The 55,055-nt window shown below is 70.4% G+C and carries 56 protein-coding genes (1 of these 56 running past the window's edge); 24 read left to right on the forward strand and 32 right to left on the reverse strand.

The annotated features are described in order from the left end of the window. The 4 genes from H537_RS56900 to H537_RS46295 all read left to right on the forward strand — a co-directional run. A partial coding sequence (locus H537_RS56900) for a 3-hydroxyacyl-CoA dehydrogenase family protein (RefSeq protein WP_375136344.1) occupies positions 1-90 on the forward strand: 90 nt, incomplete at its 5' end. Between the two features lie 173 nt (positions 91-263). Then, the gene (locus H537_RS46285) at positions 264-701 is read left to right on the forward strand and encodes a hypothetical protein (protein ID WP_051243584.1); all 438 of its coding nucleotides are present in this window, start codon (positions 264-266) and stop codon (positions 699-701) included. A gap of 166 nt (positions 702-867) precedes the next feature. After that, on the forward strand, positions 868-2,973 hold the full coding sequence (locus H537_RS46290; protein ID WP_169517115.1) for a hybrid sensor histidine kinase/response regulator: 2,106 nt from the start codon (positions 868-870) through the stop codon (positions 2,971-2,973). 192 nt (positions 2,974-3,165) lie between these two features. Then, positions 3,166-4,179, forward strand: coding sequence for a ribonuclease T2 family protein (locus H537_RS46295; protein WP_043460596.1), 1,014 nt, complete (start codon positions 3,166-3,168; stop codon positions 4,177-4,179). Between the two features lie 79 nt (positions 4,180-4,258). Here the strand turns inward: H537_RS46295 and H537_RS0129695 are convergent, their stop codons facing one another. Together H537_RS0129695 and H537_RS0129700 are read right to left on the reverse strand one after the other, a co-directional pair. Continuing rightward, entirely contained in the window at positions 4,259-4,666 is a 408-nt protein-coding gene (locus H537_RS0129695) for a putative zinc-binding protein (protein ID WP_029000769.1), read from the reverse strand. A gap of 73 nt (positions 4,667-4,739) precedes the next feature. Beyond that, positions 4,740-6,392, reverse strand: a complete 1,653-nt coding sequence (locus H537_RS0129700) for an MBL fold metallo-hydrolase (protein ID WP_051243593.1) — start codon at positions 6,390-6,392, stop codon at positions 4,740-4,742. A gap of 191 nt (positions 6,393-6,583) precedes the next feature. Here H537_RS0129700 and H537_RS0129705 point away from each other — a divergent pair, with 191 nt between their 5' ends. The 5 genes from H537_RS0129705 to H537_RS0129725 are packed head-to-tail and all read left to right on the forward strand — an operon-like array spanning position 6,584 to position 11,290. Continuing rightward, positions 6,584-7,918 carry an NAD(P)/FAD-dependent oxidoreductase gene (locus tag H537_RS0129705; protein ID WP_029000771.1) on the forward strand — a complete coding sequence of 445 codons (1,335 nt, stop codon included), beginning with the start codon at positions 6,584-6,586 and terminating at the stop codon, positions 7,916-7,918. Continuing rightward, a complete protein-coding gene (locus H537_RS0129710; protein ID WP_029000772.1) occupies positions 7,915-8,922 on the forward strand; it encodes a chorismate transformation FkbO/Hyg5 family protein in 1,008 nt (335 codons plus the stop codon). Before H537_RS0129705 ends, H537_RS0129710 begins: the two co-directional genes overlap by 4 nt. Further along, positions 8,919-9,737: a MipA/OmpV family protein gene (locus H537_RS0129715; protein WP_043460599.1), complete on the forward strand. Its 819-nt coding sequence runs from the start codon at positions 8,919-8,921 to the stop codon at positions 9,735-9,737. The genes H537_RS0129710 and H537_RS0129715 overlap by 4 nt, the downstream gene beginning before the upstream one ends. Positions 9,738-9,743: 6 nt before the next feature. Beyond that, positions 9,744-10,493 carry a lysophospholipid acyltransferase family protein gene (locus H537_RS0129720; RefSeq protein ID WP_029000773.1) on the forward strand — a complete coding sequence of 250 codons (750 nt, stop codon included), beginning with the start codon at positions 9,744-9,746 and terminating at the stop codon, positions 10,491-10,493. Beyond that, entirely contained in the window at positions 10,490-11,290 is an 801-nt protein-coding gene (locus H537_RS0129725) for a glycosyltransferase family 2 protein (RefSeq protein WP_029000774.1), read from the forward strand. Before H537_RS0129720 ends, H537_RS0129725 begins: the two co-directional genes overlap by 4 nt. 45 nt (positions 11,291-11,335) lie before the next feature. On the opposite strand, the gene H537_RS49850 is transcribed toward H537_RS0129725, so the two are convergent. Next, the gene (locus H537_RS49850) at positions 11,336-12,118 is read right to left on the reverse strand and encodes a hypothetical protein (protein WP_156902005.1); all 783 of its coding nucleotides are present in this window, start codon (positions 12,116-12,118) and stop codon (positions 11,336-11,338) included. A gap of 53 nt (positions 12,119-12,171) precedes the next feature. Beyond that, a complete protein-coding gene (bamE, locus tag H537_RS0129735) occupies positions 12,172-12,741 on the reverse strand; it encodes an outer membrane protein assembly factor BamE domain-containing protein (RefSeq protein ID WP_029000776.1) in 570 nt (189 codons plus the stop codon). Here bamE and H537_RS0129740 point away from each other — a divergent pair. Continuing rightward, positions 12,740-12,913 carry a hypothetical protein gene (locus H537_RS0129740; protein ID WP_156902006.1) on the forward strand — a complete coding sequence of 58 codons (174 nt, stop codon included), beginning with the start codon at positions 12,740-12,742 and terminating at the stop codon, positions 12,911-12,913. The two genes, bamE and H537_RS0129740, sit on opposite strands and share 2 nt — an antisense overlap. 119 nt (positions 12,914-13,032) lie before the next feature. Here the strand turns inward: H537_RS0129740 and H537_RS0129745 are convergent, their stop codons facing one another. From H537_RS0129745 to H537_RS0129810, 14 genes are all read right to left on the reverse strand, one after another. After that, positions 13,033-13,464 carry a hypothetical protein gene (locus tag H537_RS0129745; RefSeq protein ID WP_029000778.1) on the reverse strand — a complete coding sequence of 144 codons (432 nt, stop codon included), beginning with the start codon at positions 13,462-13,464 and terminating at the stop codon, positions 13,033-13,035. A 223-nt stretch (positions 13,465-13,687) separates the two neighbouring features. Further along, positions 13,688-14,419, reverse strand: a complete 732-nt coding sequence (gene fabG / locus H537_RS0129750; protein ID WP_029000779.1) for a 3-oxoacyl-ACP reductase FabG — start codon at positions 14,417-14,419, stop codon at positions 13,688-13,690. Positions 14,420-14,453: 34 nt separating this feature from the next. Further along, positions 14,454-14,909: a hotdog family protein gene (locus tag H537_RS0129755; protein ID WP_029000780.1), complete on the reverse strand. Its 456-nt coding sequence runs from the start codon at positions 14,907-14,909 to the stop codon at positions 14,454-14,456. Beyond that, positions 14,906-15,709 carry a beta-ketoacyl synthase chain length factor gene (locus H537_RS0129760; protein WP_029000781.1) on the reverse strand — a complete coding sequence of 268 codons (804 nt, stop codon included), beginning with the start codon at positions 15,707-15,709 and terminating at the stop codon, positions 14,906-14,908. Before H537_RS0129760 ends, H537_RS0129755 begins: the two co-directional genes overlap by 4 nt. Further along, complete coding sequence (locus H537_RS0129765) at positions 15,706-16,890, reverse strand: beta-ketoacyl-[acyl-carrier-protein] synthase family protein (protein ID WP_029000782.1); 1,185 nt, start codon at positions 16,888-16,890, stop codon at positions 15,706-15,708. The genes H537_RS0129760 and H537_RS0129765 overlap by 4 nt, the downstream gene beginning before the upstream one ends. Beyond that, entirely contained in the window at positions 16,887-17,639 is a 753-nt protein-coding gene (locus tag H537_RS0129770) for a class I SAM-dependent methyltransferase (RefSeq protein WP_029000783.1), read from the reverse strand. The genes H537_RS0129765 and H537_RS0129770 overlap by 4 nt, the downstream gene beginning before the upstream one ends. 14 nt (positions 17,640-17,653) lie before the next feature. Then, positions 17,654-18,529 carry a polysaccharide deacetylase family protein gene (locus H537_RS46305; RefSeq protein ID WP_051243603.1) on the reverse strand — a complete coding sequence of 292 codons (876 nt, stop codon included), beginning with the start codon at positions 18,527-18,529 and terminating at the stop codon, positions 17,654-17,656. A gap of 75 nt (positions 18,530-18,604) precedes the next feature. Next, the gene (locus H537_RS0129780; RefSeq protein WP_029000784.1) at positions 18,605-20,971 is read right to left on the reverse strand and encodes an MMPL family transporter; all 2,367 of its coding nucleotides are present in this window, start codon (positions 20,969-20,971) and stop codon (positions 18,605-18,607) included. Positions 20,972-20,976: 5 nt separating this feature from the next. Beyond that, on the reverse strand, positions 20,977-21,570 hold the full coding sequence (locus H537_RS0129785; RefSeq protein WP_238446848.1) for a LolA-related protein: 594 nt from the start codon (positions 21,568-21,570) through the stop codon (positions 20,977-20,979). Next, positions 21,560-22,510, reverse strand: coding sequence for a lysophospholipid acyltransferase family protein (locus H537_RS46310; RefSeq protein ID WP_043460602.1), 951 nt, complete (start codon positions 22,508-22,510; stop codon positions 21,560-21,562). The genes H537_RS0129785 and H537_RS46310 overlap by 11 nt, the downstream gene beginning before the upstream one ends. Next, on the reverse strand, positions 22,507-22,818 hold the full coding sequence (locus H537_RS55950; protein WP_051243609.1) for a 3-hydroxyacyl-ACP dehydratase FabZ family protein: 312 nt from the start codon (positions 22,816-22,818) through the stop codon (positions 22,507-22,509). Before H537_RS55950 ends, H537_RS46310 begins: the two co-directional genes overlap by 4 nt. Then, positions 22,815-24,182: an AMP-binding protein gene (locus tag H537_RS0129800; protein ID WP_029000787.1), complete on the reverse strand. Its 1,368-nt coding sequence runs from the start codon at positions 24,180-24,182 to the stop codon at positions 22,815-22,817. Before H537_RS0129800 ends, H537_RS55950 begins: the two co-directional genes overlap by 4 nt. A 44-nt stretch (positions 24,183-24,226) precedes the next feature. After that, on the reverse strand, positions 24,227-24,856 hold the full coding sequence (locus H537_RS46315) for a COG4648 family protein (protein ID WP_043460604.1): 630 nt from the start codon (positions 24,854-24,856) through the stop codon (positions 24,227-24,229). Between the two features lie 10 nt (positions 24,857-24,866). Further along, on the reverse strand, positions 24,867-25,166 hold the full coding sequence (locus tag H537_RS0129810; RefSeq protein WP_043460606.1) for a phosphopantetheine-binding protein: 300 nt from the start codon (positions 25,164-25,166) through the stop codon (positions 24,867-24,869). Positions 25,167-25,418: 252 nt separating this feature from the next. On the opposite strand from H537_RS0129810, the gene H537_RS0129815 reads away from it, so the two are divergent. Then, positions 25,419-26,192, forward strand: coding sequence for a class I SAM-dependent methyltransferase (locus tag H537_RS0129815; RefSeq protein WP_051243612.1), 774 nt, complete (start codon positions 25,419-25,421; stop codon positions 26,190-26,192). An 18-nt stretch (positions 26,193-26,210) separates the two neighbouring features. Here the strand turns inward: H537_RS0129815 and H537_RS0129820 are convergent, their stop codons facing one another. Further along, a complete protein-coding gene (locus H537_RS0129820; RefSeq protein WP_029000790.1) occupies positions 26,211-27,296 on the reverse strand; it encodes a hypothetical protein in 1,086 nt (361 codons plus the stop codon). Between the two features lie 219 nt (positions 27,297-27,515). Here H537_RS0129820 and H537_RS0129825 point away from each other — a divergent pair, with 219 nt between their 5' ends. Further along, positions 27,516-28,286: a class I SAM-dependent methyltransferase gene (locus H537_RS0129825; RefSeq protein ID WP_029000791.1), complete on the forward strand. Its 771-nt coding sequence runs from the start codon at positions 27,516-27,518 to the stop codon at positions 28,284-28,286. Positions 28,287-28,306: 20 nt separating this feature from the next. Here the strand turns inward: H537_RS0129825 and H537_RS0129830 are convergent, their stop codons facing one another. Then, a complete protein-coding gene (locus H537_RS0129830; RefSeq protein ID WP_029000792.1) occupies positions 28,307-28,777 on the reverse strand; it encodes a MarR family winged helix-turn-helix transcriptional regulator in 471 nt (156 codons plus the stop codon). Positions 28,778-28,779: 2 nt separating this feature from the next. Next, on the reverse strand, positions 28,780-29,748 hold the full coding sequence (locus tag H537_RS0129835; RefSeq protein WP_029000793.1) for a Bug family tripartite tricarboxylate transporter substrate binding protein: 969 nt from the start codon (positions 29,746-29,748) through the stop codon (positions 28,780-28,782). A gap of 249 nt (positions 29,749-29,997) precedes the next feature. Between H537_RS0129835 and H537_RS0129840 the strand changes: the two genes are divergently transcribed. The 9 genes from H537_RS0129840 to H537_RS0129880 all read left to right on the forward strand — a co-directional run bounded on the left by H537_RS0129840 (position 29,998) and on the right by H537_RS0129880 (position 38,429). Then, the gene (locus tag H537_RS0129840) at positions 29,998-31,689 is read left to right on the forward strand and encodes an FAD-dependent monooxygenase (RefSeq protein ID WP_029000794.1); all 1,692 of its coding nucleotides are present in this window, start codon (positions 29,998-30,000) and stop codon (positions 31,687-31,689) included. 11 nt (positions 31,690-31,700) lie between these two features. Further along, positions 31,701-31,892, forward strand: coding sequence for a hypothetical protein (locus H537_RS0129845; RefSeq protein ID WP_029000795.1), 192 nt, complete (start codon positions 31,701-31,703; stop codon positions 31,890-31,892). A gap of 33 nt (positions 31,893-31,925) precedes the next feature. Beyond that, positions 31,926-32,462 carry a VOC family protein gene (locus tag H537_RS0129850; RefSeq protein ID WP_029000796.1) on the forward strand — a complete coding sequence of 179 codons (537 nt, stop codon included), beginning with the start codon at positions 31,926-31,928 and terminating at the stop codon, positions 32,460-32,462. A gap of 12 nt (positions 32,463-32,474) precedes the next feature. Further along, positions 32,475-33,791 (forward strand): fumarylacetoacetase, encoded by a 1,317-nt coding sequence (fahA, locus tag H537_RS0129855; RefSeq protein WP_029000797.1) that lies wholly within the window; start codon positions 32,475-32,477, stop codon positions 33,789-33,791. A 371-nt stretch (positions 33,792-34,162) separates the two neighbouring features. Next, on the forward strand, positions 34,163-34,582 hold the full coding sequence (locus H537_RS0129860) for a GreA/GreB family elongation factor (RefSeq protein WP_029000798.1): 420 nt from the start codon (positions 34,163-34,165) through the stop codon (positions 34,580-34,582). Positions 34,583-34,941: 359 nt separating this feature from the next. Beyond that, the gene (locus tag H537_RS0129865) at positions 34,942-35,364 is read left to right on the forward strand and encodes a GreA/GreB family elongation factor (RefSeq protein ID WP_029000799.1); all 423 of its coding nucleotides are present in this window, start codon (positions 34,942-34,944) and stop codon (positions 35,362-35,364) included. A 150-nt stretch (positions 35,365-35,514) separates the two neighbouring features. Further along, positions 35,515-36,513 carry a universal stress protein gene (locus tag H537_RS0129870; protein WP_084151033.1) on the forward strand — a complete coding sequence of 333 codons (999 nt, stop codon included), beginning with the start codon at positions 35,515-35,517 and terminating at the stop codon, positions 36,511-36,513. A gap of 39 nt (positions 36,514-36,552) precedes the next feature. Beyond that, positions 36,553-37,482: a universal stress protein gene (locus H537_RS0129875; protein ID WP_156902007.1), complete on the forward strand. Its 930-nt coding sequence runs from the start codon at positions 36,553-36,555 to the stop codon at positions 37,480-37,482. 26 nt (positions 37,483-37,508) lie between these two features. Next, complete coding sequence (locus H537_RS0129880; protein ID WP_310733034.1) at positions 37,509-38,429, forward strand: hypothetical protein; 921 nt, start codon at positions 37,509-37,511, stop codon at positions 38,427-38,429. An 80-nt stretch (positions 38,430-38,509) separates the two neighbouring features. Here H537_RS0129880 and H537_RS0129885 read toward each other — a convergent pair whose 3' ends face one another. The 10 genes from H537_RS0129885 to scpA form a co-directional block, all read right to left on the reverse strand. Beyond that, complete coding sequence (locus tag H537_RS0129885; RefSeq protein ID WP_029000803.1) at positions 38,510-39,733, reverse strand: cytochrome P450; 1,224 nt, start codon at positions 39,731-39,733, stop codon at positions 38,510-38,512. Continuing rightward, the gene (bioB, locus tag H537_RS0129890; RefSeq protein ID WP_029000804.1) at positions 39,730-40,788 is read right to left on the reverse strand and encodes a biotin synthase BioB; all 1,059 of its coding nucleotides are present in this window, start codon (positions 40,786-40,788) and stop codon (positions 39,730-39,732) included. Before bioB ends, H537_RS0129885 begins: the two co-directional genes overlap by 4 nt. A 47-nt stretch (positions 40,789-40,835) precedes the next feature. Next, entirely contained in the window at positions 40,836-41,567 is a 732-nt protein-coding gene (gene bioD / locus H537_RS0129895) for a dethiobiotin synthase (RefSeq protein ID WP_029000805.1), read from the reverse strand. Then, positions 41,564-42,772, reverse strand: coding sequence for an 8-amino-7-oxononanoate synthase (bioF, locus tag H537_RS0129900; RefSeq protein ID WP_029000806.1), 1,209 nt, complete (start codon positions 42,770-42,772; stop codon positions 41,564-41,566). The genes bioD and bioF overlap by 4 nt, the downstream gene beginning before the upstream one ends. After that, on the reverse strand, positions 42,738-44,138 hold the full coding sequence (bioA, locus tag H537_RS0129905) for an adenosylmethionine--8-amino-7-oxononanoate transaminase (protein WP_084151034.1): 1,401 nt from the start codon (positions 44,136-44,138) through the stop codon (positions 42,738-42,740). The genes bioF and bioA overlap by 35 nt, the downstream gene beginning before the upstream one ends. Before the next feature lie 168 nt (positions 44,139-44,306). Further along, positions 44,307-44,768, reverse strand: coding sequence for a VOC family protein (locus H537_RS0129910; RefSeq protein WP_029000808.1), 462 nt, complete (start codon positions 44,766-44,768; stop codon positions 44,307-44,309). Next, the gene (locus H537_RS0129915; protein ID WP_029000809.1) at positions 44,768-46,795 is read right to left on the reverse strand and encodes an acetyl-CoA carboxylase biotin carboxylase subunit; all 2,028 of its coding nucleotides are present in this window, start codon (positions 46,793-46,795) and stop codon (positions 44,768-44,770) included. The genes H537_RS0129910 and H537_RS0129915 overlap by 1 nt, the downstream gene beginning before the upstream one ends. 24 nt (positions 46,796-46,819) lie before the next feature. Continuing rightward, the gene (locus H537_RS0129920) at positions 46,820-48,352 is read right to left on the reverse strand and encodes an acyl-CoA carboxylase subunit beta (protein WP_029000810.1); all 1,533 of its coding nucleotides are present in this window, start codon (positions 48,350-48,352) and stop codon (positions 46,820-46,822) included. 44 nt (positions 48,353-48,396) lie between these two features. Next, positions 48,397-49,407, reverse strand: a complete 1,011-nt coding sequence (gene meaB / locus H537_RS0129925) for a methylmalonyl Co-A mutase-associated GTPase MeaB (protein ID WP_029000811.1) — start codon at positions 49,405-49,407, stop codon at positions 48,397-48,399. 70 nt (positions 49,408-49,477) lie between these two features. Continuing rightward, positions 49,478-51,631: a methylmalonyl-CoA mutase gene (scpA, locus tag H537_RS0129930; protein ID WP_029000812.1), complete on the reverse strand. Its 2,154-nt coding sequence runs from the start codon at positions 51,629-51,631 to the stop codon at positions 49,478-49,480. Positions 51,632-51,722: 91 nt separating this feature from the next. Here scpA and H537_RS0129935 point away from each other — a divergent pair, with 91 nt between their 5' ends. Continuing rightward, on the forward strand, positions 51,723-52,415 hold the full coding sequence (locus H537_RS0129935) for a GntR family transcriptional regulator (RefSeq protein ID WP_084151035.1): 693 nt from the start codon (positions 51,723-51,725) through the stop codon (positions 52,413-52,415). A 57-nt stretch (positions 52,416-52,472) separates the two neighbouring features. On the opposite strand, the gene H537_RS0129940 is transcribed toward H537_RS0129935, so the two are convergent. After that, complete coding sequence (locus H537_RS0129940) at positions 52,473-53,198, reverse strand: nitroreductase (protein ID WP_029000814.1); 726 nt, start codon at positions 53,196-53,198, stop codon at positions 52,473-52,475. 85 nt (positions 53,199-53,283) lie between these two features. Between H537_RS0129940 and H537_RS0129945 the strand changes: the two genes are divergently transcribed. Beyond that, entirely contained in the window at positions 53,284-54,177 is an 894-nt protein-coding gene (locus H537_RS0129945) for a LysR family transcriptional regulator (RefSeq protein ID WP_029000815.1), read from the forward strand. Positions 54,178-54,280: 103 nt separating this feature from the next. Continuing rightward, a protein-coding gene (gene tcuA, locus H537_RS0129950; RefSeq protein WP_029000816.1) for an FAD-dependent tricarballylate dehydrogenase TcuA crosses the window boundary here: on the forward strand, positions 54,281-55,055 show its 5' portion. 644 nt of this gene lie beyond the right edge of the window; the window shows 775 of its 1,419 coding nt (coding positions 1-775); it begins with the start codon at positions 54,281-54,283; the stop codon falls past the right edge of the window.

A 55,055-nucleotide genomic window follows, 5' to 3' on the forward strand; every position in this document is an offset into this window, starting at 1 on the left:
AAGTACCGCCCCGCGCCGCTGCTGCGCGAGATGGTCCAGGCCGGCCGCCTGGGCCGCAAGACGGGGCGCGGGTTCTACAACTACGGTTGATCCCCACGGCGGGCCCCGAGCCGTCAAGGCTGCGCGGGCCCGCCTACAAGCTGTAGCTCACGAGCAACTTTTTTGCCACGGCCCGCCCGGTCCCGCGGTGGACGCGGGGCGGCCCTGGGGGCTCCAATCCCGGCATGCATGGCGCGAGCACGCGCCGCAACGGGAGAAGAGCCATGAGGACCTTCCTGATCCTGGCGCTGGCCTCCATCGGTTCCGCGGCCGTGGTGTCGGCCGCCGATGACGCCCGGGCCACCTACGAGCGCGAGCGCGCCGCCTGCGTCAGCGGGCGTTCGGCCCAGGACCGCGCCACCTGCCTGCGCGAGGCCGCCGCAGCCTACCAGGAGGCGCGCCGGGCGCACCGCGGCCCCGCGCTGCCCCGGGACCCCGCCGATCGTTACGCGGACAACGCGCTGCTGCGCTGCCAGCCCCTGTCCCCCACCGACCGTGCGGAGTGCGAGCGCCGCATGCGCAGCGGCACCAGCAGCGGCAGTGTCACCGGTGGCGGCATCCTGCGCGAGCTGCGCACGGTGCAGGAGGCCCCGGCCATGCCGCGTGACGCCGAGCACCAGCCCACGCCCGCAGCCCCGTCGGCCGCCTCGGCGCCGCAATAAGGCCTGCCGCGCTCCCGCCGCCCCGGTTTCGTAACAGGGAGCGCTGGGGCACTACCGCGTTTTTCCCGGGCGCCTGCCCGGGCATGCGGCCCGCTGGGCGCTGATGTTGTTACAGGATGGCGGCGTCCATCGCCTAGGCTGGACGCCCATTCGAGGACGGGAATCCATGTTTCTTTCTGTTCGCGGCTGGTTGCCGTCCTGGCCCTTTGCCGCTTCGCGGCGCGCCCGGGCCGAGCTCAACCGCCAGGTGACCGATCTGCAGGCGCTGCACGAGCTCAGCAGCCGGCTGCTGGAGGTGCGCACGTTGCCCCAGCAACTGGGCCTGATCCTGCAGACGCTGTGCAGGCTGCACGGCAGCTCCAAGGGGCTGCTGTCGCTGTACGAGCCGCCCTCGCAGCGGCTGGAGACCGCCGCCAGCGAGGGCTTTGGCGCGCAGGCGCTGCGGCAGTTCAGCGAGGTGCGCGTCGGCGACGGGGCCTGCGGGCGGGCGGTGCGCCTTGGGCGGCGCGTGGTGGTGCGCGACACCGAGAGCGACGAGGGCTACGCGAGCTGGCGCGCGCTCGCGCGCGAGGAGGGTTTCCGGGCCGTGCACAGCACGCCGCTGATCGCGCTGGACGGGCAGGTGATGGGCGTGATCTCGGTGCACCTGCCGCAACCCGGCGAGCCCGATGAGCGGTTGCAGTGGCTGGCCGACATCTGTGCGCGCAAGGCGGCGGTGCATGCCGAGCGCGAGCGCTCGCGGCGCCTGGCGCAGCGCGCCGACGAGCGGCTGGCGGGGGTGCTGGCGTCCTCGCCGCTGCCCTTCGGCATCCTGGAGCCCGTGCGTTCCGCCTCGGGCGTGGTGGCGGACCTGCGCTGGGCCTATGCCAATGCCGCGGCGGCCGGGCTGTTCGGCCACCCGCTGTCGGCGCGAACGCCGCTGCGCGCGACGCTGCGCGGGGACGACGCGGCGCTGGAGCAGTTCCTGGCCGTGGCCGCGCACGGGCATGGGCGCGAGTTCGAGTGGCAGCCGGCGGGCACGGCCGCGGGCTGCTTCCACGTCATCGCGTCGCCGGTGCCCGAAGGCGTGGCGGTGTGGTTCACCGACGTCACGCAGCGCAAGCGCCAGGAGCAGGCGCTGCGCGAGTCGGACCGGCGCAAGGACGAGTTCCTGGCCACGCTGGCGCACGAGCTGCGCAACCCGCTGGCGCCGATCCGGCAGGCGGCGATGGTGTCCCGGGCGCCCAACGCCACCGAGGCGCAGCGGCGTTGGAGCCACGAGGTGATCGACCGCCAGGTCAGCCACATGGCGCTGCTGCTGGACGACCTGCTGGACATGTCGCGCGTCACGCGCGGCAAGCTCGCGCTGCGCAAGGGCCCCACCGAGCTGCGCGCGGTTCTGGACGCCGCCATCGAGGCCGCGCGCCCGCTGCTCGACGCCAAGCACCACAGGCTGGAAGTGCTGGCCGACGAAGCGCCGCCGCGCTTCGAGGCCGACCCGCTGCGGCTGGCGCAGATCCTCTCCAACCTGCTCACCAACGCCGCCAAGTACACCGACCCGGGTGGCCACATCCGGCTGCGTGCCGCGATGGAGGAGGGCGAGATCGTGATGTCGGTGGCGGACAACGGCATCGGCATCGCGCCGGAGGTGCTGCCCGCCGTGTTCGGCATGTTCTCGCAGGTGGCCGCGCACGACGAGCGCAGCGCCGGCGGGCTGGGCATCGGCTTGGCGCTGTCCCGGGGGCTGGCGGAGCTGCATGGCGGGCGCATCACGGCGCGCAGCGACGGGCTCGGCCAGGGCAGCGAGTTCACGCTGCGCGTGCCCTGCGGACGGCTGCAGCCGGAGCCGCGCATCGAGGCGGCGCCGCCGCCGCGCGTGGCCGGCGGGCTGCGCGTGCTGGTGGCCGACGACAACGCCGACGCGCGCGACAGCCTCGCGGCGCTGCTGGCGCTGCACGGCTTCGAGGTGACCAGCGCCGCCGACGGCGACGAGGCGCTGCGCCTGCTGCAGGAGCAGCGCCCGGACGTGGCGCTGCTGGACATCGGCATGCCCGGGCGCGACGGCCACGAGGTGGCGCGCGCGATCCGCGAGCGGCTGCCCGGCAGCGCGTGCCCGCTGCTGGTGGCCGTCACCGGCTGGGGCCAGGACCAGGACCGCTCGCGCTCGCGCGACGCCGGCTTCGACGGGCACCTGACCAAGCCGGTGGACCTGCAGGCCCTGCTGCGCCTGCTTCAGCAGGCCCAGGCCGCCGACGCCCCAGGGCAGAAGCCGCGGCTGGTGCGGGCGGCGTAGCGGCCCGGGCCTCGCGCGCCGGACCGGCGCACGGGGCCGGACGGTGAACGCCCCGCCCACTCGCGGGCGATGCGCCACAGCGGTCTTATCGGCAGGTCTGTGCGCAACTCCAGCGCCGAGCCAGGGTTGCATGCGGGCTTCGTAACGTAAGCTCGCACCCTCTGTCATGCGACCCGATCCATAACTTGTTGGATGGTCAACGTGCAAATCCGGTATATCGCGGCATTGTTGTTGGTGGTTTGTGCTGGCGCTCACGCCAGTGAGTCTGCTTCCGGCACTTTCACGGCCGGCAAGGTTTGTGAGGCCTATACCTCGTTTTCGAAGAAAACGAATCCCAACGGTTTGAAGACGACGGTCGGTGATGCTTATCCGATTTTTGAAGTCAACCGGCCCGGCGAGTATTCCTGGGTGCGCGTGCTGGTGAATGAAGGCTCGCAGCCGGGCCCGCGCTGGATTTCCAAGGATTGCGGCGCGGTATCCGATTTCAAGCTCAAGACCACTGTCGCGCCGATTGCCAGGCCCCCGGTCCCGAATATTTGCCAGACCCCTGACCTGTACGAAAGTTTCGTGCTGGCTTCCACCTGGCAGGCAGGATTCTGCAATTCCAAGGTCGCGGGCAGGTCTGACAGCAAGCCGGAGTGCGTGGCGCTGGCCACGGGCGAGTTGAAGCCCACCAACCTGACGCTGCACGGCCTGTGGCCCAACAAGAAGAAGTGCGGCATCAACTACGGCCACTGCGGCGGACAACCGCTGGATCTCAAGCCGCAGACGCGCAAGGAAATCGAGCCCTGGATGCCGAATTTCATCTACAGCACCCGCTTCGGCAACTACGAATGGAACAAGCACGGCACCTGCCAGACGGCGCTGGATGACGATGCCTATTTCCTCAAGGCCGTGTCGGCGGTCAAGGCGCTCAACGGCTCAAGGCTCGGGGCGTTGATCCTGCAGTCCATGGGTAAGAAAGTGAGCAAGGCCGACCTGGTCAATGCCGTCAAGGCGGACGATCCCAAGGCCGTCGGCAGCGTCGCGTTCCTGTGCAGCAAGGACAGCCTGTACGAGATTCGCGTCAACCTGCCCGTCGATTTCAAAACGGATGCCGGGCTCAGCGGCTTGGTGGGCAGCAATCCACAGCCGCTGGGCAACCAGGAAGACAGTTGTCCCGACGAAGGCATCCACATCGCCATCGGCGGGAAAAAACCGGGCTGACAGGCCAGGTGCCGCCGCCATTCATGGTGGTGTCCATGACCGCGATTTGCATGGGGCCCTTGTTGGGCCCCCGTTCGTTTCAGTCCGGTGTCTGTGCCGCCATCGCCTGCACCCGCTGCCGGACCTCGGCGTAAAGCTGCTCGAACTGCGCGGCGTCGAAGTCGGCGTGGTACTGCTTCTTCACGCCCTCGGTGCCCAGCTGCAGGTGCACCGTAGGCTGCACGTCGCGCTGCGCCAGGCAGGCGCGGGTACAGGCCAGCGCACAGCCGTCGATGGCCAGGATGGGCCGCCCGCTCGCGGCCGCCTCGCGCGCGCGCCGCACCAGGCTCGGCACGTTGCCGCCCACGCCGGCGATGCAGGACATCTGCGCTAGCCCTTCGCGGTCCAGGCGCAGCGCGAGGTCGTTGGCGAATTGCGCGGCGCTGGAGCAGCCCGAGCAGCTGTAGACCAGGGGCAGTGATTCCGGTGGGGTGGCGGCGAGAGGCATGGGTCGGATGCGGCCAGGACAGCGTTGAAAAACCCATCGTTCCGGCTCGCGCCCGTCATGGTTTTGAGGCGGCTCAAGCCGTCCCGTCGCGCCTCCAGCTCTCGTCGTCCTCGACGGCTCGCCCTTCCGCCTGCAGCTTCAGCAGCGCCGCCAGCAGCGAGCGCCGCGCCGCGCCGTGCTTGGCCGGCGGCACGTCGTCGTAGACCCGCGCCAGCAGCGCGTCCATGGACTGCAGCTCGCCCGTCAGCGCCGCCAGCAGCTTGGCTTCGCGCTGCTGGCGATGGCGGATCAGCAGGTCCCATACGCGCCGCGGCTGCGCCACCAGGAAGCCATGCCCGGGCGCCAGCCACTGCAGTTCGGGCAGGTCGTCGCGCAGCCGCGCCAGCGAGGCGAGGTAGGCCGCCATGTCGCCGTCCGGCGGGTTGATGACCACCGTCGAGCCCTGCATGACGTGGTCGCCCGTGAACAGGATGCTCTCCTCCTCCAGCAGGAAGCACAGGTGGTTGGAGGCGTGGCCGGGGGTGTGCAGCACGCGCAGCGTCGTGCCCGCGTCAAGCGCCAGCCGCTCGCCGTCGCTCAACTCGCGCGTGGGGTTGAAGAACTCGTCCTGCCACTGCGCGTGCGGCGTGCGCCGGCCCAGCACCTGCGCGCCGGTGGCCTGCGCCAGCAGCGCGGCGCCGGGGGAGTGGTCCAGGTGCGTGTGCGTGACCAGGATCCAGCGGATCGGTCCGGGCGCCGCCGCCACCAGCGCCTGCACGTGCGCCGCGTCGGCCGGACCGGGATCGATCACCGCCCACTCGTTGGCCTGCAGCGCCCCCACCAGGTAGCTGTTGGTGCCGGGGCCGGTCATCACGCCGGGATTGGCGGCGGTGAGGCGGATCAGCCGCTCGCTCAGCCGCATCGGCTCGCCCGGCGTGACCACGGTGCGCGCGATGCCCTGGCCCGACGGATCCACCAGTTTTGCCTCGGCCCAGCCCGGGTGCTCGGGGAACAGCGGGATCAGCTGGCCCTCCGGGTCGCGCGCGCGCTGCGGGCGGATGCACGGCACCTCGCCCAGTCCGGCCGCCCAGTCCAGCATGTCGCGGGCGCAAGCGAAGCGCGAGAGCTCCTGCAGCAGCCGCCGCACCGGGCCGACCACGCGCACGCCCTGCGCGCCGCGCACCGCCTGGGCCGGGCTGAGCCAGGCCTGGGCCGTCATCTCGATGCCGTCGTGTGTGGCTTCCTGCGCCGGCGGCACCGCGGCCAGGAAGAAGCGGGTGTCGAAGCGCTTGGGCATGCCCGGCGGCGTGACGATGTGCGCGAAGAGCTTGAGCTCGCCCAGCGCCAGCCTGAAGCCCTGCTCGCGGCACAGCTCCAGCAGCCCGATCTCGCGGCCATGCAGCCGCTTGCGCCAGGCGGCCTGCAGCGCGGCGCCGGTGACGGGCTCGCCCCGCGCGTCCACCGCCAGCAGCAGCCCGGCCTCCTCGAAGGTCTCGCGCACGGCCGCCACGTACCAGGCCAGGCCGCCTTCGGCCAGGCCGAGGCGGGCGTTGGCGGCGGCTTCGTCCAGGCCGGCGCACACGGGCGCCAGCGCCGCGTCCGCTGCGTCGATCAGCCCGCCGGGGAAAACCCAGGCGCCGCTGTTCTGGTCGCCACGCTCGGCGCGGCGCAGGAGCAGGACTTCGGGGCCGCCGGCGGCGTCGCGGACGAGGACGAGGGTGGAGGAAGGGCGAAGGCTTGTCGTCATGGAATCGGGCTGCAGGAAGCGAACGTCGGATGGTGCCCGGGGAGCGCTGCCTCGGCGCTACAGCCTTCCCGCGATGTGGCACGGAGCAAGAAAGCTGCAAGGCACAATAAGTCCCCCGGTTGCCCATCCCGCGAGTGTGGCATCCAGCCTCCTGGCCCGGCCCCCGTTTACCCGCCCTGCTGACCACTTCCATGACACCTTCTTCTGCTCACGTGACGGAACAGTGCGACGTGCTCGTCATCGGCGGCGGCCCGGCCGGCGCTACGGTGGCCACGCTGCTGGCGCAGCAGGGACGCGACGTGGTGATGCTGGAGAAATCCCAGCATCCGCGCTTCCACATCGGCGAGTCGCTGCTGCCGGCCAACGTGCCCCTGTTCGACAAGCTGGGGCTGCGCGGGGAGGTGGAGCGCATCGGCATGCCCAAGTGGGGCGTGGAGTTCGTGTCGCCCCAGCACGAGCACTCCAGCTTCCTGGAGTTCGGCGACGCCTGGGACAAGTCGCTGCCCTACGCCTGGCAGGTGCGGCGCTCGGAGCTGGACGAGATCCTGTTCCGCCACGCCGCGGCGCAGGGTGCGCGCACGCTGGAGAACTGCCACGTGCGCGAGGTGGACTTCGACGCCGAGGGCGCCACGGTGCGGGCGCAGCTGGGTGACGGCGAGCAGCGCCGCTGGCGCGCGCGCTTCGTGATCGACGCCTCGGGCCGCGACACCTTCCTGGCCAACAAGATGCGCGCCAAGGAGAAGAACCCGAAGCACAACAGCTCCGCGCTGTTCGGCCACTTCCGCGACGCGCAGCGGCTGCCCGGCCAGCTCGAAGGCAACATCACCATCTTCTGGTTCGCGCACGGCTGGTTTTGGTTCATCCCGCTGGCCGACGGCACCACCAGCATCGGCGCCGTGTGCTGGCCCTACTACCTGAAGTCGCGCAGCAAGCCGCTCAAGGAGTTCTTCGCCGACACGATCGCGCTGTGCCCCAAGCTGGCCGAGCGCCTCAAGGACGCGACGCTGGTGGACGACGTGGTGCATGCCACCGGCAACTACTCCTACAGCGCCACGCACTGCAGCGGCGAGCGCTACCTGCTGCTGGGCGACGCCTTCGCCTTCATCGACCCGGTGTTCTCCTCGGGCGTGTTCCTGGCCATGCAGAGCGCCTTCGCGGGCGCGGAGGTCGTGGCCACCTGCCTGGACCGCCCGGCCGAGGCGGCGCGCGCACGCCAGCGCTTCGAGGACATGATGCGCAAGGGGCCGCGCGAGTTCTCGTGGTTCATCTTCCGCGTCACCAACCCGACCATGCGCGAGTTCTTCATGTACCCGCAGAACATGTTCCGGGTGAAGGAGGCGCTGCTGTCGCTGCTGGCCGGCGACCTCTACCGCGGCACGCCGATCTGGCGCTCGCTGCGCATCCTCAAGGCGCTGTACTACCTGGTGTCGCTGCGCAACGCCCGGCGCACCTTCGACGCCTGGAAGATGCGCCGGCGCAACGTCCGCGACCTCGGACCGCTGCAGGGCGAGACCATCCAGTCATGACGGCTTCGCTCCTGGCGGCAGCGCCGCTGACGGTCGAGCGCCTGGCGCCGGCGGCCTGGGCGCGGCATCAGCACGCGCACGACCTGCTCGGCGGCCTGGGCTACGGCGAGGGCGGCGACGCCGTGCCCGCGCCGGTGCTGTGGGGCGCCCCGGCGGTGGACGCCTGGCACGGCGCCGGCGAGCTGCGCCAGGGTTGCCGCGGGCGGGTGCGCTGGCGCCACGACGGGCGCTGGCTCTGGGGCGCGCTGGACGTCGCCGAGGCGGCCGAGGGCATCGAGCTGCAGGCCGTGGTGCGCCAAGCCTATGCGGACATCTTCGCCGTGCTGCAGGACAGCGGCTGCACGCAGCTGCTGCGGCTGTGGAACTACGTGCCGCGCATCAACGAGGCGCAGGACGGCCTGGAGCGCTACCGCCATTTCAATGCCGGGCGCCAGCTCGCCTTCCTCGACGCCGGCCGCCCGGCCTTCGAGGGCGCGCCGGCGGCCAGCTGCCTGGGCCTGCGCGACGGGCCGCTGTGCGTGCGCTTCCTGGCCGGCACGCGGGCCGCCGTGCCGGTGGAGAACCCGCGCCAGGTGTCGGCCTACCACTACCCGTCGGCCTACGGCCCGCGCAGCCCGACCTTCTCGCGCGCGGCGCTGGTGCAGCTTCAGCCGGGACGGGTGGGGCTGCTGATCTCCGGCACCGCCAGCATCGCCGGCCACCTCAGCCTGCACGCGGGCGACGTGCAGGCGCAGACGCTGGAGACGCTGCTCAACCTGCAGGCGGTGGTGGCCGCGGCGCAGGCGCGCTGCGGTGCGCGCTTTGCCCTGGAGGACTTCGACGGCGTCGTCTACGTGCGCCATGCCGCGCACGCCGACGTGGTGCGCCGCGTGTTGCAGGAGCGGCTGGGCGCGCAGGCGCGCTTCGTGCGCACGGCCGTGATGCTGCAGGCCGACGTCTGCCGCGCCGACCTGCTGGTCGAGATCGAGGCGCACGGCTGCGCCGCGGGGGAGCTCATCGAATGAAGAAGAACGTCATTGCCGCAGCCCTGGCGCTGCCCCTGGTGCTGGGCGCGCCGCTGGCGCACGCGGAGCCCAAGCCGCTGTGGGAGCTGGGCATGGGCGCCGGGGTGCTGCGGCTGCCGCACTACCGCGGCTCGGACCAGACGCACACCTGGCTGCTGCCGGTGCCTTACGTCGTGTACCGCGGCGAGATCTTCAAGGCCGACCGCGGGGGCGCGCGTGCCGTGCTGCTGGAGACCGAGCGGCTGGACTTCGACCTCAGCCTGGCGGCCACGCCGCCCACGCGCAGCGAGGACAACGAGGCGCGCCGCGGCATGAAGGACCTGCCGCCCATCGTCGAGCTCGGCCCCAACCTCAACTGGACCGCGGCCCGCGGCAAGGGCTGGAAGCTGGACCTGCGCCTGCCGGTGCGTGCCGCGCTGGGCTTGGGCTCCAACGGCGGCTTCAAGGGCTGGATCGCCACGCCGCAGCTCAACCTCGACCTGACCGACCTGCGCGGCTGGCGCGTCGGGCTGGCGGCGGCGGCCGTCGCGCAGGACCAGCGCTACAACGAGCTGTTCTATGGCGTCTCCGCGGCGGAGGCTGCGCCCGGGCGCCCGGCCTACCGGCCCGGCGGCGGCGCGGCCGGCGGCTACCTGCTGGGGTCGGTGTCGCGGCGCGTGGACAACTGGTGGTTCGGCGGTTTCTTGCGCTGGGACAGCCTGCGCGGGGCGAGTTTCCTGGACAGTCCGCTGGTGCGCCAGCGCGAGCATTGGTCCGTTGGAGTGGGGGTGTCGTGGGTGTTCGCGGCGTCGGACAGACAGGTTGACAGGGACTGAGGCTGGATGAAGTTGCTGCTTGCGCTGCCGCTGACGCTGCTGCTGCATGCCCAGCTGGTGTTGCTGGGGCTGATATCGCTGACGTGGAACGCGGTCGCGATGCTGCTGTACCCGCTGCTGCCGCGCCCGCGCGGGCGGGCCGTCGGGCGCGCGGGCATCGCCTACGGCTACCGGCTGTTCTGGGCCATCGCGCGCTGCAGCGGCATGCTGCGCATCGACAACCGCGTGCTCGATGCGCTGCGTGACGAGCCCGGGCTCATCGTGGTGGCCAACCACCCCAGCATGATCGACGCGCTGGCGCTGGTGGCGCGGCTGCCGCGCAGCGCCTGCATCATGAAGGCGCAGCTCATGCGCAACCTGTTCCTGGGCGCCGGCGCGCGGCTGGCCCGCTACATCCGCAACGACTCGCCGCGCAGCATGGTGCGCCTGGCCATCGAGGACCTGCGCGCCGGCGGCCAGCTCGTCATCTTCCCGGAGGGCACGCGCACCACGCGCCACCCGGTCAATCCCTTTCGTCCCGGCGTCACGCTGATCGCCAAGCTGGCCAAGGCGCCGATCCAGACGGTGTTCATCGACACCGACTCGCCCTACCTCAGCAAGGGCTGGCCGATCTGGCGCCTGCCGCCGCTGCCCATCGTGTTCACCTTGCGGCTGGGCGAGCGCTTTGCGCCCTCGCCGGACGCCGATGCGCTGCTGCGCCAACTCGAAGACTATTTCGCCGCGAACGTGAAGCCGCCGGCGTCCCACAAGCCATGACCGCCGCAGTTCCCGCCGCCGCGACCAGCGCGTCGCGCACGCACCTCGTCCTCATCCCCAGCTACAACACCGGCGCCAAGGTCTACGAGACGGTGCGCGAGGCGCGCGCGCAGTGGTCTCCGGTGTGGGTGGTGGTGGATGGCAGCGACGACGGCACCGCCGAAGGGCTGCAGCGCATGGCGCGGGAGGACACGGGCCTGCGCGTGTGGGTGCTGCCGCGCAACCAGGGCAAGGGCTCGGCCGTGCTGCACGGGCTGCAGGCGGCGCAGGCCGCCGGCTTCACGCACGCGCTGACCATGGACGCCGACGGGCAGCATCCGGCGGCGCTGATCCCGGCCTTCATGCAGGCCTCGATGCGCCGGCCCGACACGATGATCCTGGGCCGGCCGGTGTTCGATGCCAGCGCGCCGCTGCTGCGCGTGCGCGGGCGGCGCATCTCCAACGGCTGGACCGACCTGGAGACGCTGGGTGCCGGGGTGGGCGACTCCCTCTACGGTTTCCGCGTCTACCCGGTGGCGGCGCTGGCGGCGGTGATGGCGCGCCAGCCCTGGATGCGGCGCTTCGACTTCGACACCGAGGCGGTGGTGCGCCTGGCCTGGCGCGGCGTCAAGCCGATCAACCTCGACGCGCCGGTGAAATACCTGAAGCCGGAGGAGGGCGGCGTCTCGCACTTCCGGTATGGCCGCGACAACGTGCTGCTGACCTGGATGCACACGCGGCTGGTGCTGGAGTTCGTGCTGCGGCTGCCGCTGCTGCTGTGGCGCCGCGTGCGGCGGCGCCCGCCGTTCCAGCGTTGAGAACCGGACACCGCCGGCGGGGGCAAGGCCTTTTGGCGGTGTGACTTACCTGGCGTCGTTGGCCAGCGGCGCGATGACGCGGTAGGTGATCGACGTGTTGCCGGCTTTCAGAATCTCGAAGCGGGCACCCTTGTAGCCGATCATCGTTCCCGGCGTGAAGTCGTATTTCAGGTCCTGCGAAAATGCCGGACGGGCGCGCTGATCCAGGAATTCCCGGTAGAGCAGTGACAGCGAGGATTGGGACGTGCCGGAATAGACCAGCTCCCGTTGAAACCGCGCTTCCCGGGGCGGGCGCTCGTTCACCGTGCCGGTGTACAGGATCGGCGGGGCCGCGCTCAGGCTGGCATCATGGGTATCGCTCCAGAACCAGTAAATCGAGGTGGCACCGCTCTGGGATATGTGAATGCCGCCTTGCAACGACTCGGGATCGGGAAACGCCCCTTTCGATTCGTAGGCCAGCTTGATGCCCGAGGGAGCCGAAAAATAGCGGCCGCCCGCGGTGTCGTGCCCCACGAGCTCGAATTTTCCGGGCTCCAGCTCCAGCATCATCCGCAAGTCGTCCCTGTAGTGGGCGACATACTGGACGGTATTTTCGACGACGATGGCCGGCATGGCCGCGACGGCATAGGCCTTGACCATGGCATCGCCAATTTGCGTCGTGGTTTCGACGCCATTGGGCGGCCAGTACCGGACGGTTTCGTAATTGCTTTCCTGAACCGGGGCGAAGGGCAGGGATGCGTATTTCTTGGCCGCGCAGCCGCTCAATAAGAGCGCGGCTGCGGAAAGCATGACGGCAAGCCGGGGAAGCAGGGTGGTGGTTTTTCGCACGACGGGGTACTTTCGTCAGATTCCCCATCTTGCCGCAGGCTTGCCCGGTGATTTCAATTCATGACGACCTGGGCATAGGTTCCCGCCTCGGCCATGACTTTGTTCACGCGGTCCCGGTTGTCGAACACCACTTGGAATTCCTGGGTCCGGGACAGCCAGTAGCGCCAGACCCGGGCGTCCAGGCTGGGGTTCTCGCTGGTGATCGGGTAGCCCAGCGCCATGAGCACCTGCTCGCGCGTCATGCCGGGCATCACGCGCGAGGACTGGATCGCCTGGCGCAGCTTGCGCGGCATCTTGGCGATGGCCGCGGCGGGGTTGGTGGGCACCACGTAGCGCCGGGCGAAGACGCCCATGTCGACGTCGCGGCTGTAGTCGTTGCCGATGTCCTGCTGCGCGCCCTCGATGTTGACGTGCACCCGGTAGCGCCCGTAACCCGTGGGCGTGACCGGCGTGCCCGCCGGGATCACGCGCGTGCCGCTGGAGGCGTAGTTGATGTCGCTGATCCAGTTGCCGTTGCTGCGCATGTTGCAGCACAGGTAGCCCGGGTCGGGCAGCGACTGCGCGGCAGCCGCCAGGGGCAGCGCGGCCGCCAGGAGGGCCGCGACGATGGGACGGATGGCCATGCTGTTTCTCCTGGGGCGCGTTGCCGAACGGTCGGCGCTGATGCCGGAACTGCCGCTGCCGCTATTGACACTGTTGACAGCGCAACACGTCAATGTCGGGATGGCCGGCAGCAGCTTTCAGCGCGGGACCTTCCTCATCGGCGTTCTCGGGGGAAGTGCAGTCGGATTGTAGAAAGCACCATCCCACTGCAGGGCCTCGTTCGCTCTTTCGGGCTCTGACTTCCCCCTTCAGAACGACTTCAGAGACGGCTGGGGTCGAACCCGGCTGGCCTCACGCCGTGCCCGGCCTCATCAGTCCGCGCATTTGGCGCCGCTGGGGTCGGCCGTGATGCGGATCAGTTCGTTGGTGCCACCGCCAAAGACGGAACCGCCGGTGAACGTCAGGCAGCCCTCGCCACTGTAGTCAGCCTGCAACCGGGTGGCGTCGTTTCCGAAATAGAACGGAATCCAGCGCTTGCCGGTTTCGCTGGTGTGCATGTTGGTAGGGCCGCCAATCAGCTTGGTCACCTCGTTGAACTGCATGCCGATCTGCAGGCGGGCAAACTTGCTGCTCGGAGACGGCGTGCCGACCATTTCGCCATCGAAGCGGCCATCCCGTGACTTGACGATACGCACGTCCGATGGGACGCCGGCGTTGCTGCCTGCAGGTGCACTGCCAGGCTTGTTGGCGCACGCACCCAGCACGGCCAGCACCCCAACGCTTGCAATCATTTTCAGGTTCATGGGCATCTCGCTCGATCCTTATGTCCGGCCGAAAGGGGCCGTCAGGATTCTACGAATGCTCACCCTTCGCAAGGCCGAAAGCAGGCCCAGCGTGTTGCGGCCTCGCCGCAGTCTTCAGCTGCGGCCTGAAAAGATTTGGGTGCCAGCACACCGAACAGTGAAGGGCAAGCAGGAGGCTGCTGCGGCGCCAACCTGAGGGGCAGGAGCGGCGAAGCTGCCGGGCTCAGTACATCCCGCCGTTGATGGAGATCACCTGCCCGCTGATGTAGCCGGCCTGCGGGCTGGCCAGGAAGCCCGCCAGCGCCGCCACCTCCTGCGGCGTGCCCGCGCGCTTGGCCGGCACGAGCTGGTCGATGGTGGCCTTGTCGAAGACCTGGTCCGCCATGGGCGAGGCGATGATGCCCGGCGCGATGGCGTTGACCGTCACGCCGCGGCTGGCCACCTCCAGCGACAGCGCCCGCGTCGCGCTGTTGAGCGCGCCCTTGGCCGCGGCGTAGTTCACCTGCCCACGGTTGCCCGCCAGCGCGGCGACCGAGGAGATGTTGATCACGCGACCCCAGCGCGTGCGCAGCATCGGCAGCAGCAGCGGCTGCGTGACGTGGAAGAAGCCATGCAGCGACACGTCGATGACGCGGTGCCACTGCTCGGCGCGCATGCCGGGGAACACGGCGTCGTCGTGCACGCCGGCGTTGTTGACGATGACTTGCACCGGGCCGTCGCGCAGCAGCGCCTCGCAGGCCGTGCGCGAGGCCGCCGCGTCGCTGACGTCGAACACCAGCGCCTCGGCGCTGCCGCCCGCGGCGCGGATCTCCTCGGCCAGTTGCGCCACCGCATCGGGGCGCGAGTGGGCCTGCAGCAGCAGGTGCGCGCCATCGCGCGCGAGCTGCTGCGCGATGGCGGCGCCCAGCGCGCCGCTGGCGCCCGTAACGAGCGCGCGTTTGCCGGCCAGGGTCATGAAAGCTTCTCCGTTTCGTTCACTTCGGTTCGGGTCAGGCCGGGGGCAGCGGGGTGTCCAGCACGACGGCGGCGCGGCCTTCGGCCACGGGCGCGCCCTCGCTGCTCACCTGGAACTGGTAGAGCACCTGCGAGCCGGTGCCGGCCAGGCGCCGCACCTGGACTTGCAGCTCGCCCGGCAGCAGGTCCAGCCGCGACACGCTGAAACGCACGTCGCGCACGCTGGCCAGGAAGCCCGGGTGCGGGCCGCCGTCGGGCGGCGCGACCAGCGCGCCGTGCAGCGCCATGGCCTGCGCGGCGTACTCGATGGCGCAGGGGCTCAGCAGGCCGCCGGCGCTGCGCAGGGGGTTGTCCGGGTCGCGGTGGCTGCCGGTGGCGCAGGTCGCGGACTCCGCGTCCCATGCCTGCACCCGGTCGAGCAGGCACATGCGGCCCTGGTGCGGAATGCGCGCGGCGATGTCCTCCCGCGCCAGCACGGCCGGCGCCGTCATGCCGGCTCCACCGTGACCGCCAGCGCCAGGCCGTCCAGCATCTCCAGCACGCAGGGCTGCCCCGCGCCGCGCGCCATGCGCTGCAGCAGCGGCAGCGCCCGCGCGGCCGGGATGCCGCGGCGCAGCGCCTCCAGCCCGGCGTGCTCGCAGGCTTCGGGCGCCGCCTCGGCCGGCTCGATGCGCAGGCGCAGCAGCGGCGCGTCGCCGGGCACGGCGTCCAGCAGCAGCGCCACGCCCATGGCGTCGGCCAGCGGGCGCACGGCCTGCAGCGGCTGCGGGTAGGGCACGTCGCTGGCAACCAGCAGCACCGGCCGCTGGCCGCACAGGCTCTGGCTGGCGGCTTCCAGCAGCCCGGCGCCGAAGCTGGCGTCGTGCGCGCACAGGCTGGTCGAGGGCGCGCGCGAGGCGGTGGCGATGTGCCAGTAGCCCGCGGGCGCGTTGTGCACCGAGTTCGTGAAGCGGGTGGGCGACACCGCGCGCTGCGGCATGGCCAGCGTCTCGCACAGCGCGTGGCAGTTGGCGCCGTCGCCGGTGGAGGCGCTGAACACCGTGGCCAGGTCCGCCGGGTCGAGCCCGGCCTGCGCGCAGGCCTGGTCCGCCACGGCGATGCCGACCTTGACGATGGCCCCCGCGCGCCGGCGCTCGGCCGCCGGCAGCCGCGAGGGCGCGGGCACCACCGTGGGCGCCGACAGCCAGCGCGACGGATCGGCCAGCAGCTCGCGGCCGGTGGCCCAGTCGGACAGCCCGGGGCCCAGCAGCCCCACGCCGCGCACCCAGCAACTCAAGACGCCGCCGCTCATCGCGCCGCTCCCAGCAAGAGGCAGGCGTTGGAGCCGCCGAATCCGAAGGAATTGCTCGCCACCACCGACAGCCGTGCGTCCTGGTTCGCATCCAGGTAGCGGCAGAGCAGGTCCGGGTCGGGGCTGAGCCGGTTCAGCCCGCCGGGCATGAAGCCGTGGCGCAGCGCGAGCAAACAGATCACCGCCTCCAGCGCGCCGGCCGCGCCCAGGGTGTGGCCGGTGGCGCCCTTGGTGGAGCTGCAGGGCACCTCGAAGCCGAACACCGTGCGCACCGCGGCGTCCTCGGCGGTGTCGTTGTTGGACGTGGCCGTGCCGTGCAGGTTGACGTAGTCCACGTCCTCGGCCAGCAGCCCGGCCTGGGCCAGCGCGCCGCGCATGGCGGCGATGGCGCCCAGGCCTTCCGGATGCGGGCTGCTCATGTGGAAGCCGTCGCTGCTCTCGCCGCAGCCCAGCAGCCAGGCGGCGGGGGCGTCGGACTCGCGCTCCAGCAGCGCGAAGGCGCCGGCCTCGCCGATGGACAGGCCGTGCCGATGGGCATCCCAGGGCCGGCAGGGCTCGCGCGACAGCAGCTCCAGCGAGTTGAAGCCGTAGAGCGTGGTGAGGCACAGGCTGTCCACGCCGCCGACCACGGCCGCGTCGATCAGCCCCAGCGCGATCATCCGCTGCGCGTTGGCGAACACCTTGGCGCTGGAGGAGCAGGCGGTGGAGACCGCGAAGGCCGGCCCTTCCAGCCCCAGCGCCCTGCGCGTGAAGGCCGCCACCGAGCCGGTGTTGTGGGTCTGCGCATAGCGGAAGCCCGGCGGGAGCGCGCCCGTGTCCGGGTCGCGGTGGCGGTAGGCGATCTCGGTTTCCAGGATGGCCGAAGTGCTGGTGCCCAGGAACACGCCCACGCGGCGGCTACCCCAGCGCTGCGCCGCCCGCGCCACGCTCTGCGCGAAGCCGTCGGCCTGCAGCCCCATCCACGCCAGGCGGTTGTTGCGGCACTCCCACTCGCCCAGCTCGGCGGGCAGCGGCGCGTCGTCCAGGCCCTCGACCTGGCCGATCCACGTCTCCAGCGCAGCGGTCTCGAAGTGTTGGGCGGTCAACCCGCCGCGGCCGGCGCGCAGCGCGGACAGCGTCGCCTCGCGGCCTGCGCCCAGGGCGCTGGCGGCGGTGTAGTCGGTGATCGGCAGCGGCTTCATCGCAGGTCTCCGGCCAGCAGCACGTTGGCGAAGGGGGTGCCCTGGCTCATGGGCACCGGCTGCACGCTGAAGCCCAGGCGCTGCAGCAGCGCGATCCACTCGGACAGCGGGCGGCCCCAGGTCGGCGGCATGCGGTGCCCGCGCACCATCGTCACCGCGCGGTCCACCCACTGGCTGACGGCGAAGCCGCGCCGGCTGGACGCGTCGCCCACGCGCAGCAGCAGCCGCCCGTGCGGCAGCAGTGCGTCGCGCACGCGCTCCAGCACCGCCTGCTGCGCGGCGTGGTCCACGTAGTGCAGCACGTCCAGGATCACCACCACGTCGCTGCCCGGCAGCTCCGCGCTGCACATGTCGCCGCAGACGAAGCGCGGCGCCGTGGGCAGCCGTCCCAGCGCCGCCTGGGCGCGCGCCACGTCGCGTGGCATCAGCTCGATGCCGGTGTAGCACGTGCCCGCCGGCGCGGCCGGCCAGTTAGCAGGCCAGGCGCCGCGGGCGTGCGCGGCGTCGATGGCCGCCAGCAGGCTGGCGAGCAGGCCCTGGCCGCAGCCGATGTCCAGCACGCGCGCGCGCGGCGGCAGGTCGCCGCGCTCCAGCATCCCGCGGAACACCGGGTCGTGGCCCAGCTTGCCGCGCGCGAAATGCCAGGCGAAGCGGCCCGCCGAGCGGTAGGGCTCGCAGGCAGACCGGTGCAGCGCCTGCCAGGCCGCGTCGCCATCCATCGGCGCGGAAGAGAGAAGGGAGGTGGACATGAGCCAGTGAGACCTCAGGAAGGGTGCGACGCGGTGCCGGCAGGCCGGACCGCTGCGCCGGGAATCGGGGACGGACCGGCCTGCAGCGCCTGCGGCAGCGTCACGCAGCGCAGCCCGGCGTGGCGGCAGCGCTCCAGCAGCGGCGGCAGCACCTCCAGCACCACCGGCCGGCCCTGCGCCGTGCGCGCGGCGTTGCCGTCGTGCAGCAGCAGGATGTCGCCGGCGGCCAGGCCACGCGTGAGGCGCTGCAGCACGCGCGCGGGGTCGCGCTCGCGGGTGTCGTAGCCGCGCCGCGTCCAGCTCGCCAGGCGCAGGCCCAGGCGGTGCAGCACCGGGTCCAGGAAGGGGTTGCGCAGCCCGGCCGGGGCGCGGAAGCAGGTGGGGCGCTCGCCGGTGAGCCCGGCCAGCGTCTGTTGCGCGCGCTCGATCTCGCGCAGGAAGCCGCGCGGCCCCAGCAGCGAGAAGTTGTGGCGGTGCACGTCGCTGTGGTTCTGCACGCTGTGGCCGCGCGCCACGATCTCGCGCACCAGCGCCGGGTGCTCGCGCGCGTGTTGCGCGATGCAGAAGAAGGTGGCGCGCGCGCCGTGGCGCGCCAGCAGCTCCAGCACGGCCGGGGTGACGGCCGGGTCGGGGCCGTCGTCGATGGTCAGCGCCACCTCGCCGCGCGCGGCGCTGGCCGGCGGCAGCCGCACCAGGTTCGGGCCCAGCCAGCGGCTGCGCGGCCACAGCCCCGCGGCGGTGAGCGCGGCGTGGTTGAGCACCACCGCGCCAATGGCCCAGCCCGCCCACTCGGGCCGCAACAGCAAAGTGCCGGCGGCGGCCGCGTGCAGGCCGAAGGTCGCGCGCAGCAACGGCGGCATCGACCAGGACGTGGTGGATGGAAGGGTCATGCGGGGGAGGGAAACCGGAGGGGGCCGCCAACGGCGGTCACGAGGCTGTCAATTTTCCCATAGGTACCCCCCGCTTCAGCGTCTCGGGGCGAAGGCGGCGCACAGCAGCAGCGCCAGCAGCACGCCCGGCGCCACGACGCGGCCGATGGCCGACAGCGCCGGGATCTGCGACAGCGCGATCAGCCCGAAGCCGCACACCGCCGTGACGTTGGCCAGCAGCAGCGAGGCCAGCGTGTCGGCCTGCCGCACGTCTGCCGGCGCATCGGCCCGGGCCATGGGCCACTGCACGAAGAAGAGGCCGTAGTTCGAGCCCACCGCCACCACCAGCAGCAGGCCCACGAGGTGCAGGATGCCCAGCGGTATTCCGAGCGCCGCGAAGCCGCCCAGCGTGATCAGCACGGCCAGCGCCAGCGGCACGCAGGCCGCCCACAGCTGGCGCCAGTAGCGCAGCTGCCACCACAGCAGTGCCACCACCGCCGCCACGCCCACCAGCGCCTGCACCAGCGCCTCGTGCAGGTAGCGCGCGTACAGGCCGTCGAGCTCCTGCTTGATGTCCAGCACCGCCACCTCGCCCGGCAGCCCCTGCAGCGCGGCGCGCACGCGCGGCGCGTCGATGCCGGCGTCGGCCTGTGCGCCGGGCGGCTGCAGCGGCAGCAGCGCGGTCCAGCCGCCGTCCTCGCGCCGGATCAGCAGCGCGTCGGCCACCGCCTTCAGCGGCGTGCCGGCCAGCGCGTCCAGCGTCAGCGGCGCCAGCGTGCGCGCGCCCTGGACTTCGGCCAGGAAGGGCTCCAGCGGGCGCTGCGCCAGCGGCGTGCCGCGCACCGCCTGCGCCAGGCGCTGGCGCAGCGCGTCGGCATCGGGCAGCGCGGCCTGGCGCTGCTGCTGGGTCGCCAGGCTGGGCAGCACGCGGGTGGGCGTCTCGTAGCCGCCGATCACGCCTTGCCCGGCCAGCGCGTCCAGCCGCGCCGCGGCGGCTTCGGCGCCGCGCAGCGCGGCCTGCAGGTCGGCCCCCGTCGCCACGACCAGGGTGCGGGCGTCGCTGGCGCCGAGGTCCGCGCGCAGCGAGGCGTCCAGCCGCTGCGCGGCCACGGGCACCGGGCTGAGCGAGGCCAGGTCGCCGCGCCAGAGCGAGTCGTGCTGCAAGGCGAGCAGCAGCGCGGCGCCGGCGCCCAGCAGCCAGGCCAGCCCGCGGGCGCGGCCCAGCGCGCGCGCGGCGCGCTGCGTCCAGCGCCCCAGCGGCAGCAGCCGGCCCGAGCCGGCGGCGCCGGCCGGCACCAGCACCGGCAGCACCCAGCGCGTGGTCAGCGCCGCCGCCGCCAGGCCCGCCACGGAGAACACGCCCAGCTGCGCCAGGCCGGGGAAGCCGGAGAACACCAGCGCCGCGAAGCCGCACACCGAGGTCAGCAGGCCCAGGCGCACCGTGGGCCAGGCGTGGTCGCGCCAGCGGCGCCAGCCGCCGTCGCGGGCCTGGATCAGGTAGTACAGCGCGTAATCCACCGCCTCGCCGATCAGCGTGCTGCCGAAGCCCAGCGTGATGCCGTGCACGGTGCCGAAGCCCAGCGCGACCGCCGCGATGCCCGCCACCACGCCGCTGGCCACCGGCAGCATCGCCACCGCCAGCGCGCGCAGCGAGGCGAAGGCCGCCAGCAGCAGCCCGCCGATCACCACCAGCCCGGTCACGGCGATGACGATCACCTCGTGCTGGATGCGGCTGCGGCTGTCCACCGCGAACAGCGGCGCCCCGCTGAGCTGCAGTGCGAGGCCGCGCGCGGCCTGCGGCGCGAAGGCGGCGCGCACGGCGTCGATGGCGGCGGCCTGCGCGTCCAGGTCGTCGCCCGGGGCGTGCAGCGTCAGCAGCAGCAGCGCGCGCGGCTCGGTGCGTGACACCCACACGCCGTCCTCCATGCGCGGCGCCTGGGACGGGATCAGCCCTTCGGCGATGCGCTGGAGCTCGCCCGTGGGGTCGCGCTCCAGCACCGGCTTGACGGCGGCCCCGGCGGGCGTGCCCAGCAGCGAGAGGGTTTCGTCGATGGCGTCGCGCAGCCCCGCCACGCTGAAGCGCTCGGCGTCCACGGCCGGGCTGAGCTGGTAGCGGTGGCGCAGCAGCAGCTCGCCGGCAGCGGTCCAGTCGCCGCGCTCGCCGTTGTGCACCTGGTCGAAGCGCGCGTCGGCGCGCAACGCCGCCGCCAGCGCGCGCGAGCCTTGCGCACGCTCGGCGGCACCGCCGCTGGTGATGCCCACCAGCAGCGTGCGCGAGGCCACGCCGCTGCGCAGCTGGTCGATGAGCACGCGCTGCTGTGCGCTGGGGCTTACCGGCAGGAAGGCCGAGAGGTCGGCCGTGAAGCGGGCGCGCGCGATCAGCAGCACGCACAGCGCCATCAGCGCCAGCCACAGAAGCAAGGCCGTGCGGCCGCGCGGCGGCGGCGCGGCGGCGGGGGACACGGCGCTCACTTGGACGGCGTGGACGCCGCCGAGTCGCGCACCGGCTCGATGGTCAGCACCGTGCGGTCGCCATCGAGCAACTGCGTCTCGATGCTGCGCACCTCGTCGCGCAGGCCGACGATGCGCACGAAGCGCAGCTGCCCGGCGGCGCTGGCGGCGATGGGCGTGAGCTCCAGCGTCCAGCGCTCCAGCGTGCCCTGCAGGCTGGTGCGGAAGGTGCGCTGCAGCGCCTGCGCGTTGCCGGTGAGCGTGCCGCGCAGGGCCTCGATCGCCACCATCGCCTCGGGCGCGGCGTCCAGCGCCAGCGTACGCGAGCGCCCGCCGCGGCTGAGCGTGACGGTGTTGCCCTCGACCACCATGGATTCCGCGCGCGGCTGCAGCGTGCGGCGCTCGAAGCGCGGCGGCGACGCGGTGAAGGCCAGCGTGCCGCTGGCCAGCAGCGGCTCGTCGAAGCCCTTGACGAAGCGCTGCTCCGAGAAGCGCGCCTGGCCGCTGGTCTGGCGGCCGAGCAGGCTCATCAGCTCGCCCAGCTCCAGGGCCAGCGCCGGCAGGCTGCAGCCGGCCAGCAGCAGCGCAAGCAGGGCGCGCCTAGTCCTCATGCCAGAAATCATGGAAGTTGAACCAGTTGTAGGGATGCTCGCGGCACAGCGACTCCAGCCGCGCGACGTAGCTGCACGCCGCGCTGCGGATGCGGCGCTCGCGCTCGGCGGCGTCGCAGCGCTGCGTGAAGTCGGCCAGGGGCTCGAAGCGCACCTCGTAGCGGTTGCCGCCCAGGTACAGCCCGGCCATGAAGATGACGCGCCGGCGCAGCAGCGCGGCAAGCCGGAAGGGACCGTCGCTGAACACCGCCTCGCGGCCCAGGAAGGACACGCGCAGCTCCTTGCCGTGCTGCGCGCTGCCGTCGTTCAGCACGCGGTCGCCCAGCATGCCGGCCAGGCCGCCGCCGTCGAGCCAGTCGCGCACGGCCAGCATCGAGTCCATGCGGCCCAGCGCGATGATCTCGGGCTTGGCGTCGGGGGCGACGGCGCTCAGCGCGGCGTTGATCTTGCGGGCGTTGTCCGGGTACATGACCATCGCCACGCGCAGGCGCCCCTGGGCGCAGCCCGCCGTGCGCAGCACCTCGAAGCTGCCCAGGTGCGCGCCCAGCAGGAAGGCGCCGTGGCCTTCGGCCATGGCCTGGTCGATGACGTCCACGCCCTGCAGCCGCAGATCGAAGAGATCGAGCCGGCCGCGCAGCAGGTAGACGCGGTCCAGGATGGTGGCGGCGAAGCTGTGCACGTGGCGGTAGGCGTCGCTCCAGCGCGCCGGGCGGCCCAGCGCGCGGCCCAGGTAGCGCAGCGAATGCCGCCGCGCCGTGGGCGCGAACAGCACGAAGTACAGCGCGATGGGATGCAGTACGGCGCGCGCCATGCGGCGCCCGCAGCGCAGCGCGATCCAGCACATCAGCCGCAGCGCCAGCATGTTGCTGCGCTCGGGGGCGCAGGCCCAGGCGGCGGGCGCGCCCGCCGGTGCGTCGCCGCTGTTGAGCGGCGTGCTCATGCGCCGCTCCAGACGATCTGGCCGCTGGCGGCCACCTTGTCGCCGCAGTGCACCTCGAAGCGGGCGCGGCCGGCCTCGCCGTGCAGCTCGATGCGGATCTTGTCGCCGGGGCGCAGCGGCCACAGGAACTTCACGGCCCGCAGGTCGAAGCGCTCGCCCGGCAGGTCCGGCAGCCCCGCGCCGCGCAGCGCCTCCATCACCTCCGCCAGCAGCACCACGCCGGGCAGCACGGGCTGGCCCGGGAAGTGGCCGGCGAAGCTGGGGTGGTCTGCCCCGATGCGGCGCACCACGCTGCGGAGCGGGCTCATGGCTTGCGGGGAACGAGGTGCTCGCGCGCGAGCTGGCGCAGCGTGTGCGCGGTGAGCTTGCCGGTGGCCTCGCGCGGCAGCTGCGGCAGGTGCACGATGCGCCGCGGCACGAACACGGGCTCGATGCGCGCGCGCAGCGCGGCGGCGATGGCGCGCGCGCCCAGCGTCGGCGCGACCACGAAGACCACCGGGCGCGCCACGCCGTCGGTCACCTCGTCGGGCACCCAGAAGGCGCCGTCCTCGACGCCCTCGATGCTGTTGAGGTGGAAGTTCAGGTGTCCCAGCGAGCTGCGCTTGCCCGCGACGTGCACCAGGTCGTTGGCGCGGCCCAGCAGCCGGAAGTGCTCGGCGTCCTGCAGCTCCAGGATGTCGGCCAGCAGCGTGGGCTCGGCCACGTGGCCGCCCTGCACGCTGTAGCGCTCGCCCTGTTCCTCGCCTAGGCCCGGCAGCTTCGAGATGCGCAGCCCGTCGAAGGTGTGCCAGAGGTCCGTGCGCGCGGTGCAGCGCGTGGCGACTTGGCCGGCCTCGGTGCAGCCGTAGATCTCCACCAGCACGCCGCCGCAGCGGCGCTCGGTCTCCTGCGCGAGCTGGGGCGACAGCGGCGCGGTGGCGCTGAGCACCAGGTCCACCTCGGGCAGCTCGACGCCCGAGCGCAGCAGGGTCTTGAGGTGGAACGGGGTGGTCACGAGGGCGCGCGGACGCGGCAGCCGCTGCAGCGCGGCGGCGATGTCGGCCGGGTAGAAGGGCCGGCCGGCGTCGATGGCGGCACCGCCCTGCAGCGCCAGCAGCACGCTGGACTCGAAGCCGTAGCTGTGCTGCGGCGGCACGGTGGCGACGATGTTCAGGCCGTCCAGGCTCGGCCGCTCCAGCAGCGCCGCCAGGCGCTGCGCTTCCTGCGTCGCGTTGCGCACCAGCGTGCCCCAGTGCTTGAGGTGCGGCTGCGGGGCGCCGGTGGAGCCGGAAGTCAGCAGGCAGGCGGAGGGCTGCGCCGGCGGCAGGACGATGGCGTCGGCGCGCGCGTCCGGCGCGGCGCCGGTGACGGCGAGGATGTCCAGGCCGGTGAGCCCTTCCACGGCGTTTTCGTCGGCCAGCGCCCACAGCAGCGGGTACTGCGAGCGCAGCTGGTCGACGGTCTGCGCCATCGCGTTGGGCGGGAACAGCGAGACGTGCCCGCGCAGCAGCGCGGCACCGAAGGCGACGCTGAAGCGGTAGCGGTCCACGCACAGGTTCAGCGCCGCGCCCTGCGCGGGCAGCTGTTCGGCCATCCGCGCCACGTCGCGCAGGAACTGGCGGGCGCTGATGGGCACGCCGTGGTGCCAGGCCAGCGGGGCGTCGAGGTCGCGCGGAGAGAGGAAGGGCAGCACGGCGAGAAGGCGGAAAAGGTTGGGGCGTCGGGCCCGGGTCGGGCTCAGTGGTCGCCGGGCACGTTGCGGTAGGCGCGCACCGAGTCCAGCATCGACACGCGCTCGAACTCGGGGTGCAGCCGGTAGCGCAGCAGGTGCTCGCCCACGAACAGCGCGCCGATGGCCGCCGGCGTCACCAGGTTGGCCAGCAGCGACCAGGCTTCCCACGGTCCCCACACGTACAAGGCCACGGAGCCCAGCGCCATGGCGAAGAAGTAAAAGGTCCACACCAGCGTGACGTGCCCGGTGTAGCGCTCCATGCCCGGCTGCAGCGTGCCGTGCACCTGCTGCGCCACGCGGCCGATGGCCGACGGGCCCGGGCCGGCCAGCGTGAGCCCGAAGCTCGCGCCCAGCGCGGCGTGCACACCCGCATGCTGCAGCAGGTACAGCAGCTTCACGTCGCCGACGCCGCCGCGCAGGCACACCGCCAGCAGCGCTAGCGCGGCCAGCAGCACGGCCCACATGCCCACGCGATGCCGGCTGCGCCAGGCCAGCGCGCCGACCATGGCCAGCAGCGGACCGAGCAACGCCGCCGCGGCCCAGGGCTCGTGGGCCGCGTGCAGCATCAGGACATGAGACAGCAGCGAGTAAGCGACGACGCCCAGCAGCGCCAGGCCCAGCTGCCAATGCGTCATGACGGTCCGGTCAACGCTTTCGGTGCTGCTCGATGTGGTGGGCCAGGCTGCGCAGCGAAGCGAAGATCTTGTGGTTGTTCTCGTCGTCGGAGCGCAGCTCGAAGCCATAGCGCTGCGAAACTTCCAGCGCCAGTTCGAGGATGTCGATGGAATCCAGCCCCAGCGCGTCTCCGTACAGGGGGGCGGTGGGGTCGATATCGGCGGGGGCAACTTCCAGATTCAGGGCCTGGACCAAAAGCTCGGCGAGCTCAGGTTCCAGCGCGGAAGGCGGCAGCACATCGCCGGCGGGTTTCACGTCGGTGGCAGACACGATGTGATGTTCCTCGGAAAACTACATACAAACGAACCGAAAATTGTAGTCCAGCCCGCAGGTCAAACCCCGTTGTGAAATACGCGCCACGGTGAAGGCTGCCCTGTTGTGTTGCATCACGGCTGTCTTGCCCCAGGCTCGCGTCAATGGGCCTGACCTGGCCGGTGTGCGCTGAAAACCGCCGCGAGCGGGCACCAGCTTCGTTGCCGCTTGCCCCCATTCCATTCCTGAGCCGCCTTCAAGGGCTCCTTCATGACGCATTCCCGTTTGCCCGATCGCGACGCCTTGCCGGTACGCCAGCCGCACGCGCCGCTGCCCGCGTATGACCAGCCCAACGATGTTTCCAAGCGGGAAGCCCTCGTGCGCCGGCTGTTCGATGACGCGGCCGTGGACTACGACCGGCTGGAGAAGATCGTCGGCCTGGGCACAGGCTCGTGGTACCGGCGCCAGGCGTTGCTGCGCGCTGGGCTGAAGCCGGGCCTGCAGGTGGTGGACGTGGGCATGGGCACCGGGCTGGTGTCGCGCGAGATCCTGCGGATCACCGGTGAGCCGCACCGCCTGGTGGGCGTGGACCCGAGCGCCGGGATGATGGGTCAGGCTCGCTTCGAGCAGCCGGTGGAGTGCCGGCTGGGCCGGGCCGAGGACATCCCGGTGCCTGATGCCAGCGCGGACTTCGTGGTGATGGGCTACGCGCTGCGGCACGTCAGCGATGTCGGCGCGGCGGCGGACGAGTTCCGCCGCGTGCTCAAGCCGGGTGGGCGGCTGCTGATCCTGGAGTTCAGCCGTCCCGAGGGCCGCCTGGGCCACGCGCTGCTCAAGGCCTACATGCTCGGCGTGGTGCCCTGGCTGGTGCGCGCCGTGGCCCGCACCCGGGACACGCCCATCCTCTGGCGCTACTCCTGGGACACGATCGAGTCCTGCGTGCCACCGGCGCAGATCATGCAGACGCTGGCCGGCCACGGCCTGAGCGGCGTCGAGCGTCACACGGAGCTGGGCATCTTCTCGGAGTACCGCGCCCGCGGCTGAGCACGGCGGCCCGGTCGGTCACTCCAGCGGCAGGGCGTCGAACGGGCCTTGGCGCAGCACCGCGTCGAAGTCCTCGGCCAGCCGCTGGCTCTCGGTCACGGCGCGGCTCCAGACCGCGATGCGACCCTGCAGATCGCCGGCGTAGGCCTTGAAGTCGTCGAGGTCCGGCAGCTTGCCGTAGGGCAGGGCGCGGCGCACCCAGTCCGGGTCGGGTGCGAGCACGACCACGTTGGCCAGGCGGTCGTCAGGGTGCCGGCGGCGGGGCAGCAGGGTGTCGAGGTAGCCGGGGATGATCTGGCGCTGGAAGTGCGGATAGAGCACCAGGCCTTCGTCCATGGACGCGTAGTCCAGGTGCAGGTGGTAGTCGGTAATGCCGCCGTCCCAGTAGGCGCCGGGCGGCGCGCCGGGAATGTCGTGCACGGCGTCGAGCGCGAAGGGGATGGAGCAGCTCGCCAGCAGCGCGGCGCAGAAGTTGTGTGCGCCCAGCGCCACCCGCTGCGTGCGGAAGTCCTGCAGTTGCAGCGGCAGCGAGGGCGTGCGCGCGTCGTGGAAGACCACGCGCTCCAGCCAGGCGCCCAGCGCCCCGCGGCTCACCGCGTTGGCCGCGAACGCGCCCACGCAGCCCAGCGGCGTGCGCCACCGGCCTTCGCGGCGCAGCAGCCAGTGCCGCCCGCGCGAGGTGAACAGGTGCAGCCTGAAGCGCGGGTGGCCCAGGATTTCGGCGCTGCGGTGCCCGAAGCGCTCGTTCACCAGGGCGCCGAACACCTCGCTGACGTGGCTCGGTGCCGGCATCTTGTTGGGCGGGTGCTCGTAGCGCTGGTGGATGTAGTCGTGCGCCATCTGCGCCAGGGCTGCATCGGCATCGGGCAGGCAGGCGCTGGTCATGCGCCAGGCGCCGATGGACGCGCCCAGCAGGTGCACGGGCTGCGTGCCGTGCGCGAGCCAGTGGCCGAAGAGGAAGCGGTCCAGGGGGTGCAGCACCAGCCCCTTGGGGCCGGCGGCCGCGGCGGGCACGACGCGCACCTCTTCGGCGCGCAGGCCGCGCTCGCGCAGGCGCGCGCGTGCGGCAGGTCCGGCGTAGATGCGGAGGGCTTGCGGTTTCATCAGGTCGTCTTGGCGCCTTCGTCCAGGTTCAAAGCAGATGTCGCGCCCATGCCGCGGGCGTCCCGGCCCATGGGGCGGGACGGTTCAGGTGGCTGGCACGTCCGGTGGCCCTTGCGGTGGCCCAGGCATGCCGCGGGCTGGAAGGATGCTGGGGGCGCGACAGTAGCATCGGCGGCCTACTTACCCGGCCGGGCGCGAGCCGCCGGCCCCGCTGCCACCATGAAGCCTTCCTCGCCCGATCGCGACGCCGCGCCGGTTCACCTGCCTCACGCACCCCTGCCCGCGTACTACCAGCCTGACGACGCGGCGAAGCGCGAGGCCTTCCTGCGCCGCACCTTCGACGACACGGCGGTGGACTACAACCGGCTGGAGAAGATCCTGGGCCTGGGCACGGGCTCGTGGTACCGGCGCCAGGCGCTGCTGCGCGCCGGGCTGAAGCCGGGGCTGCAGGTGGTGGACGTGGGCATGGGCACCGGGTTGGTGTCGCGCGAGATCCTGAAGATCACGGGCGAGCCGCACCGCCTGGTGGGCGTGGACCCGAGCGCCGGGATGATGGGCCAGGCCCATTTCGAGCAGCCGGTGGAGTGCCGGCTGGGTCGGGCCGAGGACATCCCGGTGCCCGACGCCAGCGCGGACTTCGTGGTGATGGGCTACGCGCTGCGCCACATCGCCGACTTCAGCGCGGCGGCCGCCGAATTCCGCCGCGTGCTCAAGCCGGGCGGCCAGCTGCTGATCCTGGAGATCACCCGCCCCGAGGGCCGCCTGGGCCATGCCCTGCTCAAGGCCTACATGCGCGGCGTGGTGCCGCTGCTGGCGCGGGCCGTGTCGCGCGCCAAGGACACGCCCATGCTCTGGCGCTACTACTGGGACACGATCGAGGCCTGCGTGCCGCCGCAGCAGGTCATGCAGACGCTGGCAAGCAGCGGGCTGACCGGGGTGGAGCGGCACGTCGAGCTGAACATCTTCTCGGAGTACCGGGCGCGGGGGTGACCGGGGGCTGCCAGCGCCCGCTACGGCTCCTCGCCCGCGGCTGCCGTCGCATGCGCCACGAGCCGGTCCAGCAGCCCGTCGAGCTGCCGGCGCTCGGCTTCGTCGAGGCAGGCGGTGATGTCCTCGTTGCGTGCCTGGATGACGCCCTTGAGCCGGCGCCACAACTGCTGTCCTTGCGGCGTGAGCGTGAGCACCACGCCGCGCGCGTCCATGGCGTTGCTTTGCTTGTGGACCAGCCCCTGGTCCACCAGGGTCTGTGCCGCGCGGCTGGCCTGCCCCTTGGTGAGGTTCGCCAGCCGGGCCAGGTCATTGACTGACAGCGGTGCAAATGCGCCTACCGCCGCCAGGGTGCGTCCCTCGTTGAGCGGGATGCCCGTGGCTTCCAGGTAGGCCGCCTGGCTCAGGCGGTCGGTGAGCTTGGACAGCGTGTGCAGCCGGTGCGTGACGGTGCATTCCAGCCGGAAGTCCTGCTCCTTCTGGCGGGCAGCCATCTTCAGTCGAGGCGGATGTCGTTGGCGCGGATGACCTTGCCCCACTTCTCGCGCTCGCTCTTGGCGTAGGCGGCCATCTCCTGCGGCGAGCTGGGGATGGCCTCCAGGCCCAGCGTCTGGAAGCGGGCCTTGACGGCGGTACTTTGCAGCGCCGAGACCAGGGCCTTGTTCAGCGTCGCGATGGCCTGCGGCGGCGTGGCGGCCGGCACCACCAGGCCCTGCCAGGCGTAGGCCTCGAAGTCCTTGATGCCCTGTTCCTGCAGCGTCGGCACGGTGTCGAAGCCTGCCACGCGCTTGGGGCTGGCCACGCCGATGGCGCGCAGCTTGCCGGAGAGGATGTGCGGGTAAGCGCTGGCGCTGTCCGCGAACATGAAGGGTACCTGGCCGCCGATGACGTCCTGCACCGCCGGTGCCGCGCCGCGGTAGGGCACGTGCGTGAACTTCAGTCCGGCGCGCTCGCGGAACAGCTCGGTGGCGAGGTGGTGCGGGCTGCCCGAGCCGGGCGTGGCGTAGGCCGGCGGCTGCGGTTGCTGCTTGGCCCAGGCGGTGAACTCGGCCAGGTTCTTCACGGGCACCGAGGTGTTGACCACCAGCAGCATCGGGAAGCGCGCCATCAGGCCCACCGGGGCGAAGTCCTTCTCGACGTTGTAGGAGAGCTTCGAGTACAGGAACGGATTGGCCGCGAGCGTCGCCGTGTCGGCCGTGAGCATGAGGTGCCCATCGGCCTTGCCCTTGGCGACGTAGTCGGCGCCGATGTTGGTTGCCGCGCCGGGCTTGTTGTTGACGACGATGGTCTGGCCCAGCGCCTTGCCCATGGGCTCGGCCAGCGTGCGCGCCACCACGTCGGAGCCGCCACCCGCCGGATAAGGCACCACCCACTCGATGCTCTTGTCGGGGAAGGCCATGGCCGCCAGGGGCAGCGCCAGGGCGGCGAGAACGAGCGAGCGGCGCGGGGCGCGGATGGTGGTCATGAAGTCTCCTGGTGAATGGGGATGGTGCGGGCGGCTCGTGCGGCGGGGTGCCGGCTGCCGTCTTCTGGCTTGACTTTACGCAATAACATCTGCGCGTACAACTAAGTAGAACTACGTTCTGGACCTTCTGGGGGCATGCGCCCAAAATAGTTGTACGCACAGATGTTATGGGCCTTGCGTCGTGCGGATCGCCTGCTCCGCAAGGAGCTTTGTCCCACGCAAGCGCACCGCCACACCGGAGACAACAGCATGCACAACCCGACCACCGAGCCGCGTCCTTCCATCTACTACGACTATCAGGTCCACAAGCCCTGGCTGCCCTCGGCGAATGCCGCGCAGCCGCGGCAGAAGGTGGTGGTCGTGGGCGCGGGGCCGGCCGGCATGGTCGCCGCGCTGGAGCTGGCCCGCCTGGGCGTGCCCAGCGTGGTGCTCAACGCGGAGCTGCAGGTGTCGCAAGGCAGCCGCGCCATCGTGTTCACGCGTCGCTCGATGGAGATCCTGCAGCAGGTGGGCGTGGCGCAGCGCATCACCGAGAACGGCCTGCCCTGGCGCTTCGGCAACTCGTTCTACCGCGGCCAGCGCGTGTTCCGCATGGATGCGCCGCACGCTCCGGACGACCGCTTCTTCCCGATGATCAACATCCAGCAGCAGTACCTGGAGGAGTACCTGCTGGATGCCTGCGAGGCCAGCAAGCTGATCGACCTGCGCTGGGGCAACAAGCTCACGAAGCTGGAGCAGCTCGACGGCTTCGCGCGGCTGGAGGTGGACACGCCCACGGGTCCGTACACGCTGGAGAGCGACTGGGTGGTGGCGGCCGACGGCGGGCGTTCGGCCATCCGCGCCGCGATGGGATTGCAGATGGAGGGAGCCTCCTACGAAGGCTTCTTCGTCATCGCCGACATCCGCGTGGACCTGCCGCTGCCCACCGAGCGGCTGGCTTATTTCGATCCCGAGTGGAACCCGGACAACACCATCCTGATGCACCGCGAGCCGCACGGCATCTGGCGCGTGGATTACCAGCTGCCTGCCGGCGAGTCGCCCGAGGAGGCGTTGAAGCCCGAGTCGCTGAAGCAGCGCATCGACGCACAGCTGGCCATGATCGGCCACGCCGGCGCGAGCTGGGAGATGGACTGGTGCTCGGTGTATTCGGCGCGCACCCTGACGCTGTCCGACTACGTGCACGGCAGCGTGCTCTTCACCGGCGACGCGGCGCACCTGCTGCCGATCTTCGGCGTGCGCGGCGCCAACACCGCGTTCCAGGACTCGCAGTCGCTGGCCTGGCACCTGGCCTTCGTGGTCAAGGGCTTGGCCGGGAAGAAGCTGCTGGCCAACTTCAGCGCCGAGCGCGTGGGCGCGGCGCGCGAGATCATCGACGAGGCGGGCAAGAGCACGCGCTTCATGGCGCCGCCCAGCCGCGGCTTCAAGCTGCTGCGCGACGCGGTGCTGTCCCTGTCGCTGACGCAGGAGTTCGTGCGTCCGCTCTACCACTGGCGCACCTCGCGGCCGCACGAGTACACCGGCTCGATGCTCAACAGCCGCGGCGACGACAACGCGCTGTTCACCGCCGGCCCGGCCCATGGCGCGCCGCCGCAGAACGTGCGCCTGGGCGCCGATGACTTCCTGCTCGACCACCTGGGCGGCGGCTTCGACCTTTTGTATTTCACCGAAGCCGCTGCCATCCCGGCGCCGCTGCTGCAGGTCATCGACACGGTGCGCGCGCGTGGCGTGCCGCTGCGCGTCGTGGCCATTGGCGCCGCGCAGCCCGTGGCCGGCGCGGACCTGGCCTTGGCGGATGCCGACGGGCACGTGCGCCGGCACTACGGCGTGCGCGCCAGCGGCGGCGCGTACCTGCTGCGCCCCGACCAGCACGTGTGCGCCCGCTGGCTCACGCTCGATGCAACCCGGCTGCAAGCCGCTTTTGACGCCGCCCTGCCGCGCTGAGGAGACCCCCCATGACCGCCCCCAACACCACGCTCGACATCGCCGGGCTTGAGACCGTCTACGACCGCCTGTCCACCGCCATCGACGCCGCCGGCGACAAGTCGGAACTCTTCCTCGCCAAGCTGGCGCTGCTCAACGCCCAGGCGCTGGGCGATGCCGAAGTGTTCCTGCAGCAGGTCGAAGCCGCGCTGCGCGACCTGTGAGCCCGAGCCCACTACACACCTACCGGAGATCCCATGCTGATCCAGCAAGTCCACCACGTCGCCTACCGCTGCAAGGATGCGAAGGAAACCGTCGAGTGGTACGGCAAGCACCTGGACATGAAGTTCGTGCTCGCCATCGCGGAGAACGAGGTGCCTTCCACCAAGGCGCCCGACCCGTACATGCACATCTTCCTGGACGCGGGCAATGGCAACATCCTGGCCTTCTTCGAGCTGCCCAGCCAGCCGCCGATGGACCGCGACCGCAATACGCCGAGCTGGGTGCAGCACCTGGCGCTGAAGGTGGACTCGGTGGACACGCTGCTGGCGACCAAGGCGCGGCTGGAGGCCGCCGGCATCGAGGTAATCGGTCCCACGGACCACACCATTTTCAAGAGCATCTACTTCTTCGACCCCAACGGCCACCGCCTGGAGCTGGCCGCCGACTGCGGCACGCCCGAGATGATGCGAAAGCTCGACGACGTGAAGTGGGACATGCTGGAAGAGTGGAGCCGCACCAAGCGGGCGCCGACGCACGCCGCCTGGATGCATGACGGCAGCGCCGGCGCTTGAGGATTCCGAGCCATGACCTTTCTCAACGAGACCCACGACCCGGCGCTGCGCAGCTGGGTGGCGTCGGCCAACACGGCTGACACCGGCTTCCCCATCCAGAACCTGCCCTTTGCCGTCTTTCGCCGCAAGGGGAGTGCGGAAGCCTTCCGCGGCGGGGTGGCGATCGGCGACCAGATCGTGGACCTGGCAGCAGTGGCCGCGTCCGGCGAGATCGGCGGCGCTGCCGGTGAGGCGGTGCGCGCCGCCTCGCAAGACAAGCTCAATGCGCTCATGGCGCTGGGCCGGCCGGCCTGGGCCGCGCTGCGCCTGGCACTGTCGCGCGCGCTGCGCCAGGGCGCGGCCGAACAGGAGCCGCTGCGGACCTGCCTGGTGCCCCAAGCCGAAGCCGAGTACGACGTGCCCGCGCGTATTGGCGACTACACGGACTTCTACACCTCGGTGCACCACGCCACCAACATCGGCCGCCTGTTCCGACCCGACAACCCGCTGCTGCCCAACTACAAGTGGGTGCCCATCGGCTACCACGGCCGCGCGTCGAGCATCGGTGTTTCGGGCCAGGCCTTCCGGCGACCGGTGGGCCAGACGCTGCCCGTGGGCGCGGCGCAGCCGGTGGCGGGCCCCAGCCGGGCGCTGGACATCGAGCTGGAGCTGGGCGTCTTCATCGGCAGCGGCAACACGCTGGGCGAGCCGGTGGCCATCACCGAGGCCGAGGACCATGTCTTCGGCATTTGCCTGCTCAACGACTGGAGCGCACGCGACATCCAGGCCTGGGAATACCAGCCGCTGGGTCCGTTCCTGTCCAAGAGCTTCGCCACCACCATCTCGCCGTGGATCGTGACGCTGGAGGCGCTGGCGCCGTTCCGCGTGCCCTTCGTTCGTCCCGAGGGCGACCCGCAGCCGCTGCCCTACCTGGACTGCGAGGCCAACCGCCACACGGGCGCGTTCGACATCCAGCTGCAGGTGGAGCTGCTTACGCCGCGCCTGCGCGAGGCGGGTAGCGCCGCCGCCACGATCTGCCGCACCAGCTACCGCCATGCCTACTGGACGGTGGCGCAGATGGTGGCGCACCACACAGTGGGTGGCTGCAACCTGCAGCCGGGCGACCTGTTCGGCAGCGGCACGCTCTCGGGCCCCACGCCGGATCAGGCCGGGGCTCTCATCGAGCTCACGGCAGGCGGCAAGCAGCCGCTGCAGCTGCCCGGCGGCGAACAGCGCACCTTCCTGGAGGACGGCGACAGCGTCGTCATCCGCGGCTGGTGCGAGAAGCCCGGCGCGGTGCGCATCGGCTTTGGCGAATGCGTGGGGACGGTACTGCCGGCGCGTGACTGAGTAGTCCCGGTACCCCCAGAAGCTGCTGGAGCAACGGGTTTGCGTGTCTGAGGCCAGGGCGCCCAGGCCGTTCGGGCATCGAGCTGCTGCAGTTGGGCACGTCTCGTGCGATTCGCGGTCGTGCTGCCGCATGAGGCTCGGCACGGCGTAGGCTTACCCCTGGCTTGGACTTGGCCGAATCGAGTCCGGACAGGGCTATGCTTGTCGCCATGCACACTCTGCTGACCACCGCCGTGCGCACGCGACGAGCGTGCGTGCCGGGCCGCACGGCCCGGCATCCGTAGGCCCGGCGGTCAGCCTTTTCCACTTCGCGTTTTCCTTGACCGCCGGGCCCACAACATCGCGCCTGTTGACTGCATCAAGGAACCCGTATGAGCCTCCATGCGCTTGTCCGCGAGAACGATCGCGTCCTGACCGAGCTCGACCACATCCGCGTGCAACGCTGGATACGCCACACCGAGCCGGACTCCGCGCCCTATCCGCCGCTGTCCGATGTGCTGGATACCGCCATGATCGTGCCGAGCCGCCGCGTGCCGCGGGACGTGGTGACGATGAACTCCCAGGTGCTCCTGCAGTGGCTCTCAGGCCACGGCACCATGGCGGTGACCTTGTGTTATCCCGAGGATTCGAAGCCCGGTTTCGTCTCCGTGCTGTCGCCGCTTGGCAGTGCGCTGCTCGGCCAGCGCGTGGGAGCCCTGGCTCGCTGGTGGCCGCCCACCGGACGCGAGGTCCAGGCCAAAGTGCTGGCGCTGCTGTTCCAGCCCGAGGCGAGCGGCGATTACAGCGCGTGAGCGGCTGGCAGAGCGTTGTAGCGACAAGCTCCATCAAAGTTGCTTTTGCATCTACATGCACCGCAAGCCTTGACATGCCGTGCATTTGCACTACGATGAGCCAATGATCTCCCGCACCCGCAACCCCATGCAGCTGGCCACGGCTGAACGGGCGACCTTCACGGTCGCTCGGTGGGGCATGCCTGCAAGCTTCGCCTGGGCGGCGGCGCGACTCCTAGAGCCGGCCGCACATCCCTAAGCCCGGCGATCACACTTCCCCTTCTTCGCGCAAACCATCGATCGCCGGGCCACAGTCCCCGCGCTGTGACGCGCGCTCGCCTGCAGGCAAGCGCTGCGTCGGCTTTGCGACAGGAAGTCCCATGGAAGTCTCCACGTACGAGCAGCGTACGCTCACGGTTCTGGACCACACCCGGCTGCAGGAGCTTGTGCCGCACAACAGGCGGCTGCTGGATCCGCGCATCGCGCAAACCATCGAAGAGCTCCTCGACGACGCTGATTTGCTGCCGTCACAGGCCATTCCCCCCGATGTCGTGACGATGCGCTCGCGGGTGCTCGTGCAAGACCTGGCCACCTCCGAGCAGTACACGCTGACGCTGGGCTATCCCAGCGAGGCACAACCCGGCGAAGGCGTCGTTTCAGTGCTGTCACCGGTCGGCTCGAGTCTGCTGGGGCTGCGCTTGGGCTCGGTTGCACGCTGGTTGGCACCCGATGGACGGGAACACGCGGCACGCGTAATGGCAATCCACTTCCAGCCCGAGGCCAGCGGCAACTACGCGGCGTAGTGCCGGGCGTGCATTGAATGCACGCTCAACCAGTCCAAGGTCCAGAGCCCGCGCGATCCGCCTGCGGTCGGTCAGTGCTGCGCGCTCTGGTGGCCTACGCATGCCGGCTGCAAATGCTGCACTGCCGGCTGTCACGCACGGAGTGTGCCGATGTTCCGCTCGATCCTGGTTGCTGTTGACTCGTCCCATGCCGCCCACAACGCTGTGCGCCGCGCGGGTCTTCTTGCTGCCCATTTCCAGGCCAGACTGATTCTTCTGCAGGTGCTGGAGCCTACCCGGCTCACGCGGCGCTACGGACTGTTCGCCGCGACGGTCAAGGCCGACTCCCTGGTCACCCGGGCCCAGCTCACGCTGGCTCGCCTCGCAGCCGAGGTGGCACGGGATCACGACGTCCATGTCACCGCGGTGGTGCGGATGGGCGATGCGCTCGAACAGGTGTTCCAGCTCGTGGCCGAGGCCGACTTGCTGGTCATCGGCGCCAAGACCCGCAATCCCTTCCACGATGGCGTGTTCGGCACCCGCACGCAGCGGCTGCTGCAACGGTCCCGAAAGCCGGTGCTCGTGGTCAAGGCGCCCGCCACGGCGGCGTATGCGCAGGTGTTGGTGCCCACCGACTTCAGCGCCTGCGGTGAGGCTTCCTTGCGCCTGGCGATGGGCATGGTGTCGGATGCGTCAGTGGACGTCTTTCACGCGTTGAGCACGCATCGGGAGACGAAGATGCGCGCGGCCCAGGTACCCGCCGACGCCATCCTCCGCTACGTCGCGAGCTCGCGCGAGAAATGCCTGCGGCGGCTGGCAGCGATGGCTTCGCGCGCAGGCAGCCAGGAGGTTCAGTGCTCGGTCGGCCACGGCGACCCGTTGGTGCTGTGCCTGGAACGGCAGAAAGCCGTTGCTGCCGACCTGATCGTCATGGGCAAGGAAGGGCAGGGACTAGTCGCGGCCGGCAGCTCGCTGTTGGGCAGCGTGGTCCGGGAGGTGGTGGCCAAGGCCCGGTGCGACGTGCTCGCCATCCCGCGCCTGGCATTGGCGCAGTTGGACGAGGCACCCTCGGTGCCGCGCCCGCCCGTGCAGATCGAAGCCCAAGCGGTTCGCAAAGACGAGAACTGGATTCGCCGCACCGCCGCACCCCTGGGTGCCGACTGCCACTGAGCTGCCGCCTTGGGCCCGCGGCGCGCAGCCGCGGCTTCGATGCTGTTCAGGAATTTCAAGCGCGAACCGCGTCGCGTATTGGAGGGATTTTTCGTGGATATCAAGTCCATATTGGCCCTGACAGACTTTTCCATCGGGGCTGAGTTTGCCCTCGACCGGGCTGCAATGATTGCCGCCGACCAGGGCGCAACCCTGCAGTTGATGTATCTGAGTCAATCGCCTCACCCGCGGCTGGCGGAACGCCTGGCTCGCTTGTCCGAGCGCGGGTGCCAGCTTGCCGCCCGCCATGGCATAGAAGTATGTGCCATGTTTTACGAGGCCAGGACGTTGAACCACGTGATCGAGAAAACGCTTGCCGTTGATCTGCTGGTGTTTGACGGGTTCAACGACCGCAACGCTGGGAGCAGGATGCAGGGCATCAGCCCTGAGCGCCTGATCCGTCACAGCTGTTGTCCCACGCTGGTGGTGAAAAACGTTTTCCTGAAACCCTATGCAATAACGACGGTCGTGGCCGATTATTCCTCGAAGTCGAGAAAGCTTTTGCGCTACGCCTGCGATTTCGAAATCGACTCCATGCTAGAAGTGTTTTGCGCCTGGGGAACGGTGCAGCGTGCAAACGGCGGAGACTTGAGATCCCAGGACGACAGGATCGAGCATTACTGCAGGCAGGGCCGGCGTCGCCATCATGCGCAACTGCTCCAGGTGAAGGATGTGCTGAGCACGCGGCGGAACCGCATCAGGTATTTCGCCGGGGCTGAAGACCCGTTCCAGGGCATCCTGGTTCAAACCCAGGCCAGCGAATCGGATCTGCTCATCATCGAAAGCAGCAAACCGTCCGTCCTGAGCAGCTTCGTCTCATGGGATTTGTCCCACCGCCTCGCCAAGGAAGTGCACTGCGACTTCCTACAATTGCCCTATGGTTATCTGTCAAGGACGCAGCCAGACGTTTGCAGCGCAAGCGAGCGCTGATGCGACGAAGCCGGTGGACTGCCACCGTGGATTTTCAGATTTGCATTGCCATGGACCTCACCAAAGATTTCATCAAGAGCAAGCGCCCCTGCGCCGATGGCTTCCGCTGGTTCTTGCGTCATCATCAGGACGGCAGCAATTACCAGCCATTGCTGGACGCGCTCGTTGCCCATGAACGGGTCAATGATGCCTTGTGGCTGCTCGAAAAATTCGGACCCACGGACGAAATACTCCATGTGGACCAGATGGAAACGGACGCTATTGTCTTTGCCGGCACATTGGACGTGCACGGGAGCATAAATGCCGATTCCATTGTGCGGGCCGGCCGCTCGATAAGGGCTGGTGGTGGCATCCGAGCCGGCACGCTCGTCGAGGCGGGAGAGAACATAAGGGCCGGCGGACCGATTTGGTGCGACGGCGCCGTGAAGGCCGGTGAAGACATCAGGGCCGGTTGGGGAATTACGGCGCGAGGCCGTATTGTCTGCGGCGGCCTCCTGCGTGCAGCCTGGGATCTTTTCTGTGAAGGAGATTTGCAGGCAAGCGAATATATGAATATCGGGGGCGATATGCTCGTGAATGGTGCCATTCATTGCGAAAAAGGCATGAAGATTGGTGGGCACCTGACAGGCTTGGGAGACGTCAAATCGGCCAATGGCATTGAAACCGGCGCCGACCTGCGATGCCACGGCCACCTGCACGCCGACTGGGGAATCAGGAGCGGTGGCTGCATCGTTGCCGCCGGTGCCATTTCAGCCGGCGAGAGCCTGCAGGCCGGCGGGGAAATCAGGGCCGGACAGGGCTACGGCATCTATGCCGGCCTCGGGGTGCGGCGCGATGCCTGGGAGGCCAGCGCGCAGGTCATGGCGCGGTGCAAGCCTGACAACCTGATGAGCGGCTGGTGGGCGGCCGACGCTTGTACGGCCGGCCCATCTGGCGGGCTGCGATGAGGCCCTGGGCGGGCTTCAGGAGGGCGGTTTCAGGATGAAGCCCCCTTGGCGCAGGCTTCACGGCACTGCGCCTGTTGGCTTCATCCTCCCACCGGCAGACTGACGAACCCCCGGTACAGCGGACTTTGCGTGCGGCTGCTGCGTCCGCGCAGCGCCAGGTTCGGCCGCTTCCTGAGCAGCGTCCACAGCACCGTCTGCGTCTCCAGCTGCGTCAGCGACGCGCCCAGGCACACATGCGGCCCGGTGCCAAAGGACAGAGAGCCCGGGTTGGCCCGTGCCACGTCCAGCCGGTCCGGTGCCTCGTGCCGCGCCGGGTCGCGGTTCGCCGCGCCAATGAACGCGATCACCAGCTCGCCGCGACGGATGCGCTGCCCTTGCAACGTGAAATCCCCCATCGCACGGCGGCCCGACCACTGCACCGGCGTGTCATGCCGCAGCAGCTCGCGCACCGCGTTGGGCAGCAGCTCCGGCTGCTCGCGCAGCCGCTCCCACTGCTCCCGGTGCGTCAGCAGCGCGTGCACCGCATTGCCCAGCAGGTGGCGCGTGGTCTCGTAGCCGGCGAACAGCAGCATCGCGCACTGCGCCAGCAGCTCCGCGCCGTCCTCCACCTCGCCGGTGGCCTGTGCGCGCAGCAGCTGGCTCACCAGGTCGTCGCCCAGCGCCTTGCGCCGATGCGGCAGCAGCTCGCGCTCGAAGTAGCTCGCCAGCGCCACCACGCTGCGCTGCGCCGCGCGCACGTGCGCCTGCGTCGGGCTCACCGCGCCCAGGAAGGCGGCGATGTCCTCGCTCCACTGCGTGAAGTCGGCGTAGATCGAGGCGTCCACGTCCATCAGCCGCGCGATCACGCGCGCCGGCAGCGGGCGCGCGACGGCCGTCATGAAGTCGAAGTCCTCGCCCGCCTCGTCCAGCAGCTCGTCGAGCAGCATCTGCGTCACGGGCTTGAGCGCGAGCATGCGGTCCGGGCGGAAGGCCGGCTGCAGCACCTTGCGCAGCCGCGTGTGGTCCGGCGCGTCCAGGAAGGGCAGGCAGCGCGTGAACAGCCGCTGCATGGGCGTGAGCTCGGCGCGGTCGTCGGCGCAGCGCATTACCCAGCCGCCCGTGCGCCGGGCCGACAGGCGCGGGTCGCGCAGCGCGGACTCCACGTCGGCATGGCGCGTGAGCAGCCAGGCACCGCCGAAGAACTCCTCGCTCCAGTGGATCGGCCCGGCCTCGCGCAACGCGCGGTAGGCCGGGTACGGGTCCTGCAGGAACGCCAGGTCGACGAAGGGCGCCACCGCCTCGCGCGGCGCCAGCAGCGCGCTCATCGGCCGACGGCGCCCGACACGTCCACGTGCGCCTGCACCTCGGGGCGCTGGCCCTGGGGCTTGAGTGCCAGGCGCTCGAAGAGCTTGCGGTCCTTCTCGGCCTGCGGGTTGGCCGTGGTCAGCAGCCGCTCGCCGTAGAAGATGGAGTTGGCGCCGGCCATGAAGCACAGCGCCTGCAGCGCCTCGTCCATCTCCTCGCGCCCGGCCGAGAGGCGAACCATGGTGGTGGGCATCGTGATGCGCGCCACAGCGATGGTGCGCACGAACTCGAAGGGGTCCAGCGGCTCGCTGTCGGCCAGCGGCGTGCCCGGCACGGGCACCAGGTTGTTGATGGGCACCGACTCCGGATAGGGCTCCAGGTTGGCCAGCTCCGCGATCAGCCCCGCGCGCTGCGTGCGCGTCTCGCCCATGCCCACGATGCCGCCGCAGCACACGTTGATGCCGGCGTCGCGCACGTTGGACAGCGTGTCCAGCCGGTCCTGGTAGGTGCGGGTGTGGATGATGTTGCTGTAGTTGTCCGGCGAGGTGTCGAGGTTGTGGTTGTAGTAGTCCAGGCCCGCGTCCTTGAGCTGCTCGGCCTGCTCCTTGTCCAGCATGCCCAGCGTCATGCAGGTCTCCAGGCCCAGGCTGCGCACGCCGCGCACCATCTCGGTCACGCGCTCCATGTCGCGCTCCTTGGGGCTGCGCCACGCCGCGCCCATGCAAAAGCGCGAGGCGCCCTGGTCCTTGGCGGCCTGCGCGGCGCCCATCACCTCGGCAATCGACATCAGCTTGGACGCTTCCACGCCGGTGTCGAAGTGCGAGGACTGCGGGCAGTAGCCGCAGTCCTCGGCGCAGCCGCCGGTCTTGATCGACAGCAGCGTGGAGAGCTGCACCTCGCTGGGGTCGAAGTGCTCGCGGTGCACCTGCTGGGCCTTGAACATCAGCTCCATGAAGGGCAGCTCGTACAGCGCCTGCACCTCGGCCACGGACCAGCGGCCCGGCTTCTTCTCGACCGCAGCGGCAGGCACCGTGCGGCGCAGGGAGTCAACGGAAATGGTGGCAACGGTGCTCATGGCGTCCTTACTGCTCGGGAATGGGTTCTGGAGAAGGGGGTGGATTGTCACTCCAGGCCGAAGAGGCCCTGGAGGGCGGTGCCGTGCAGGTGCTGCGCGACGGCCGCCGGGTCGGGGTTGGCGAGGTGCGGCACCACGCCCAGGCAGGGCGTCTGGTGGCGGCGCGAAAGCTCGTCCCGCAGCGTCTCGACGTTGCGCTGCAGGTACGGCATGCCGGGGTCGATGAGGTTGCCCACCCAGCCCGCCAGGCGCAGCCCGCGCTGGGCCAGGCCGTCCGCGGTGAGGATGGCGTGGTTCAGGCAGCCCAGCCGCAGGCCGACCACCATCACCACGGGCAGGCCCAGCGCGCGCATGAGCTGCGTGCTGTCCCAGTCGGCGCCCAGCGGGATCACCAGCCCGCCCGCGCCCTCGACCACGATGAAGTCCGCCCGCTGGGCCACCGCCTGCGCCCCGCGCAGCAGCGCCACGCGGTCGATGCTCACGCCGTCGATCTCGGCGGCGATGTGCGGCGCGCAGGCCGTGTGCAGCTGGCAGGGGCCGATCAGCGCTGCCGGCAACGGCACGCTGCCGGCGCGGCGCAGCTGCTCGACGTCGTCGTTGAAGAGCCGGCCCTGGTCGTCGCGCTCCAGGCCCGAGGCCACGGGCTTGTAGCCGGCGGCGCGGTGGCCGCGCTGGCCCAGCCAGTGCAGCAGCGCCGCGCTGACGTGGGACTTGCCCACGCCCGTGTCGGTGCCGGTGACGAAGCAGCCGCGCAGGCCCTCGTGCGTGATGCCGCTCATGTTGTCTCTCCCATGACCTGCGCCAGCGCCAGCAGCAGCTGCTCCACCTGTGCCGGCGTGTGCGCGGCGCTGAGCGTGATGCGCAGCCGTGCCGTGCCCACCGGCACCGTGGGCGGACGGATCGCCGGCACGTACAGGCCGCGCCGGCGCAGCGCCGTGGACAGGCTCAGCGCGGTGTCGTTGTCGCCCACGACCAGAGGCTGGATCGCGGTGTGGCTCTCGCACAGCTTCCAGCCCGGCTGCACGTCCACCAGCGCCCGCAGCCCGGTGCGCAGCTGCTCGATCAGCCCCAGCAGCCGCGCGCGCCGCGCCCGGCCCTCGGGGCTCTCGATCAGCCTCAGGCTCGCGAGCAGCGTGTGCGCCAGCGCCGGCGACGAGGCCGTGGTGTAGATGAAGGAACGCGCCTTCTGGATCAGCCACTCGATGATGGCCGGGTGCGCCGCCACGAAGGCGCCCGACACGCCCGCGGCCTTGCCCAGCGTGCCCATGCAGATCAGCCGCTCGCTGCGCAGCCCGAAGTGCTCCACCGAGCCGTGGCCCGATTCGCCCAGCACGCCCAGGCCGTGCGCGTCGTCCAGGATCAGCCAGGCGTCGTGCGCCTCGGCCAGCTTCAGCAGCCCGGGCAGGTCGGCGATGTCGCCGTCCATGCTGAACACCGCGTCCGTCACGATCAGCTTGATCGGCGTGGTGCAGGCGGTCAGCTGCTGCGCCAGCACGTCCAGCCGCCCGTGCGCGTAGCGCTTGACCTCGCCCTCGGCCAGCCGCGCGCCGTCGATGAGCGAGGCGTGGTTGAGCTTGTCGCAGAAGAGCGTGGCGCTGCCGTCGCCCAGCGCCGTGGTCAGCGCCAGGTTGGCCTCGAAGCCGCTGCCCAGCAGCAGCGCGCGCGCGTGCGGGATGTGCGGCGCGAACCAGCGCGCGATGAGCTCCTCCACCTGCGCGTGCGGCCGCATGTGGCCGCTGACCAGGTGCGAGGCGCCGCTGCCGGTGCCCCAGCGCCGAGCGCCCTCGGCCATGGCTTCGATCAGCGCGGGGTGGTGCGCCAGGCCCAGGTAGTCGTTGCTGCAGAAGGCCAGCAGCGGCTCGCCGCCGTGCTCGCCCTCGAAGGACTGCAGCGGCGCGCAGGGCGATTCGGCCGTGCGCAGTCGGCGGCGCAGCGCCGCGGCGTCGAGCTCAAGCAGTCGGCGGTTGATGTGTTCGATCAGCATCGGGGTGCTCCAGCACGTCCGTGAGCGTGGCCTGCAGGCGCTGCGCCAGCCAGGCCGACAGCGCCTCGTCCAGTACGTAGGGCGGCATGAGGTACACGGTGCGGCCGATGGGGCGGATCAGCAGCTCTTGCTGCCGGCCCGCCAGGTGGAAGCGCTCGGCGAAGTTGCCGCCCGCATGCTCGGCGCGCACGTCGAAGGCCCAGATCATGCCTCGCCGGCGCGGGTGCTCTACCCGGGGGTCATCGAGCAGCGGCTGCAGCGCGTGCGTCAGCGCCTCGGCCTGCACGGCATTGCGGCCCAGCACGTCCTCCTGGTCGAAGCGGTCGAGCACCGCCAGCGCCGCGCGGCAGGCGAGGGCGTTGCCGGTGTAGGAGTGCGAGTGCAGGAACCCGCGCGCCACGTCCTCGTCCAGGAAGGCCTGGAAGACGGCATCCGTGCTCAGCACCAGCGACAGCGGCAGGAAGCCGCCGCTGATGCCCTTGGACAGCGTGATGAAGTCCGGCCAGGCGGCGCGGCGCTCTGCTTCCGACGCGTCCTCGGGCAGTGCCTGCTCCCAGGCGAAGAAGGTCCCGGTGCGCCCGCAGCCCACCGCGATCTCGTCGGCGATCAGGTGCACGTCGAAGCGCGTGCACAGCGCGCGCAGCGCGCGCAGGTACGACGGATCGTGCATTGCCATGCCGGCCGCGCCCTGCACCAGCGGCTCGACGATCACGGCGGCGACGCGCTCGCCGCGCTCGCGCAGCAGCATCTCCACCTCGCCCACGGCGCGTGCCGCCACGTCGGCCGCGCTCTCGCCGGGCCGGGCCTGGCGCGCGTCCGGCGACATCACCTGGTGCGCGCGCATGAGCAGCGGGTCGTAGGCGTCGCGGAACACCTGCACGTCCGTCACGGCCAGCGCGCCCAGCGTCTCGCCGTGGTAGCCCTGCTTGAGGCAGACGAACTCGCCCTTGTCGATGCGGCCGCGGTTGCGCCAGTGGTGGAAGCTCATCTTCAGCGCGATCTCGACGGCCGAGGCGCCGTCGCTGGCGAAGAAGGCATGGCCCAGCGCGCCGCCGGTGCGCGCCGAGAGCCGTTCGGCCAGCTCGACCGCCGGCGCGTGGGTGCAGCCCGCCAGCATCACGTGCGGCAGGGTGTCGAGCTGGTCCTTCAGGGCCGCGGCGATGCGGGCATCGGCGTGGCCGAAGAGGTTGACCCACCAGCTGCTGAGGGCGTCGAAGTAGCGGTGGCCCTCGGCGTCAAACAGCCAGGGGCCCTGGCCGCGGACCATGGGCAGCGGCGGCACGGTGGTGGCCGCGCGCTGCATCTGCGTACAGGGGTGCCAGAGGCTCGCGAGGCTGCGGCGCTGCCACTCGGCGTTGGAGGTCATGGGTACTGCTTCCCTTCAAGAACAATCCAAAAGGCTCCCGAACCCGGTGGGCCGGTTCGGGCTGGGGTGTCGAAGCCTGGGCGGGCGCCGGTGCCTTGGCGGGTCCGCCCTTCGGCACCCCAGGGTGGACGGGCCGTGGGGACCCGTCCGCCGCAGCCTGGATTGTCCTCAACCCAAGGCCTGCACCACTTCAGGCGGGGCCTGGACCAGCTCGATCAGCACGCCTTCGCCGCCCACCGGGAACTCCTCGTTGCCCTTGGGGTGGATGAAGCAGATGTCGTAACCCGCGGCGCCTTTGCGGATGCCGCCCGGGGCGAAGCGCACGCCGTTGGCCGTCATCCACTCCACGGCCTTGGGCAGGTCGTCCACCCACAGGCCCACGTGGTTCAGCGGCGTGGCGTGCACGGCCGGCTTCTTTGCCGGGTCCAGCGGCTGCATCAGGTCCACCTCAACGGCGGTGGGGCCTTGCCCCAAGGCGCAGATGTCCTCGTCCACGTTCTCGCGCTCGGAGACGAAGGTGCTCTTGACCTGCAGGCCCAGCACGTCCACCCACAGCGATTTCAGCTTGCCCTTGTCGGGGCCGCCGATGGCGATCTGCTGGATGCCCAGGATCCTGAAAGGCTTGCTCATCACTTGAACCTCAGGATGGGCTGGTCCACGGCCAGGCTCTCGCCCTTGCCGGCCAGCACGGCTTCCACCACGCCGTCCTGCGCCGCCACGAGGATGTTCTCCATCTTCATGGCCTCGATGATGGCCAGGCGCTCACCGGCCTGCACCGTCTGGCCGGGCTGCACCAGCAGGTCCGCCAGCAGGCCCGGCATGGGCGACAGCAGGAATTTCGACGTGTCGGGCGGCGCCTTGTAGGGCATGAGCTTGGCCAGCTCGGCGTTGGCGGGCGACATCACCAGGGCCTCGATCACCAGGCCGTTGTGCGCCACGCGCAGCCACACGCCCTTGCGCTCGATCTGCGCGGTGAAGTCCTGGCCGTTGCAGGTGCCCGCGGCGCGGATGCTGCCGATGGCCCAGTCCTTGGCCAGCTCGTAGCGCTTGCCGCCGACCGTCACGGCCAGCACGCCGTTGGCCTTCACCGTCACGTTGCGATGCTGGTGCTTGCCCTGCTCGCCCTTGACGATGACGACGAACTCCTCGCCGATGCCCACGTTGTGGCCCTTGAGCTGGCCGCTGATGCCGGCCGAGCGCTCCAGGAAGCGGCGGTTGGCCGCGGCGGCCAGCGCCACCAGGAAGTCCGGGTCCTCGTGCGGCACGTCCGAGGCGTTGAAGCCCTTCGGGTAGTGCTCGGCGATGAAGCCGGTGTTGAAGTCGCCCGCGACGAACTTCGGGTGCGCCAGCAGCGCCGACTGGAACGGGATGTTGCTGGAGCAGCCGCGGATGACGAAGCCGTTGAGGGCCTCGCGCATCTTGCGGATGGCGTCCATGCGGTCGGTCCCGTGCACGATGAGCTTGGCGATCATCGAGTCGTAGAACATTGGGATCTCGCCGCCTTCCTCCACGCCGGTGTCCACGCGCACGCCGCCGCCTTCGACGCCGGGCTGCGAGGCCACCAGGTTCTGCGCCGGGGGCTGGAAGCGCACCAGGCGGCCGGTGGAGGGCAGGAAGTTGCGGAACGGGTCTTCCGCGTTGATGCGGCACTCGATGGCCCAGCCGTCACGCTTGACGTCGGCCTGCGTGAAGCCCAGCTTCTCGCCGGCGGCCATGCGGATCATCTGCTCCACCAGGTCCAGCCCGGTGATGCACTCGGTCACCGGGTGCTCCACCTGCAGCCGGGTGTTCATCTCCAGGAAGTAGAAGCTCTGGTCCTTGCCGACCACGAACTCCACCGTGCCCGCGCTCTGGTACTTCACGGCCTTGGCCAGGGCCACGGCCTGCTCGCCCATGGCGCGGCGGGTCTCGTCGCTGATGAAGGGCGAGGGCGCTTCCTCGATCACCTTCTGGTGGCGGCGCTGGATCGAGCACTCGCGCTCGTTGAGGTACACCACGTTGCCGTGCGCGTCGCCCAGCACCTGGATCTCGATGTGGCGCGGCTCCTCGACGAACTTCTCGATGAAGACGCGGTCGTCGCCGAAGCTGTTGCGGGCCTCGTTGCGGCACGACGTGAAGCCCTCGAAGGCTTCCTTGTCGTTGAAGGCCACGCGCAGGCCCTTGCCGCCGCCGCCGGCGCTGGCCTTGATCATCACCGGGTAGCCGATGTCTTTGGCAATCGCCACGGCCTGCTCGGGCGCCTCGATGGCGTCGTTCCAGCCCGGGATGGTGTTGACCTGGGCTTCCTTGGCCAGCTTCTTGGAGGCGATCTTGTCGCCCATCGCGGCGATGGAATAGTGCTTCGGGCCGATGAAGGCGATGCCTTCCTCCTCGACGCGGCGCGCGAAGTCCTCGTTCTCCGACAGGAAGCCGTAGCCCGGGTGCACGGCCTCGGCGCCGGTCTGCTTGCACGCGGCGATGATCTTGTCGGCCACGAGGTAGGACTCGCGCGAGGGCGCCGGGCCCAGCAGCACGCCTTCGTCGGCCAGCTGCACGTGCAGCGCGTCCTTGTCGGCCTCGGAGTACACCGCCACCGTGGCGATGCCCATCTTCTTGGCCGCCTTGATGACGCGGCAGGCGATCTCGCCGCGGTTCGCGATCAGGATCTTCTTGAACATGACTCTTATCTCCTCAATTCCTGATCACAGCGGGATGTTGCCGTGCTTGCGCCACGGATTGTCGAGCTGCTTGTCCTTGAGCATTACCAGCGAGCGGCAGATGCGCTTGCGCGTCTCGTGCGGCTGGATCACGTCGTCGATGAAGCCGCGCGCGCCCGCCACGAAGGGGTTGGCGAAGCGGGCCTTGTACTCGGCCTCCCTGGCCGCGAGCTTGGCCGGGTCGCTCTTGTCCTCGCGGAAGATGATCTCCACCGCGCCCTTGGCGCCCATCACCGCGATCTCGGCGTTGGGCCAGGCGAAGTTGACGTCGCCGCGCAGGTGCTTGGAGCTCATCACGTCATAGGCGCCGCCGTAGGCCTTGCGGGTGATGACGGTGATCTTGGGCACCGTGCACTCGGCGTACGCGTAGAGCAGCTTGGCGCCGTGCTTGATGATGCCGCCGTACTCCTGGGCGGTGCCGGGCATGAAGCCGGGCACGTCCACGAAGGTGACCACGGGAATGTTGAAGGCATCGCAGAAGCGCACGAAGCGCGCGGCCTTGATGGAGCTCTTGATGTCCAGGCAGCCGGCGAGCACCTGCGGGTTGTTGGCGACGATGCCCACGCTCTGGCCGTCCATGCGCGCGAAGCCCACCACGATGTTGGCGGCGTAGTCGGGCTGCAGCTCGAAGAAGTCGCCGTCGTCCACGACCTTGGTGATCAGCTCCTTGATGTCGTAGGGCTTGTTGGGGTTGTCCGGCACCAGGGTGTCGAGCGAGTAGTCCAGCCGCGTGGCGGAGTCGCCCGAGGGGCGCACCGGGGGCTTTTCCTTGTTGTTCAGCGGCAGGTAGTTGAAGAAGCGCCGCAGCATCAGGATGGCTTCGACGTCGTTCTCGAACGCCAGGTCGCACACGCCGCTCTTGGTGGTGTGGGCCGAGGCGCCGCCGAGCTCCTCGGCGGTCACTTCCTCGTGCGTCACGGTCTTCACCACCTCGGGGCCGGTGACGAACATGTAGGAGCTGTCCTTCACCATGAAGATGAAGTCGGTCATGGCCGGCGAGTACACGGCGCCGCCGGCGCAGGGGCCCATGATCAGGCTGATCTGCGGGATCACACCTGAGGCCATCACGTTGCGCTGGAACACGTCGGCATAGCCGCCCAGCGAGGCCACGCCTTCCTGGATGCGTGCGCCGCCCGAGTCGTTGAGGCCGATCACCGGGGCGCCGACCTTCATGGCCTGGTCCATGACCTTGCAGATCTTCTCGGCGTGGGCCTCGGACAGGGCGCCGCCGAAGACGGTGAAGTCCTGGCTGAACACGAACACCAGGCGGCCGTTGATCATGCCGTAGCCGGTGACGACGCCGTCGCCGGGCACCTTGTTGTCCGCCATGCCGAAGTCGGTGCAGCGGTGCTCGACGAACATGTCCCACTCTTCGAAGGTGCCTTCGTCGAGCAGCATCTCCAGGCGCTCGCGCGCGGTGAGCTTGCCCTTGGAGTGCTGGGCGTCGATGCGGCGCTGCCCGCCGCCCAGGCGCGCCTTGGCGCGCTTGTCTTCGAGCATCTGCTGGATGTCGTGCATGGGGTACCTCTCCTCGTACTTCGGCCGGACGGCGGCCGGTTGATTCAGTTGAACAGTTCCAGCAGCCGGCGAGCGGCCACCGAGGCCGCGACCTCGCCGGTGCGCACCTGTTGCGAGAGCACCGGCAGCGCGGCCTGCACGGCCGGGTGCTGACGGAAGCGTTGCTTGAGCCCGGCGTCGATGCGTTCCCACATCCACGCCTGGTCCTGGTTGTGCCGGCGCGCGGCGAAGCGGCCGTTGGCACCCTGCAGCTCGCGGTAGCGGCTCACGGCGGCCCAGAACTCGGGCAGGCCCTGGGCCTTGAGCGCCGAGAGCTGCAGCACCTGCGGCTGCCACAGGGCCTGGTCGTGCGCGGCGTGGTGGGGGTCGCCGTGCTGGCCGAACAGGCGCAGCGCGCTGGTGATCTGCGCCCGCGCCCGCGTGGCGGCGTGGACGTCGATGTCGGCCTTGTTGATGACCACCAGGTCTGCCAGCTCCATCACGCCCTTCTTGATGGCCTGCAGGTCGTCGCCGGCGTTGGGCAGCTGCAGCAGCACGAACATGTCGGTCATGTTCGCCACCGCGGTCTCGCTCTGCCCCACGCCCACGGTCTCGATGATGACGACGTCGTAGCCCGCGGCCTCGCACACCAGCAGCGCCTCGCGCGTCTTCTCCGCCACGCCGCCGAGCGTGCCGCTCGAAGGGGAGGGGCGGATGTAGGCGCGCTCGTCGGCCGAGAGCTGCTCCATGCGGGTCTTGTCGCCCAGGATGGAGCCGCCGGAGACGCTGGAGGAGGGGTCCACGGCCAGCACCGCCACGCGGTGGCCCTGGTTGATCAGGAACAGGCCCAGCGCCTCGATGAAGGTGCTCTTGCCCACGCCCGGCACGCCCGAGATGCCCAGGCGCAGCGACTTGCCGCTGTGCGGCAGCAGGGCGTTGAGCAGCTCGTCGGCGCGCGCGCGGTGGTCGGCGCGCGTCGATTCGAGCAGCGTGATGGTCTTGGCGATGGCACGGCGCTGCGCGGGGCCGGGCGGGCCCAGCACGGCATCGGCCAGTGCCTGGTTGGACAGGCTCATGAGGTGATGGCTACTGCTGAAAGGGAAGTCTGCGCGGCGCCGTGCGCCGCCTCCTTGCCTTGGCTCAGGCTCAGCGCTGCGCGGCCCTGATCTGCTCCAGCACGTCCTTGGCGCTGGCCGGGATCGGGGTGCCCGGGCCGTACACGCCCTTGACGCCGGCATCGAACAGGAAGCCGTAGTCCTGCTGCGGGATCACGCCGCCGACGAAGACGATGATGTCGTCCGCGCCTTGGCGACGGAGCTCGGCGATGATCGCCGGCACCAGCGTCTTGTGGCCGGCGGCCAGCGTGGAGATGCCCACGGCGTGCACGTCGTTCTCGATGGCCTGGCGCGCGCACTCCTCGGGGGTCTGGAACAGCGGGCCCATGTCCACGTCGAAGCCCAGGTCGGCGAAGGCCGTGGCCACCACCTTGGCGCCGCGGTCGTGGCCGTCCTGGCCCAGCTTGGCGATCATCACGCGCGGCCGGCGGCCGGCTTCCTGCGCGAAGGCCTCGATCTCGCCGCGCAGCTTGTCCCAGCCCTCGGCGCTGTCGTAAGCGGCTGCGTACACACCGGTCACCTTCTGGATGTCGGCGCGGTGGCGGCCGAACACCACTTCCAGCGCGTCGCTGACTTCGCCCACGGTGGCGCGGGCACGGATGGCATCGATGGCCAGGCCCAGCAGGTTGCCGCTGCTTTCGCGCGCGGCGGCGGTCAGCGCCTCCAGCGCGGCCTGGACCTTCTGGCCATCTCGCGTGGCCTTGATCTGCTGCAGGCGCGCGATCTGGGCGTCACGCACCTTGACGTTGTCCACCTCCAGGATCTCGACCGGGTCTTCCTTGGCGAGCTTGTACTTGTTGACGCCGACGATCACGTCCTTGCCCGAGTCGATGCGCGCCTGCTTCTCCGCGGCGCTGGCCTCGATCTTGAGCTTGGCCCAGCCCGAGTCCACCGCCTTGGTCATGCCGCCCATGGCCTCGACCTCCTCGATGATGGCCCAGGCCTTGTCCGCCATCTCCTGCGTCAGCTTCTCCATCATGTAGGAGCCGGCCCACGGGTCCACCACGCTGGTGATGTGGGTCTCTTCCTGGATGATGAGCTGCGTGTTGCGAGCGATGCGGGACGAGAACTCGGTGGGCAGCGCGATGGCCTCGTCGAGCGAGTTGGTGTGCAGGCTCTGCGTGCCGCCGAACACCGCGGCCATGGCCTCGATGGTGGTGCGCACCACGTTGTTGTAGGGGTCCTGCTCCGTCAGGCTCCAGCCGGAGGTCTGGCAGTGCGTGCGCAGCATCAGGCTCTTGGGCTTCTTGGCGTCGAAGCCCTTCATGATCCGGCACCACAGCAGACGCGCGGCGCGCATCTTGGCGATCTCCAGGTAGAAGTTCATGCCGATGGCCCAGAAGAAACTGAGCCGGCCGGCGAACTCGTCCACGTCCAGGCCCTTGGCCAGCGCGGTCTTCACGTACTCCTTGCCGTCCGCGAGCGTGAAGGCCAGCTCCAGCGCCTGGTTGGCGCCGGCTTCCTGCATGTGGTAGCCGGAGATCGAGATCGAGTTGAACTTCGGCATGTTCTTCGCCGTGTACTCGATGATGTCCCCGATGATCCGCATGCTCGGCTCGGGCGGGTAGATGTAGGTGTTGCGGACCATGAACTCCTTGAGGATGTCGTTCTGGATGGTCCCGGACAGCTTGTCCTGCGACACGCCTTGCTCTTCGGCCGCGACGACGTAGCCCGCGAGCACCGGCAGCACGGCGCCGTTCATGGTCATGGAGACGCTGACCTTGTCCAGCGGGATGCCGTCGAACAGGATCTTCATGTCCTCGACGGAGTCGATGGCCACGCCGGCCTTGCCCACGTCACCGGTGACGCGCGGATGGTCGCTGTCGTAACCACGGTGCGTGGCCAGGTCGAAGGCCACCGACACGCCCTGGCCGCCCGCGGCCAGCGCCTTGCGGTAGAACGCGTTGGACTCCTCGGCGGTGGAGAAGCCGGCGTACTGGCGGATGGTCCACGGCCGAACCGCGTACATCGTCGCCTGCGGGCCGCGGATGAACGGCTCGAAGCCCGGCAGCGTGTCGGTGAAAGGCAGCCCTTCGACGTCCGCACCCGTGTACAGCGGCTTGACCGCAATGCCCTCGGGCGTGGTCCACGTCAGCGCATTCAGGTCGCCGCCAGGGGCCGACTTGGTAGCGGCCTGGGCCCATTGCTGCAGCGTGGCACGGTTGAACTCGGGGGCGGACGACATGGGTAGGGACTCCTCGCGCTCAGGCGGCGTTTCGAACTTGTCATCCATCATACAAGATGCATAATTCAAAATTCAACCCGACGCCCTGAAAATGCCCCAGACCGCTTCCAGCCCTGCCTTCACTGCCGCCTCGGTGGCCAAGTCCGTGGCCGCGCCGCTGGCGCAGCGTCCGCTGTACCAGGAGGTGGCCGAGCACCTGCGGCAGCAGATCTTCAACCGCGAGCTCGAACCCGGCAGCTGGATCGACGAGCAGAAGCTCACGGCCGCGCTGGGCATCAGCCGCACGCCGCTGCGGGAGGCGCTGAAGGTGCTGGCGGTCGAGGGCCTGGTGACGATGAAGCTGCGCCGCGGCGCCTACGTCACCGAGATGTCGACGCAGGACGTGTCACAGGTCTATCACCTGCTGGGCGTGCTGGAGAGCGACGCCGCGGCCGAGGTGGCGCGCAAGGCGAGCGACGCCGAACTGGCCGAGCTGAACAAGCTGCACGAGCAGCTGGAGGCGCAGGCGCAGCAGCGCGACGCCTTCTTCTCGATCAACGAGGAGTTTCATCACCGGCTGCTGCAGGTGGCGGGCAACCGCTGGCGCAGCCAGATCGTGAACGACCTGCGCAAGGTCATGAAGCTCAACCGCCACCACTCGCTGTTCCGCCAGGGCCGCGTGGCCGAGTCGCTGGCCGAGCACCGTGCGCTGGTGCAGGCGCTGCTGGCGCGCGACGCGGAGCAGTCGCAGGCGCTCATGCGGGCGCACTTCGAGAACGGGCTGGCAGCGGCGTCGGGGGCGTGAGGCTGGGCGGTGTGCCCTGAAAGAAGTCGCAGGGGTCGGCCGTGAGCCGGCCCGCGCTCACTCCTCGTGAAACCGCGTGAAGCCTCCCACCGGCTCGCGCTCCGTGACCAGCGTGTTCTCGACCCGATCCGCGTCGGCGTAGCCCAGGCTCATGCCGCAGACCAGCAGCTGGTCATCGGGAATGCCCAGCTCGCGGGCGATGACACGGTGGAAGAGGGTGAAGGCTGCCTGCGGGCAGGTGTCCAGGCCGCGGCCCCGCGCCGCGACCATGACGCTCTGCAGGAACATGCCGTAGTCGATGAAGCTGCCTTGCTCCATCACCCGGTCCACCGTGAACATGAGGCCGACCGGCGCATCGAAGAAGCGGTAGTTGCGCCCGTGCTGCTCGTGCATGCGGGCCTTGTCGCCCTTGGCGATGCCCAGCAGGCCGTACAGGTCCCAGCCGACCTTGCGGCGCCGGTCGACGTAGGGCGAGACCCACTCGCGCGGGTAGTAGGCGTACGGCTCCTCAAGCTCCGCGTGCTGCGCCGGATCGTCGTAGGCCTGCAGCACCGCCGCGCTGACGCGCTCCTTGGCAGCGCCGGTCAGCACGTGCACCTGCCACGGCTGCGTGTTGGTGCCGGAGGCGGCGTGCCGCGCCACTTCCAGGATCGCCTCGATCTCCTCGCGCGGCACCGGCGTGGGCAGGAAGGCGCGGATGGAGCGGCGGGAGACGATGGCCCAGTCCACCGCGTCGCTCAACAGCTTGCTCTCGATGGCGGGGGAAGGTGTGAGTCGCTTCATGGGAGCGCATCCTAAGACGGCGCCGGCCCGGGCCTGGCCGGCCGGCGCGCTACGCTGCCGGCTCAACCACTCCTGACTCGACCCCGTGAAGATCGATTTCGACGGCGTGCAGGCTTTCGTCGTCATCGCCGAGCTGGGCGGTTTCAACAAGGCCGCGCACGAGCTGCACATCACCCAGACGGCACTGACCCGGCGCCTGCAGAAGCTGGAGGCCTACCTCGGCATGCGGCTGCTGGACCGCACCACGCGCCGCGTCGAGCTCACCGCCGTGGGCCGCGAGTTCCTGCCCCAGGCGCGCGGCATCGTGCAGGAGATGACCGCGGCGGTGGAGCGGCTCAAAGACATCTCGCAGCGGGCCAAGGGCAACTTCACGCTGGCCTGCATCCCGTCCATGACGTCGCACGTGTTGCCCGGGGTGATCCGCCGCTATGCCGAGTCGCACCCGGACAACCGCATCCGGCTGCTGGACGGCGCGTCGAGCGAGGTGCGCGAGGCGGTGCTCGGCGGGCAGGCCGAGCTGGGCATCGCCGTGCACGAGGAAGCGCACGCGGACTTGGCCGAGACGGCGCTGTTCTCCGACCCGCTGGCCTTCATCTGCCGCGAGCCGCACCCGCTGCAGGACCGCAAGACCCTCACCTGGGCCGACATGCGCGACGTCGACCTGATCGGCGTCAGCAGCTTCGTGGCCACGCGCGTGTTCATGGACTACCAGCTCGCCAAGCGCGGCATCCGGCTGCAGGGCAACTACGAGGTGCAGCACCACGCCACGGCGCTGAACCTCGTGGCCGCCGGCGTGGGCAGCGCCATCCTGCCCTCGTCCACCTTCAAGGAGGGCGACCGTCCGGGCCTGCGCAAGATCACCATCACGCAGCCCACGGTCAGGCGCAAGGTGGTGCTGCTGCGCCGCTCGCGCGGCAGCCTCTCGCCGGCGGCCGAGGCCTTCCATGAGCTGCTGCGCAGGATGCCGCTGGACTTGTGAGCCATTGATTCCCAAGTCGCAATAGTTGCGACCTGTTTTTCATTTCCCAGCACAATCCCGCCTCGGGACAATCCGCCCCGTTGAGTTCTGGAGGCGGGTTCCCATGAGTACCGATGTGCTGGTGATCGGCGGCGGCAACGCGGCGCTGTGTGCGGCCCTGATGGCGGCCGAGGCGGGGGCGAGCGTGCTGCTGCTGGAGGCTTCGCCGCGCGAGTGGCGCGGCGGCAATTCGCAGCACACGCGCAACCTGCGCTGCATGCACGACGCGCCGCAGGACGTGCTGGTCGATGCCTATCCCGAGGAGGAGTTCTGGCAGGACCTGCTCAAGGTCACGGGCGGGCTGACCGACGAGCATCTGGCGCGGCTGACCATTCGCGCCTCCAGCACCTGCCGCGACTGGATGCGCAAGCACGGCGTGCACTTCCAGCCGCCGCTGTCCGGCGCGCTGCACGTGGCGCGCACCAACGCCTTCTTCATGGGCGGCGGCAAGGCGCTGGTCAATGCCTACTACCGCAGCGCCGAAGCACTGGGCGTGCGCGTGCGCTACGAGGCGCCGGTGGAGCGCATCGAGCTGGACGACGAGCGCCGCTTCGTCGCCGCGTGGGTCAAGGGCGAGCGCATCACCGCCAGGGCCTGCGTGCTCGCGGCCGGCGGCTTCGAGTCGAACCGCGAGTGGCTGCGCGAGGCCTGGGGCCGCAACGAGCGCGGCGAGTGGCCGGCCGACAACTTCCTGATTCGAGGCACGCGCTTCAACCAGGGCGTGCTGCTGAAGCACCTGCTGGACGACCACGGCGCGGACCGCATCGGCGACCCGACGCAGGCGCACATGGTGGCCATCGACGCCCGCGCGCCGCTGTACGACGGCGGCATCTGCACCC

The organism is Azohydromonas australica DSM 1124 (genome assembly GCF_000430725.1).
GTDB classification, from domain to species: domain Bacteria; phylum Pseudomonadota; class Gammaproteobacteria; order Burkholderiales; family Burkholderiaceae_C; genus Azohydromonas; species Azohydromonas australica.

Bases quoted from the DNA above. Each gene is read 5' to 3' on its own strand.
- H537_RS46285 (WP_051243584.1), top strand. From the start codon at position 264: ATGAGGACCTTCCTGATCCTGGCGCTGGCCTCCATCGGTTCCGCGGCC.
- H537_RS46290 (WP_169517115.1), top strand. From the start codon at position 868: ATGTTTCTTTCTGTTCGCGGCTGGTTGCCGTCCTGGCCCTTTGCCGCT.
- H537_RS46295 (WP_043460596.1), top strand. From the start codon at position 3,166: ATGGTCAACGTGCAAATCCGGTATATCGCGGCATTGTTGTTGGTGGTT.
- H537_RS0129695 (WP_029000769.1), bottom strand. From the start codon at position 4,666: ATGCCTCTCGCCGCCACCCCACCGGAATCACTGCCCCTGGTCTACAGC.
- H537_RS0129700 (WP_051243593.1), bottom strand. From the start codon at position 6,392: ATGACGACAAGCCTTCGCCCTTCCTCCACCCTCGTCCTCGTCCGCGAC.
- H537_RS0129705 (WP_029000771.1), top strand. From the start codon at position 6,584: ATGACACCTTCTTCTGCTCACGTGACGGAACAGTGCGACGTGCTCGTC.
- H537_RS0129710 (WP_029000772.1), top strand. From the start codon at position 7,915: ATGACGGCTTCGCTCCTGGCGGCAGCGCCGCTGACGGTCGAGCGCCTG.
- H537_RS0129715 (WP_043460599.1), top strand. From the start codon at position 8,919: ATGAAGAAGAACGTCATTGCCGCAGCCCTGGCGCTGCCCCTGGTGCTG.
- H537_RS0129720 (WP_029000773.1), top strand. From the start codon at position 9,744: ATGAAGTTGCTGCTTGCGCTGCCGCTGACGCTGCTGCTGCATGCCCAG.
- H537_RS0129725 (WP_029000774.1), top strand. From the start codon at position 10,490: ATGACCGCCGCAGTTCCCGCCGCCGCGACCAGCGCGTCGCGCACGCAC.
- H537_RS0129740 (WP_156902006.1), top strand. From the start codon at position 12,740: ATGCTGTTTCTCCTGGGGCGCGTTGCCGAACGGTCGGCGCTGATGCCG.
- bamE (WP_029000776.1), bottom strand. From the start codon at position 12,741: ATGGCCATCCGTCCCATCGTCGCGGCCCTCCTGGCGGCCGCGCTGCCC.
- H537_RS0129745 (WP_029000778.1), bottom strand. From the start codon at position 13,464: ATGAACCTGAAAATGATTGCAAGCGTTGGGGTGCTGGCCGTGCTGGGT.
- fabG (WP_029000779.1), bottom strand. From the start codon at position 14,419: ATGACCCTGGCCGGCAAACGCGCGCTCGTTACGGGCGCCAGCGGCGCG.
- H537_RS0129755 (WP_029000780.1), bottom strand. From the start codon at position 14,909: ATGACGGCGCCGGCCGTGCTGGCGCGGGAGGACATCGCCGCGCGCATT.
- H537_RS0129760 (WP_029000781.1), bottom strand. From the start codon at position 15,709: ATGAGCGGCGGCGTCTTGAGTTGCTGGGTGCGCGGCGTGGGGCTGCTG.
- H537_RS0129765 (WP_029000782.1), bottom strand. From the start codon at position 16,890: ATGAAGCCGCTGCCGATCACCGACTACACCGCCGCCAGCGCCCTGGGC.
- H537_RS0129770 (WP_029000783.1), bottom strand. From the start codon at position 17,639: ATGTCCACCTCCCTTCTCTCTTCCGCGCCGATGGATGGCGACGCGGCC.
- H537_RS46305 (WP_051243603.1), bottom strand. From the start codon at position 18,529: ATGACCCTTCCATCCACCACGTCCTGGTCGATGCCGCCGTTGCTGCGC.
- H537_RS0129785 (WP_238446848.1), bottom strand. From the start codon at position 21,570: ATGAGGACTAGGCGCGCCCTGCTTGCGCTGCTGCTGGCCGGCTGCAGC.
- H537_RS46310 (WP_043460602.1), bottom strand. From the start codon at position 22,510: ATGAGCACGCCGCTCAACAGCGGCGACGCACCGGCGGGCGCGCCCGCC.
- H537_RS55950 (WP_051243609.1), bottom strand. From the start codon at position 22,818: ATGAGCCCGCTCCGCAGCGTGGTGCGCCGCATCGGGGCAGACCACCCC.
- H537_RS46315 (WP_043460604.1), bottom strand. From the start codon at position 24,856: ATGACGCATTGGCAGCTGGGCCTGGCGCTGCTGGGCGTCGTCGCTTAC.
- H537_RS0129815 (WP_051243612.1), top strand. From the start codon at position 25,419: ATGACGCATTCCCGTTTGCCCGATCGCGACGCCTTGCCGGTACGCCAG.
- H537_RS0129820 (WP_029000790.1), bottom strand. From the start codon at position 27,296: ATGAAACCGCAAGCCCTCCGCATCTACGCCGGACCTGCCGCACGCGCG.
- H537_RS0129825 (WP_029000791.1), top strand. From the start codon at position 27,516: ATGAAGCCTTCCTCGCCCGATCGCGACGCCGCGCCGGTTCACCTGCCT.
- H537_RS0129830 (WP_029000792.1), bottom strand. From the start codon at position 28,777: ATGGCTGCCCGCCAGAAGGAGCAGGACTTCCGGCTGGAATGCACCGTC.
- H537_RS0129835 (WP_029000793.1), bottom strand. From the start codon at position 29,748: ATGACCACCATCCGCGCCCCGCGCCGCTCGCTCGTTCTCGCCGCCCTG.
- H537_RS0129840 (WP_029000794.1), top strand. From the start codon at position 29,998: ATGCACAACCCGACCACCGAGCCGCGTCCTTCCATCTACTACGACTAT.
- H537_RS0129845 (WP_029000795.1), top strand. From the start codon at position 31,701: ATGACCGCCCCCAACACCACGCTCGACATCGCCGGGCTTGAGACCGTC.
- H537_RS0129850 (WP_029000796.1), top strand. From the start codon at position 31,926: ATGCTGATCCAGCAAGTCCACCACGTCGCCTACCGCTGCAAGGATGCG.
- fahA (WP_029000797.1), top strand. From the start codon at position 32,475: ATGACCTTTCTCAACGAGACCCACGACCCGGCGCTGCGCAGCTGGGTG.
- H537_RS0129860 (WP_029000798.1), top strand. From the start codon at position 34,163: ATGAGCCTCCATGCGCTTGTCCGCGAGAACGATCGCGTCCTGACCGAG.
- H537_RS0129865 (WP_029000799.1), top strand. From the start codon at position 34,942: ATGGAAGTCTCCACGTACGAGCAGCGTACGCTCACGGTTCTGGACCAC.
- H537_RS0129870 (WP_084151033.1), top strand. From the start codon at position 35,515: ATGTTCCGCTCGATCCTGGTTGCTGTTGACTCGTCCCATGCCGCCCAC.
- H537_RS0129875 (WP_156902007.1), top strand. From the start codon at position 36,553: ATGCTGTTCAGGAATTTCAAGCGCGAACCGCGTCGCGTATTGGAGGGA.
- H537_RS0129885 (WP_029000803.1), bottom strand. From the start codon at position 39,733: ATGAGCGCGCTGCTGGCGCCGCGCGAGGCGGTGGCGCCCTTCGTCGAC.
- bioB (WP_029000804.1), bottom strand. From the start codon at position 40,788: ATGAGCACCGTTGCCACCATTTCCGTTGACTCCCTGCGCCGCACGGTG.
- bioD (WP_029000805.1), bottom strand. From the start codon at position 41,567: ATGAGCGGCATCACGCACGAGGGCCTGCGCGGCTGCTTCGTCACCGGC.
- bioF (WP_029000806.1), bottom strand. From the start codon at position 42,772: ATGCTGATCGAACACATCAACCGCCGACTGCTTGAGCTCGACGCCGCG.
- bioA (WP_084151034.1), bottom strand. From the start codon at position 44,138: ATGACCTCCAACGCCGAGTGGCAGCGCCGCAGCCTCGCGAGCCTCTGG.
- H537_RS0129910 (WP_029000808.1), bottom strand. From the start codon at position 44,768: ATGAGCAAGCCTTTCAGGATCCTGGGCATCCAGCAGATCGCCATCGGC.
- H537_RS0129915 (WP_029000809.1), bottom strand. From the start codon at position 46,795: ATGTTCAAGAAGATCCTGATCGCGAACCGCGGCGAGATCGCCTGCCGC.
- H537_RS0129920 (WP_029000810.1), bottom strand. From the start codon at position 48,352: ATGCACGACATCCAGCAGATGCTCGAAGACAAGCGCGCCAAGGCGCGC.
- meaB (WP_029000811.1), bottom strand. From the start codon at position 49,407: ATGAGCCTGTCCAACCAGGCACTGGCCGATGCCGTGCTGGGCCCGCCC.
- scpA (WP_029000812.1), bottom strand. From the start codon at position 51,631: ATGTCGTCCGCCCCCGAGTTCAACCGTGCCACGCTGCAGCAATGGGCC.
- H537_RS0129935 (WP_084151035.1), top strand. From the start codon at position 51,723: ATGCCCCAGACCGCTTCCAGCCCTGCCTTCACTGCCGCCTCGGTGGCC.
- H537_RS0129940 (WP_029000814.1), bottom strand. From the start codon at position 53,198: ATGAAGCGACTCACACCTTCCCCCGCCATCGAGAGCAAGCTGTTGAGC.